The following is a 57671-nucleotide window of genomic DNA, read 5'->3' as shown; positions in this document are numbered from 1 at the left end:
GCGCGCGTGCCGCTGCAGCAGCCGATAGCCCAGGCGCTGTTCGAGTGCACGCACCTGGTGACTGAGCGCGCTGACGGTGAGATGCATCGACGCGGCAGCGCGCGACAGATTGCCCAGACGCACCGCACTGACGAAGCCCTGCAATGCGTGAAGCGGCGGACGCGACATGGCTCACCCTTGAATGGAATTCAATACAGACTTGCAAAAGCCTCGCTTTTGCAGGGCCAAGCCTGCGCCTACTGTGGCTTCCACTCAAGTGGGGGCAGGATCATGCGCATCTTTACCGAGTTGCTGTTCCAGCACGGGCACATTGCCGACGTGGCGCTTGCACGGCAATTGGCAGAAGCCGGCACGGCAGTGGAAGCCAAGGCCAAGGCCAAAGCCGAGGCCGAGGCCGAGGTCGAGGTCGAGGCCGGAACCGGAACCGGAACCGGAACCGAAATCGAAGCCGAAATCGAAGCCCAAGCCGAAGCGGCAGGGCAGACCGCGCGGCGCGCGGCGGTGGCGAGCGCGGCGACACCTCAGCAGCACGCCGAGCACCGCATGGCGCGGCGCGCACGCCGCTTGGTCCGGGCAATGACAGCGCTGTCGCCCTTTCGATGAAACGACAAGGCCCGCCTGTCAACGAGGCGGGCCCTGCATATCGCACTGACTACACGCACCGCCATGCGGTGCGCGGGGATCAGGCCTTCAACGTCGCCAGTACGTCATTGAAGGTCTTGCTCGGGCGCATCGCCTCGCTGACCTTGGCCAGGTCCGGGTGGTAGTAGCCGCCGATGTCCACCGGCTTGCCCTGTGCGCCGTTGAGCTCGGCCACGATGGTGGCTTCGTTCTCGGTCAGCGCCTTGGCCAGCGGTGCGAACTTGGCCTGCAATGCGGTGTCTTCGGTTTGCGCGGCCAGGGCCTGCGCCCAATACATCGCCAGATAGAAATGGCTGCCGCGGTTGTCGAGCTCGCCCACCTTGCGCGCCGGCGACTTGTTGTTGTCCAGGAACTGGCCGTTGGCCACGTCCAACGCCTTGGCCAGCACGGTGGCCGACGGGTTGTTGTAACGGTTGCCCAAATGTTCCAGCGACGCGGCCAGCGCCAGGAATTCGCCCAGCGAATCCCAGCGCAGGCAGTTCTCTTCGACGAACTGCTGCACGTGCTTGGGCGCCGAGCCGCCGGCGCCAGTCTCAAACAGGCCGCCACCTGCCATCAGCGGCACGATGGAGAGCATCTTGGCGCTGGTGCCCAGCTCCATGATCGGGAACAGGTCGGTGAGGTAATCGCGCAGCACGTTGCCGGTGACCGAGATGGTGTCCTGGCCCTTGCGGATGCGCTCCAGCGAGAAGGTGGTGGCTTCCACCGGCGGCAGGATGCGGATGTCCAGGCCGTTGGTGTCGTGATCCTTGAGGTATGTCTCGACCTTGGCGATGACCTGCGCGTCATGCGCGCGCGCCTTGTCCAGCCAGAACACGGCCGGGGTATCGCTCAGGCGTGCGCGTTCGACCGCCAGCTTCACCCAGTCCTGGATCGGTGCGTCCTTGACCTGGCACATGCGCCACAAATCGCCGGCTTCCACCGCATGCTCGAACACCGTCTTGCCATTAGCATCGGTGACCTTGACGGTACCGGCAGCCGACAGCTGGAAGGTCTTGTCGTGCGAGCCGTATTCTTCGGCCTTCTGCGCCATCAGGCCGACGTTCGGCACCGAGCCCATGGTGGACGGGTCGAAAGCGCCATGCGTGCGGCAGTCGTCGATCACCGCTTGATACACGCCGGCATAGCAACGGTCCGGAATCACTGCCTTGGTGTCTTGCAGCTTGCCTTGCGCATTCCACATCTGGCCGGAGTCACGAATCATCGCCGGCATCGAGGCGTCGACGATGACGTCGCTGGGCACATGCAGACTGGTGATGCCCTTGTCCGAATTGACCATCGCCAGGCCCGGACGCTGCGCATATTCGGCCTGGATATCGGCCTTGATCTGCGCCTGCTGCGCGTCCGGCAACGCGCCGATGCGGGCGTACAGATCGCCGATGCCGTTGTTGGGATCGAAGCCGACCGACTTGAGCGCGTCGGCGTGCTTGCTCAGCGTGTCCTTGTAGAACTCGCCGACCACTACGCCGAACAGCACCGGGTCGGAGACCTTCATCATGGTGGCTTTCAGATGCACCGAGAACAGCACGTCGCGGGCCTTGGCATCGGCGATCTGCGCATCGATGAAGCTGGCCAGCGCGCGCTTGCTCAGCACGGCGGCATCGACGATCTCGCCGGCCTTCACTGCAACCTTATCCTTGAGCACGCTGCTGCTGCCATCGGCAGCGACGAATTCGATCTTCAGCGTGCCGGCCTCGGCCAGCGTGGTGGACTGTTCGCTGCCGAAGAAATCGCCGTCGTCCATGTGCGCCACGTGCGACTTGGAGTCGCTACTCCACTTGCCCATGCGGTGCGGATGCTTGCGTGCGTAGTTCTTGACCGACAGCGGTGCGCGGCGATCGGAATTGCCTTCGCGCAGCACCGGATTCACTGCACTGCCCTTGACCTTGTCATAGCGCGCCTTGATGTCTTTTTCCGCGGCGTCCTTGGGCTCGTCCGGATACGCCGGCAACGCATAGCCCTGGGCCTGCAGTTCCTTGATCGCGGCCTTGAGCTGCGGCACTGAAGCGCTGATGTTGGGCAGCTTGATGATGTTGGCTTCCGGCGTGGTGGCCAGTTCGCCCAGTTCTGCGAGGTCGTCGGCGATCTTCTGCGCGTCGGTCAGGCTCTCGGGGAACAACGACAGAATGCGACCGGCGAGCGAGATATCGCGCGTTTCGACCACGATCCCGGCGGTATCGGTGTAGGCATCGATGATCGGCAGCAGCGACTGCGTGGCCAGGAAGGGAGCTTCGTCGGTGAGCGTGTAGAGGATCTTCGGTGTCTTCGACATGAGGTGCGATGGCTCTTGTGGTCGGGAGGAGCGCCGATGCCCGGCGACGTTGACGTTGGCGTGCACGACGGGGGTCGCTAGCGGCACGCCGATCGGCCAGCGCGGCGGACGCGGCATTGGATCAGCACGGCATTGTCGCGTCTGAGCCGCGCCCGGGTAAAGCGACCACAGGCGGACGCTTCATCCCGCCACACGGCCAATCGACATGGATGCAGCTGTAACGAATCCATTGCCGAATGAATGCATAGCAAAAAGGCGCAATCTTGCGATCGCGCCTTGTGCTGCGGTTTGATGCAGGCGGACGTTGCCGGCTGCGGACATGACGGCGCTCACGTAGAGAGCCGTCGCCACAGGTGGCTGCCAATTACGACACTTATTTGACCGTAATGGTCTGCGCGCTACCTGCCGGTTTACTGTCGACCATGACCTGCGCGGTGTACGTGCCGGCGGGCCAGCCATCGGGCTTGCTGAAGCTGAGATTGGTGGTTTCTGCACCCGTGGTGGTCAGCGTGGCGTTCTGCTCGCCGGCCACCTGGCCGTCCTGATAGGTGAGCTTGGCCGAGACCGCTACGTTGTTCGCGCTGCCATCGGTCTTGACCGACACGATGATGGTGTCCTTGGCGCCGACGGTGGCAGACGGTGTCACTGTTTTGTCAGCGGCGGCCTTGGTCCCGACTACGACGCTGGAGACGCTCACCGCAGAACCCATCGCGGCTGCGGTGTCGGTGCTGGCGGCGCCGGTCGCGGTGCTCTGCCCGGCTTGGTCGCTGGCCGGCGGCGTGGCAGCCGGACCTGGCATCGCCTCAGTGGCAGCGCCGGAGGTGGGATCCTTCGAAACGCTGGCGTCTTCGTCCTTCTTGCAACCGGATAATGCGAGCACGCCGGCAAGCGCAATCACGAGCGTGCTTGAAACAGATTTGGTACGCATGGATCAATCTCCGATGATCGAAAAGATCGTTGTTTCTGGAATGTTTTTGCAAGACGCACACGCGTCGTGCGACGCGCCTTGCAATGCAGTGGCGATCGCGCGGGCAGCTACGCTTTGTGCGGCAAACGCAGGACCTGACCCGGGAAAATCTTGTCCGGATCCTTAAGCGTTTCGCGGTTGGCTTCGAAAATGCGCGGCCACAATGCGCCATCACCCAAGTGACGTTTGGCGATGCTGGACAGACTGTCGCCTGCCTGCACAGTGACCGATTCCTCGACCAGCTCTGCGGTGCTTTGCACGCTGGTGCGCACGTTGGAAAAATCCGGCGCAGGCGTCACGTCGGCGGTGCTATCGACCGACGACGTCACATTGGAGAAATCTGCTTTTTTATCGGCACTCATTGCTGCGTTCCTTCGTGCATCACGAGGATTGCAGGGTGCGCGGAGCGCTGTTAAGCGTGGATCGCGCCGCCGTGAAGCTGGCGCGATCCTCGAACGCGAACGATTACTGGCGCAAATCGCGAAAGATCGACAGCGGCGTGGGCACGCTGGGCGAGCTACGCAGCGGGTTGATATCCAGCCCGCCACGCCGGGTGTAACGCGCCTCGACCACCAGCCACTCAGGGGCGCAACGGGTCAGCACGTCATTGAAAATGCGCTCCACGCATTGCTCATGAAACTCGGCGTGGTCGCGGAAACTCACCAGATAGCGCAGCAGGCCTTCGCGGTCGATCGGCGCGCCCCGATAGCGCAGCGTGACGCTGGCCCAATCCGGTTGGCCGGTCACCGGGCAATTGGATTTGAGCAATGCCGAGGTCAGCATTTCTTCCACGGCCGCCGCTGTCTGCGCACGCAGATACGCCGCATTGGGCGGGCCGTAATCGTCGATGCTGACATCTAGGGTATCGATCGACTCGCCTTCGCCCACCGCATCGATCGGCGGCAAACCGAATTCCACCGATACATCGGCGCCGGCGCGCGTGGACAGGTCGGTGACGATGCGCGTGCGCACCGCTTCGGCACTGTTGAAGCGCGTGGCATTGAGCGAGTTGAGATACAGCTTGAGCGATTTGGATTCGATCAACGACGGCGAATCGAAGGGCACATGCAAGGTGGCCGTGGCCACGCACGGCTTGCCCTGTGCATCCAGCCAGCTCAGCTCGTAGGCGTGCCAGCGATCGCGGCCGATGAACGGCAACGCGCCGGTCAGGCCGATCGCCTCGCGACCGGCCGCGCGCGGAATGGGAAACAGCAGCGACGGATCGTAGCCGCTGGGGTAAGCGACCTCACGACCGAGGGTGGAATCTTCTGGGGTATTCATCGCGCCATTTTAGGCCGAGCCGACTGGCCGTGAGCTATATGGCGGACACTGGAGCACCGAGCTGGCGACAGCAGCAGCGGATCTTCAAGCAGCCAGCCGACCCACTTGATTGGCAACGGTCAGCGGGAATCGTGCAACTGCACACGATTCCCGATTCCCGATTCCCGATTCAGCCTGTCTCACCTTGATGCAGATAATCCAGCGACACCTGCAACAGCGCGCGCAGGCCCACGTCCAGCGAGGATTCGTCCAGCAGGAACTGCGGCGAATGGTTGCTGGGCGCGGTGGCCGGGTCGATGCCCTTGGCGGTGGAGCCGACGAAGAAGAACATCGACGGCACCTGCTGGGCGTAGAACGAGAAGTCTTCGGCGCCCATCTGCAGCGGCGGCTCGTACACGTTGTCGGCGCCCACCACGGCCTGCAGGCTGGGCAGCATCTTGGCGGTCAGGGCCGGGTCGTTGACCGTCGCCGGGTTGCCGTCCTGGTCGGGCACCTTGGCATCCACCTTGGCGCCGTGTGCGGCGGCGGTGTGCTCGGCCACATTTTTGAGGTCGGCAAAGATCTGCTGGCGCATGCCTTCGTCGAAGGTGCGGATGGTGCCGACCATTTCCACATCGTCGGGGATGATGTTGTAGCGGATGCCGCCCTTGATCGCGCCAAAGCTCAACACCGCCGGCTGCTTGGACAGGTTGGCGCGGCGGCTGATCACCGTTTGCGCGGTGGAAATCATGTCGGCGCTGGCCACGATCGGGTCGATGCCGTTCCACGGCGCCGACCCGTGGGTCTGGCGGCCGATCATCTTGATCGCAAAGCGGTCAGAGGCCGCCATCAGCGGACCGCTGCGCACGGCGATCTTGCCGGCCTGCACGCTGGAGAACACATGCAGGCCGAACACCGCCTGCGGCTTGAAGTCGGCAAACAGGCCCTCCTTGAGCATCAGCGAGGCGCCGCCTTCTTCGTTGCCGGGCGCGCCTTCTTCGGAGGGCTGAAAGATCAGCATCACTTCGCCGGGCAGCTGGTCGCGCATGCCCACCAGCGCTTCGGCCACGCCGAGCAGGATGGCGGTGTGGGCGTCGTGGCCGCAGGCATGCATCACCCCGACCTGCTCGCCGCGGTACTCGGCGGTGGCCTTGGAGGCGAAGGCCAGCCCGGTCTGCTCTTTGACCGGCAGCGCGTCCATGTCCGCGCGCAGCGCGATCCTGGGGCCGGGCTTGCCGCCCTTGATGATCGCCACCACGCCGTGATGGGCAATGCCGGTGCGCGGCTTGAGGCCGAGCTTGCGCAGCTGCGCGGCCACGGTGGCGGCGGTGCGCTCTTCGCGGTTGGACAGCTCCGGGTGCTGGTGGAAGTCGCGGCGCCACTGCACCACCTTGGGCTGCAACGTGCTGGCGACGGTCTGGACCTCGGGCCGTGGCGCGGCCTGTGCGGCGGCAAGCGTAGGCAGGGCCAGCAGCAGCGCGCTGGTCAGCAGGCGGGAATGGCGCATCGAGAATCCTCCAATGAGTGGCCTTCACTGTAGTGCACCGCACCGCCAGAGCGCAGCGTGGCCGGTGGCGAAGGCCTGGTTGGCTGGTGGCACCGGCTCCCGGGCCATGGTGGGGACCGATTCAGCCCGGCGGTCAACCGCAGCGCCTCTGACGCGTTGCCGCTGCACGCATCCGTGAACCAAGCGGGCGTTTCGTTCGATGAGCCGTTACTTCAGTAACGCTCAATTGCCCGGACGCAACGATATGCTTCGCAATGCCGCCCCACGGTCGCCCCAAGCGCCCGGCCCGCCCTCAGGAGTTGTCGCATGTCGCGTTTTTGGAAGATCACACTGCTGGTCGTAGCGGTGCTCGTCGTGGTGTTTGTCGCAATGCGGATGATGGGCGGGGGCAATCGCGGCAAGCAGGCGGACGCGCCGGATGGCAATGGCACTGAAAACAGCGGCCCGGTGCCGGTGACGGTGGTGCCCGCCACGACCCAGGACGTGCCGGTCTATGCCAGCGCGCTGGGCACGGTGACTGCGCTCAACACGGTCACGGTCAGCCCGCAGGTCGGCGGCCAGCTGATGAGCCTGAATTTCAAGGAAGGCCAGGAAGTGAAGAAGGGCGAGCTGCTGGCCCAGATCGATCCGCGTACCTTGCAGGCCAGCTACGACCAGTCGCTGGCGGCCAAGCGACAGAATCAGTCGCTGCTGGCGACGGCGCGGGTGAACTACCAGCGCTCCAACGACCCGGCCTACAAGCAGTACGTCTCGCGCACCGACCTGGACACCCAACGCAACCAGGTGGCGCAGTACGAGGCGGCGGTGTCGGCCAATGATGCGCAGATGCGCTCGGCGCAGGTGCAATTGCAGTTCACCCGCGTCACCGCGCCGATCGACGGCATTGCCGGCATCCGTGGCGTGGACGTGGGCAATATCGTCAGCGCCAGCTCCACCATCGTCACGCTGACCCAGATCCGCCCGATCTACGTGTCCTTCAACCTGCCCGAGCGCGAGCTGCAGGCGGTGCGCAGCGGCCAGGCGGCCACCCCGCTGGATGTGGCGGCGCTGGACCGCGGCGATGCCCATGTCATCAGCGGCGACGGCAAGCTGGATGTCATCGATAACCGCATCGCTGCCGACAGCGGCACCTTCGGCGCGCGCGCGATCTTCGACAACACCGACAACGCGTTGTGGCCGGGGCAGTTCGTCAACGTGCGGCTGCAGCTGCGCACCATCTCCGGCGGCACCGTGGTGCCGACCCAGGCCGTGCAGCGTGGCCCTGAAGGCGATTACGTCTACGTGGTGGGCAACGACAACACCGCGCAGATGCGTACCGTGGTGCAGGGCGTGGAAGTGGACGACAGCCATGTGCAGGTCACCAAGGGCCTCAAGCCCGGCGAGCGCGTGGTCACCGAAGGCCAGTTCCGGCTCAAGCCGGGCAGCAAGGTCAGCGCGCTCAAGCCGGGCGAAACCCCGCCCGAGCCCACCGAAGCCGAACTCAAGGCGGCGCAGGACAAGCAGAAGGGCGGCGGCAGCGGCGGCCGACGTGGCGGCGGCCCGCGCTAATGCCTGACCACTGGCGACGGGACACCCCGTCGCCAGTGCGCGTCGGCGCCCTGCGCGCCGGCACCGATTGACGTCTTCAGCAAGGACTCCCCCGTGGGCTTTTCGACCATCTTCATCCGCCGCCCCATCGCCACCTCGTTGTTGATGGCGGGCGTCCTGCTGCTGGGCATCCTGGGCTACCGGCAATTGCCGGTGTCGGCATTGCCGGAAATCGACGCGCCCAGCCTGGTCGTGACCACCCAGTACCCCGGCGCCAACGCGACCACCATGGCCTCGCTGGTGACCACGCCGCTGGAACGCCAGTTCGGGCAGATCTCCGGCTTGCAGATGATGACCTCCGACTCCTCGGCGGGCCTGTCCACGATCATTCTGCAGTTCTCGATGGACCGCGACATCGACATCGCCTCGCAGGACGTGCAGGCGGCGATCCGCCAGGCCACCCTGCCCTCGTCGTTGCCGTATCAACCGGTCTACAACCGGGTCAATCCGGCCGATGCGGCCATCCTCACTCTCAAGCTCACCTCCGATTCGCTGCCGCTGCGCGAGGTCAACCGCTACGCCGATGCGATCCTGGCCCAGCGCCTGTCGCAGGTGCCGGGCGTGGGCCTGGTGTCGATCGCCGGCAACGTGCGCCCGGCCGTGCGCATCCAGGTCAACCCGGCGCAGCTATCGAACATGGGCCTGACCATGGAGTCGCTGCGCAGCGCGCTGACCCAGACCAATGTCAGTGCGCCCAAGGGTTCGCTCAACGGCAAGACCCAGTCCTACAGCATCGGCACCAACGACCAGCTCACCGATGCGGCGCAGTACCGCGAGACCATCATCAGCTTCGCCAACGGCCGCCCGGTGCGGCTGGCCGATGTGGCCAACGTGGTGGACGGGGTGGAAAACGACCAGCTCGCCGCGTGGGCCGATGGCAAGCCGGCGGTGCTGCTGGAAATCCGCCGCCAGCCGGGCGCAAACATCGTGCAGACGGTGGAGCAGATCCGCAGCATCCTGCCGCAGCTGCAATCGGTGTTGCCGGCCGACGTGCATCTGGAGGTGTTCTCCGACCGTACCGAAACCATCCGCGCCTCGGTGCACGAGGTGAAGTTCACCCTGGTGCTGACCATCGCGCTGGTGGTGGCGGTGATCTTCGTGTTCCTGCGCCGGCTGTGGGCCACCATCATTCCCTCGGTGGCGGTGCCGCTGTCGCTGGCCGGCACTTTTGGGGTGATGGCGTTCGCCGGCATGTCGCTGGACAACCTGTCGCTGATGGCGCTGGTGGTGGCGACCGGGTTCGTGGTCGACGATGCGATCGTGATGATCGAAAACATCGTGCGCTACATCGAACAGGGCAAGACGGGCCCGGAAGCGGCCGAGATCGGCGCCAAGCAGATCGGCTTCACCGTGTTGTCGCTGACCGTGTCGCTGGTGGCGGTGTTCCTGCCGCTGCTGCTGATGCCGGGCGTCACCGGGCGCCTATTCCATGAATTTGCGTGGGTGCTGTCGATTGCGGTGGTGATCTCGATGCTGGTGTCGCTGACGCTGACGCCGATGATGTGCGCCTACCTGCTCAAGCCCGACGCCCTGCCCGAAGGCGAGGACGCGCACGAACGCGCAGCAGCGGCGGGCAAGACCAATCTGTGGACACGCACGGTGGGCGCGTACGAGCGCAGCCTGGATTGGGTGCTTGCGCATCAGCCGCTGACCCTGGCGGTGGCGATCGGCGCGGTGGCATTGACGGTGGTGCTGTATGTGGCGATCCCCAAGGGCCTGCTGCCCGAGCAGGACACCGGGCTGATCACCGGCGTGGTGCAGGCCGATCAGAACGTGGCCTTCCCGCAGATGGAGCAGCGCACCCAGGCGGTGGCCGCCGCGCTGCAGAAAGACCCGGCGGTGACCGGCGTGGCCGCCTTCATCGGCGCCGGCACCATGAACCCGACCCTCAACCAGGGCCAGTTGTCGATCGTGCTGAAGACGCGCGGCGACCGCGACGGCCTGGATGAGGTGCTGCCGCGCCTGCAAAAGGCCGTGTCCGGCATTCCGGGCGTAGCGCTGTTCCTCAAGCCGGTGCAGGACGTCACTCTGGACACCCGCGTGGCCGCCACCGAATACCAGTATTCGATCTCGGACGTGGACAGCACCGAGCTGGCCACCTGGGCCGGGCGCATGACCGAGGCGATGCGCAAGCTGCCCGAGCTGGCCGATGTGGACAACAACCTGGCCAACCAGGGCCGTGCGCTGGAGCTGACCATCGACCGCGACAAGGCCAGCATGCTCGGCGTGCCGATGCAGACCATCGACGACACGCTGTACGACGCCTTCGGCCAGCGCCAGATCTCCACCATCTTCACCGAGCTCAATCAGTACCGCGTGGTGCTGGAAGTGGCGCCGGAATTCCGCAGCAGCACCGCATTGATGAATCAGCTGGCGGTGGCCAGCAACGGCAGCGGCGCACTGACCGGCACCAATGCCACCAGCTTCGGCCAGGTGACCTCGTCCAACTCGTCCACCGCCACCGGCGTGGGCAACCAGAACACCGGCATCGTGGTCGGCGCCGGCAGCATCATTCCGCTGGCCTCGCTGGCGCAAGCCAAGGTCACCAACACGCCGTTGGTGGTGAGCCACCAGCAACAGCTGCCGGCGGTGACCATCTCGTTCAATCTGGCGCCGGGGCACTCGTTGTCGCAGGCGGTGGCAGCGATCGAAAAGGCACGCGAAGACCTCAAGATCCCGACCCAGGTGCATGCGCAGTTCGTCGGCAAGGCGGCCGAATTCACCGGCAGTCAGACCGATATCGTGTGGTTGCTGCTGGCCTCGATCGTGGTGATCTACATCGTGCTGGGCGTGCTGTACGAAAGTTACATCCACCCGCTGACGATCATCTCCACGCTGCCGCCGGCCGGTGTCGGCGCGTTGCTGGCGTTGATGATGTGCGGGCTGAGCCTGTCGGTGGACGGCATCGTCGGCATCGTGCTGCTGATCGGCATCGTCAAGAAGAACGCGATCATGATGATCGACTTCGCCATCGACGCCCGCCGCGAAGGCGCTAACGCGCACGAGGCGATCCGCCGCGCCTGCCTGCTGCGTTTCCGCCCGATCATGATGACCACCGCCGCCGCCATGCTGGGCGCGTTGCCGCTGGCATTGGGCACCGGCATCGGCTCGGAACTGCGTCGCCCGCTCGGCATCGCGATTGTAGGTGGCCTGTTGCTGTCGCAGCTGGTGACGCTGTACACCACCCCGGTGATCTATCTGTACATGGAACGCGCCGGTGAGCGCTTGCGGGCATGGCGTGCGCAGCGTGCCGCACGCCGCGATGGCGCAAACCCCGCACCCACCTCGGAGCGCCCTGCATGAGGACTGGTGCAGCGATTGCTGATCGGATTGCCGGCCTGCGGCCTCGCCTGCCCACACGCGCACCCGGGCGTTGCGTTGGCCTTGCTTGCCGATTCCCGACTCCCGATTCCCGATTCCCGGCGCCACAGGCATGAACATCTCCGCGCCCTTCATCAAGCGCCCGATCGGCACCTCGTTGCTGGCGATCGGTTTGTTCGTGATCGGATTGATGTGCTATCTACGGCTGGGCGTGGCGGCGTTGCCGAACATCCAGATCCCGGTGATCTTCGTGCACGCCACGCAGTCCGGCGCCGATGCCAGCACCATGGCCTCCACCGTCACCGCGCCGCTGGAACGCCACCTGGGCCAGCTGCCGGGCATCGACCGCATGCGCTCGTCCAGTTCGGAGAGCAGCAGCCTGGTGGTGCTGGTATTCCAGAGCAATCGCAACATCGATTCGGCCGCACAGGACATCCAGACCGCGATCAATGCATCGCAATCGGACCTGCCTTCCGGGCTCGGCACGCCGATTTACTCCAAGGCCAATCCGAACGACGACCCGGTCATCGCCATCGCCTTGACCTCGGACACCCAGTCGGCCGATGAGCTCTACAACGTGGCCGATTCGCTGCTGGCGCAGCGCTTGCGCCAGATCACCGGTATCAGCTCGGTGGATATCGCCGGTGCGTCCACGCCGGCAGTGCGCGTGGACGTGGACCTGCGTGCGCTCAACGCACTCGGGCTGACCCCGGACGACCTACGCAACGCAGTGCGCGCCGCCAACGTCACCTCGCCGACCGGATTCCTGTCCGACGGCAACACCACCATGGCCATCATCGCCAACGATTCGGTGGCCAAGGCCGCCGATTTCGCGCAGTTGGCGATCTCCACCCAATCCAACGGGCGCATCGTGCGGCTGGGCGATGTGGCCACCGTCTACGACGGCCAGCAGGATGCGTATCAAGCCGCCTGGTTCAACGGCAAACCGGCGGTGGTGATGTATGCCTTCACCCGCGCCGGCGCCAACATCGTCGAGACCGTGGACCAGGTCAAAACCCAGATTCCCGAGTTGCGCGCCTACCTGCAGCCCGGCACCACGCTCACGCCCTACTTCGACCGCACGCCCACCATCCGCGCCTCGCTGCACGAGGTGCAGGCCACGCTGATGATCAGCCTGGCGATGGTGGTGCTGACCATGGCGCTGTTCCTGCGCCGGCTCGCGCCCACGCTCATTGCCGCGGTCACCGTGCCGTTGTCGCTGGCCGGCTCGGCGCTGGTGATGTACGTGCTGGGCTTCACCTTGAACAACTTGAGCCTGCTGGCGCTGGTGATCGCCATTGGCTTTGTGGTCGACGACGCGATCGTGGTGATCGAAAACGTCATGCGGCATCTGGACGAAGGCATGCCACGTCTGGAGGCCGCCCTGACCGGTGCGCGCGAGATCGGCTTCACCATCGTCTCGATCACTGCCTCGCTGGTGGCAGTGTTCATTCCGATGCTGTTTGCCAGCGGCATGGTCGGCGCGTTTTTCCGCGAATTCACCGTGACCCTGGTGGCGGCGATCGTAGTGTCGATGCTGGTATCGCTGACCTTGACCCCGGCGCTGTGCAGCCGCTTCTTGTCGGCGCATACCGAGCCCGAAAAACCCGGCCGTTTCGGCGCCTGGCTGGACCGCATGCACGAGCGCATGCTCGCCATTTACACCGTGGCGCTGGACTTTTCGTTGCGCCACGCACTGCTGCTGTCGCTGACGCCGTTGCTGTTGATCGCCGCCACCATTTTTCTGGGTAGTGCGGTCAAGAAAGGCTCGTTTCCCGCGCAGGACACCGGCCTGATCTGGGGCCGCGCCAATTCCAGCGCCACGGTGTCGTTCGCCGACATGGTCAGCCGCCAGCGCCGCATCACCGACATGCTGATGGCCGACCCGGCGGTGAAAACCGTGGGCGCGCGGCTGGGTTCCGGCCGCCAGGGGTCGAGCGCGTCGTTCAATATCGAGCTGAAAAAACGCAATGAGGGCCGCCGCGACACCACCGCACAAGTGGTCGCACGCCTGAGCGCCAAAGCCGACCGCTACCCCGATCTGGACCTGCGCCTGCGCGCCATCCAGGACCTGCCCAGCGATGGCGGCGGCGGTACCAGCCAGGGCGCGCAATACCGCGTGTCGCTACAGGGCAACGATCTTGCACAGCTGCAGCAATGGCTGCCCAAGCTGCAGGCGGCGTTGAAGAAAAACACACGCCTGCGCGATGTCGGCACCGACGTGGATACCGCCGGGCTGCGCCAGAACATCGTGATCGACCGTGCCAAGGCCGCGCGCCTGGGGATCACGGTCGGCGCGATCGACGGCGCGTTGTATGGCGCCTTCGGCCAGCGCTCGATTTCCACCATCTACTCCGATCTCAACCAGTACAGCGTGGTAGTCAACGCACTGCCCTCACAGACCGCCACGCCCAAGGCGCTGGATCAGATCTTCGTGCCAAACCGTGCCGGGCAGATGGTGCCGATCACCGCGGTGGCCACCCAGACCCCCGGCCTGGCGCCGCCGCAGATCATCCACGAAAACCAGTACACCACGATGGATCTGAGCTACAACCTCGCCCCGGGCGTGAGCACCGGTGAGGCGGATCTGATCATCAAGTCCACGGTGGACGGATTGCGCATGCCCGACGGCATCCGCCTCAGCGGCGACAACAGCTTCAATGTGCAGCTCAGCCCCAATTCGATGGGGGTGTTGCTGCTGGCTGCCGTGCTCACCGTCTACATCGTGCTGGGCATGCTCTACGAGAGCCTGATCCACCCGGTGACCATCCTGTCCACGCTGCCGGCCGCCGGTGTCGGCGCCCTGCTGGCGTTGTTTCTCTCCAACACCGAGCTGTCGGTGATCTCGATGATTGCGTTGGTGCTGCTGATCGGCATCGTCAAGAAGAACGCGATCATGATGATCGACTTCGCCTTGGTGGCGCAGCGCGTGCATGGCATGGATGCGCGCGCAGCCGCACGCGAAGCGTCGATCGTGCGCTTCCGCCCGATCATGATGACCACGATGGTGGCGATTCTGGCGGCGGTGCCGCTGGCGGTAGGACTGGGCGAAGGCTCGGAACTGCGCCGCCCGCTCGGCATCGCGATGATCGGCGGGCTGGTGTTTTCGCAGAGCCTGACCTTGCTCAGCACCCCAGCGCTGTATGTGATCTTCTCGTGCCTGAGCGAACGTTGGAAAGCGCGCCGCGCGCGTGCGCGCGCACGCCGTGCCGAACGCGCGGCGGCACGGCGCCCCGCAGCCTCGGCGCACTGAGGCCGCGCTGACAAATACCGAAGAGTAGTGATTGAACGGTGTGGATGCGTTGCGGTTGTGGAGCGGCTGATCTGCGGCTTGGCTGCAAGGCCCTTGCCCGCCCACCATCGCAGGACACGCTGCAAGTACGTCCTTGTAAGCTCTTACGCGGCATCCATGCCGCGTAAGGTCCCGCGACGGTGAGCGGGCAAGGACCAGTCGAGAGTGTCGGTGTGCACGGTTTTAAACAAAGCTACCGATCAACTCTCTGGTGCGGTGTCCTCGCCGCTCGCGGGACCGTGTGGCGGCATCGATGCCGCCACCGAGCCTCCACTGACGGATGCACGGCGTGTCCCACGAGCGGTGAGGGCATCGCGCCCTCGACACACTCCGCTTTGGAACATCCAAGCGACGCTGAAGCTCAAGATCCCGGTCGCCTTGAGAGGTCATCGAACGGTGTTGAGATGCCGTCGGGTGCAGAGCAGATGGTCTTCGGCTGCGTTGCAGCGCCCTTGCCCGCCCACCATCGCGGGACACGCTGCGAGTATGTCCTTGTCAGCTCTTACGCGGTGCAAGGTCCCGCGACGGTGGGCGGGCAAGGACCAGTGGAGATGGTCGGTGTGCGTGGTTACAAGCAGGGGATGGAGCGAGGTAGTTCGATTAGGTGCGGTCTGATCAGCTTAGTTCTATCCGATCGATGTCACTTCCCTCCAACACCAACCCATTCGTCAAAGCAGGGGCGTGTGGCCAACACGCCGCCGCTATCGAGACAGCGCTGAGAGCTTTATCAGTCGCCCTTCGTCGTGCGTGCAGTTGGGCGATATCGCATGCAGCAACTGAAACTGCGGGATACCGCTACCTCACACACCCACCTGATACCGTCGATTGGTGCTGCCTTACACCACCAACGCCAGCAACGATGCGCGTTCCAGCTGCGCATACAGCGCGAACTCGTCATGCACCTGCGCGCCCAATGCCTGCTCGAAACTGCGCTTGCTCGAATGCGCGGCGTACGCGCGCTGCTCGGCGCCGCCCAGATTGGACTGGAAGATGCCGGCTGCGCTGACCGGCAAAAAATCTTCGTAGATGATCGGATCGGCACTGACCAGGCCGAGCGCGATGGCAGTTTCCGCCGGCATTGCAGCTACCTGGGCCGGATCGGCGCGGCCGGCATCGGTCAGCGCGTAGCGGAAATAGCCCAGCCCTTCCTGACGCAGCAGCGCTTCGTCGTCGGGAAAGGCCACGAACGCGGTTTGCAGGCGTGTGGCGTAATCGACGCCGGTGCTGCCGGCACCCTCGGCATCGCGTGCCTGCGCCAATAGCGCGTCGTACAGCGCGCGACCCTTGGGCGTCAGCGCAAGCCCGCGCTGTTCGATCTCGCCAAAGCGCGCGGTGTGCGTGCCGTGCTCGGGCTGCCCGCCGTCGCCGACAAAGCCCACCGGCTCTTCCAGCGCCTTGAAACTGGTCTGGCGCAGCAGGATCGGCACGCGCCGACGCGGCGGCCCTTCGATCACCGCCTTCGCATCGATACCGGCGCGCTGCATCTGCGCCTGCGCCGCATCGATATCCAACGTCCGCGGCGTCAGATGATTGATATGTGGGCCGTGGAAACTCACCACATCGGCAATCAACTTGTGCGCATCGCTCAACGCGCGGTAGGTGGGCAACGACACTGTGGCATCGCCATGCCAGCGGAAGGTTTCCAGCGCTTCGGCCACGAAGCGCCGCGCCTGCTCGGCATCCAGCCCGCCGACACGCTCGCGCTGTTCGATCAACTCCACGACACCGCTGGTGAAGATCTGCCGCTGCTCCAGGATCTGCGCGGCCTGCGCGCGCAACGCGGCGTCCTCGATCAGTTCCAGCCGCAGCAGCGAGGTGAACACGCGGAACGGATTGGCCGACAGCGCGGCCTCGTCGATCGGGCGGAACGCGGTGGAATGCACCGGCACGCCTGCCACGGAGAGGTCGTAATAGCCCACCGGGTGCATGCCCATCACCGCGAACAGGCGACCCAAGGTGGCCAGTTCGGCCGCCGTGCCGACCCGGATGGCGCCGTGCCGCTCCAGATCCAACCGTGTGCGCTCATCGTTGCGCTGCAGCCGCGCCGCCAATGCCGGATCGGCATCCAGTACCTGCGCGTTGACCTGCGCCACCAGCGTCATCAGGTCGCCGTACAACGGCACCTCGGTGCGATACATGTCCGACATCGCCTGCGCGAACAGGCTGCGAATGTGATCGGGAGAGACAAACACGGTATCGCGCATGGCGTGGTCTTGGCAGAGGCCGGCCGATGCCAGCGTTAGCGCATTCTCGCCGACCACGCCCTGCGGCGACCAGCTGCACGGCAGCATCGCATCCGCGCGTTGGCGCGTAGACAGCCCGGGGTGCGCCTGGGCCGGCGACACGTCTTGCGCGTTACAACCCCGCCTGCGCTGCGGCGTCGGCCGCTTCGCTGGACTCGCGCGCAGCCTCCAGCCGCTGCGCATGATCGCCGAGCTGGCGACGCAACAGCGCGTCCAGGGTGATCGGCCGTTCCCAGCGGTCGTAACTGGCGACAATGGCATGCCGCAGCGCGCGGACATGCGCGCTATCCGGCTCCACCGACAGCCGTGTGATCACGCCTGCCCACCCGTCATGATGATCGCGCGTGTAGGCGCGCACGCTGTCGCGGCACGACAGCTGCACCGTGTGCGCCCACGCACAGGCGAAATAGATGTCGCCGGCATGCCAGCCGTGCACCTGCAGCAGTGCCTGCACGTAGCCGCGCGGGGTCTGGGTGTAGCGCGCCACCTCATCGATAAAACTGTCGGGGTAGCGCTGCGCGTAGCTCCCCATGTCGGCCAGATGCTGGTCCACCCAGGCATCGCCGGTACCGGGCATCACCGCCGGCGCGGCCTCCTGCGCCTGGCTACCGGCAGTAGGCGCAGGCACGCCCTGCGCGAGCGCCAGCACCGGAACCAGCAGGGCCGCCAGCAATGGCAGCGATCGCAACCGAGGTGAACGTAAGACAGGCATGCCCCGATGATGCCGCATGCTCGCGCCGGTGTCAGGCCATACGCGTGTCAGCGCAGATCGTAGAAGCCGATGGTGCGCACTTCGCGGCAGCCGCTCAGATCGCAAGAACCCACGTAGCCGGGACCGATGTACCGCTGGCGCGCATCGCGATTGTGCGGGCTGCTGTAAGGGTCCGGCCCATACAGGCCGTTGCCGTAGTAGATCTGCCCATACGGACGGTTGCGCGATGCGCCAAACCGTAGTTCGCGGCCATAGCCATAGCCGTAACCGCTATAGCCACCGCCGTAGCGGACGTCGGAATATCGATCGGCCGAAAACGCAGAACTGCGGTCACTTGCAGTCGGGCGGGACTGCAATTTCGCGATGCTCTCACCGTGCGCATCCACATAGCCTTGTTCGCTGTCGAAGCGGACGGTGCGGAAATACACGATCTCCCCACCCACCTTGCGCGTGCGAAGACGCACATAGTCGCCCGCATCTTCGTAGTACGGCTGCCCGTCGCGAAAGATCACCTCGCTGGGGTTGATGATTTCTTCTTCGAGCTCGGCAGCCGCAAGCGGCGTGGTGCCGGCGAGCAGCCCCAGCGCAACGGCCAGCACTGCACGATGGGTGACGGACAACATGTTCATGGGCAATCCCTCCAAAGTCGGCCATGCACGCCTGCTGGCCGGAACGTCCTGTTGACGGGCACTGCAATGTGCCCGCATGTCGATTCATCGCATCTGCAAACCGGCGCCTGCGTAGCAACCACCCTGGCTTGTCCAGCAAACGTGGAAAATCCAGCCAGTACCACGGCAGTGCAACCACTGAAGGCACGTCGGCACGGAGCACGTATCCCAAGCGGTCGCGACCGCTCCTTCTAACCGCAGACGCGTGCCGCGGCGCTTAGCTTAGCGCGTGCCGCCCAGCCAGCGCATCCAGCGCATGCACGGCGGCCGGCCAGCCTGCGGCATCGGGCACTTCGCGCATGCGCGGCTCGTCGGCAGCGACGCTGTGCTCTTGCTCATGCGCCCAGGTCACCGCGTAGGGGGTGTAGATGCCCCAGCCGCCGATCGCCAGTACCGGCTCCACATCGGAGCGCAACGAGTTGCCGATCATCACGAAGCGCTGCGCCGGCAGGTCGAATTCGCCGAGCACGCGCGCGTAGGTCTGGGGGTCCTTTTCGGACACCACTTCGACTCGCGGGAACAGATCGGTCAGGCCGGACTGCGCGATCTTCTGCTCCTGATGGAACAGGTCGCCCTTGGTGATCAACACCACCGCATAGTCCGCGGCGATGGCGCTGACCGCCTCGCGCACCCCGGCGATCACATCTACCGGGTGCTGCAGCGTGGCGCGTCCGATCTCGACGATGCGCTGAATGTCGCGCGCGTCGATGCGGGCGTCGGTCAGTTCGATGGCGGTTTCGATCATCGACAGCGTCATGCCCTTGGCGCCGTAGCCGAACACCTTCAGGTTGCGCCGCTCCACCGCCAGCAGGTGCTGCTGCATGCCACTGTCGCCCAGGTCGAGATAGCCGGCCAGGATCGCTTCGAAATCCGCTTCGGCGCTGCGGTAATAGTCCTCGCTTTTCCAGAGGGTATCGTCGCCATCGAAGCCGACCAGTTGAATCGCCTGGCCGTCGCGCTGTGCAAAAGAAGTCATCGCGCAAGTCTAGCAGCGCACCAGCACGCTGCTGCGGTCAGTCGCCCGCGGCGTCGCCCGGTCCGGGTTGATAGCTGGCAAATTCATCGCGCGACAGGCGTCCGTCGCCGTTGCTGTCGAAATCGCCGAACTTCTCGCGCAGGATCGGGTCGGCAGCGGCCTCTGTCGGCGTCAGCGAGCCGTCGGCATCGCGATCCAGGCTGCGGAAGCTGCGCGGCGCCAGCGTCCCGGCAGGCGACGCCACCGAGGACTCGGCACCGCTCCGGGCGCGGGGCGGACCAGAGGGATCTGTGGGTAACAGCGGAGTCGTTGCAGGAGGCGGCGGCTCGATCGGCAAGGGCGACATGGCCGGAGCATTGCTGCCAGGCGGCACAAGCGGTTGCTGCGCGGTGGCCGGCGGCAACTCCGGCGGCGCGGCGAACGCGAGCAGCGGACTGCACAGGCCGGCCAGTAAGGTAACGCGCAGCTGCAGCATAGGAAGAAGGCCAGAGTTGGACCGTGTCACCGTAGCGGGGATGACGTAAAGAAAACGGGAGCGACCCTGGCAGGCCGCTCCCGTGTGTCCATCCTGTTCGATGGCGCGCCTGCTCTACGGCACGCGGCTCATTCGCTATTTCTCATTTAGACGCCACTCCTCTTCGATCGGTGCAAATCCAAGGGGTGTATCGCGGCAGTGCCGATCAGTTTCCCTGCGAGCCGGCTGCGCCACCACCCTGCTGCTTGGCGACGAATGCCTTGTACTCATCCGGGGTCAGCTTGCCGTCGGTGTTGCCATCGGCCTGGTCGAAGATCTGTGCGAGCCCTGCGTTGACCTGCGCTTCCTGCTTGCTGATCGCGCCGTCGCTGTCGGTATCCACGCTGGCCCAGGTCTGCCCACCACCGCCGGAATTCGAACTACCGGTCGGAGCCCCGGTTGCCGAACTTCCCGACTGCGCTGCGGCATCCTGAGAGGTGCTTTGCGCCATGGCCGGCAGCGCCAGAGCGGCAGCAAGAGCGGCAGTGGCGGCGAGCAGCGAGATGCGGTTGCGATTCTTCATTTGGGTGGTCTCCTTGGCTTGGGAATGCACGGTGTCGCCGCACATGGCACCACACTACCCATCGCAAATGAACGCTCAACCTGCGCTAATTTCCCGCAAAACATCCTTTTAACCACAGCGCCGAGCGTTGTGCGTAGCCGCCTGTTAGCGGCTGGTGAGTCAAACAGAAGCAGCGCATTCAACGTGGAAATTTTTGCGAACTGCGCCGCATTTTTTCGATACGCCTCAGGCGTTCGGGGTGTCGTCGTCCCAGCTTCCAGAACTGAACAGTTTCCAACCCACGACAACGCCGGCGATTGCACCGGCCACTTCGAGGACGACGCGCGAGCCCAGTTCGTTGGGGTCGTGAATCTTTGCCAGTGCAAGCCGCGCATACAACGGCGACTCCAGCCGGACGATGCTGGTGTAGACGAGATTCCAGATGTCGTAGCCGGCACCGATGGCCACGGCAAGCAGGCAGGCGATTCCCAGCGTGTGGCCGTGGGTGAATTGCAGGCGTCGGCCGATGTACTCGACCGCGGCGAACAACAGCACCCCAAGCACCAGCGCGATCAGGCCGGCCTCCAGCGAACCAAGCAGGCCGAAGTGCAGGGGCAGGTTCATCGTGACGATCCAGGCAGCAGGCGCGCCAGTCTAGCGGCTAAGGGCAAGAGATCCGGGTGCAAGCCGAATTGGTGGACGAGCGCGCGAACGAGGCAGCGGCGACTGCGTGCCAGGCGCCTGCATGAAAGAGAGTACGGCAGGTCACCCGATCTGCTGCCTCTGAGAGCAAAGGTCCGGTCGGCAAGGCCGCTTCAGTCGTCCTGACCACGCGCGGTCACCTGCGCCTCGCCATCCTCGTCCCATTGCACGTTGACCGAAATCGGCTTGCAGCACACCTGGCAATCTTCGATGTACTGCTGATCGCCACCGCTAAGATCCAGCGTCAGCGTAATCCACTCCCCGCAATACGGGCAGGCAATATCCAAAAAGCGTTCCGGGTCGGACATGACGATTCCTCAAGCAGCAGGCGCAGCGTGACGGTTGGCCGGCCAAGCGGCAAACACCGCGCCAAAGACCGCAGTGTACGAGTGATGGACCGACTGCACGCGTAGAACCAGACCGGCAGCCGTTGCGGCTGAGCGTGGGCGCGCTCAGTCCACCGGTACATCGTAAGCGGTATCAGGCGTGGGCTCGGGACGGAAAGTGAAATGCCACCATTCCATCGGATAGTTGGCAAATCCCTCGGCGGCCATCGCACGCAACAGGCGCTGGCGATGCGCACGCTGCGCGCTGCTGATCTCGGGTGCATCGGTATGCGCACGCGGATCGAAGAAATCGAAGTCGGTGCCCATCTCCACCGCATCACACGCACCGCGCCGGCAGTCGAGCAGGCCCAGGTCCAGGGTCGCGCCGCGGCTATGTCCAGAGGTCTCGGCGATGTAGTCGCCCAACAGCGCCCGCTTGTCCACACGTGGGTAGTACTGCGGCTTGGTCGATTGATCCTGCAGATCCGCCGCCCATGCCACGAATGCATGCACCGCACGCACAGGCCGATAACAGTCGAACACCTGCAAGCGATATCCCGCTGCCTTGAGCGTACGCGCCACCTTGGCCAACGCCTCGGCTGCCGGGCGTAACAGATAACACCGCGGCGCGAGATACCCAGGCACCACGCGTCCGGTGAAGTTGTCGCTTCCCGCATAGCGCATGTCGACGGCGATCTCCGGCGCAAGCGTGCGCACATCGATCAGGCCAACTTCTGCAGCAGTGGTCGCCGGCGAAATGACCGGCGCTGCGGTGGCAGCGAAGCATGTGCTTACCAACGACCCTGTAAGTAACAGCCACGGCAGTGCAGGCTTTTGGCAGCCCGAAGGCACCGTTGGAATGTGGACTGGAGGGGTGTACGCCATTTGCGAAGCATAGGCGATCGATGCATCAACAAACGCCTGAGCAATCTATTCCTTGAGAAGGACAGATACTGACAGAAGGCACTTGAGAGCCTAGCGTCGCGCAGCGGGATGGTCGTGAAAGACACGAAGGTGCTCGAGCAGTGCTCACTGATCCAGCGGCGGGGTGTACTGCTGTTTGGACGCGTCGAAGGTGTAGGTCACCGTATCGGCGGCGTCCAGGACACGGACCTTGCCTGGACCGGAGACGGCAGTGCCTGTCATGAGAACGCGCAGCGTCGGCATGGAACCAGTCTTGTTCGGCTCAAGGCTCAGCGTACCGCTGCTGGAGGCGCATTTCATCGTCCCGCCGTCGTCGCACGCTGCACTGTTGTCTTCACCGGTCGCAACGGTACCCAAGTAAACCCAGCCCTTGTAATCGCCGAGGTCGTTCTTGTTCGGGTCGAAGCTGAAAATAGCGAAGCCCGGGATGCTGACGCCGGTTGCGAACCGTGTGGTCGGCACCGCCAGAAGCAGGTGGCCGTCCTTGGTTTCGGTGCTTTGCGATTTGCGCTTCTCATCGAGCGGATCGGCCTTCTCGTTCGCGCCGAAATCGCCGGCCCACTGCTGGGCGTGGAACAGCGTCCAGGTCGGCTTGCCGTCCACTGCGTCCAGCACATACGTCGCTTGGCTAATGCTGACCCCAACGCCGGGATCTGGGCCGTCGCTTTCCTCTGCCTTGCCATACTTTCCGGGCCCGGCATTGGCGAAGCCGGTGTAGTAGTGCTTGCCGCCCAAGTCGAAGCGATAGCCATACCAGAAAGTGGCCAGAGCACCGTTGTCGACGGTGTAGGACGCTGAGCCGTCGCCCTTCATTCCATAAACGTCGTTCAGCACTTGCCCAGCGGCCGGCACCTCGGCGGTAACTTGCTGGGGCTGCGCTGCGGGAGACGTCGTCGGTGTTGCGGCTGCCGTCTCGGTAGGCGCAGGCGGCGCGCCGGCCTGAGCCGTGTCGCTGGCCTTGTCCGAACAACCGCCAAGGACCAGCATCGTTGCCGCACACAGTGCTGTCTTCCTGAGACTCATCACGCGACATCCTTTCAATCATTGGCAGGGGAAAACCCTATCAAGAATGCGCTGCAGATCCAGTGGATTTACAAAACCGCCTCAATCACGAAAGGCACCTAACTCCTTCCACACCTAACGCGGCCCGCTCTGCCGCCAATGGAGCCCGCCTTCCCACGCGCTGATGCACCGCGTCACTTGGCTTCGAGCTCGCCCGGAGTCAGTGGCACAGCGGGAGAAGTGGTGAGTCGTGTCAACGCATGCAGGATCCGCAAATCCTCGGCATCCAGCGTACTGGCGCTGTTGCCGCGATAGTGGTGATGGAAGGCCTGCAGCGTGGCGGCGGGGTCGTCGAGGCTATAGCCAAGCAACGCAAGCGCCTGCCAGGGATCGAAGCCTGCCGGTGCTGACGGAGCGTCCGGCGCGGGCCAGCGGCCGTAGCCGGCATCGGCCAGGCGTTTCCAGGGAAACAGCGGGCCCGGGTCGTTCTTGCGTGTAGGAGCGACGTCTTCATGACCGACGATATGGGTGCGCGGGATCCGCAGACGCGTGCACAGGTCTTGCAGCAACACCAGCAGGCTGTCGATCTGCGCTGGCGCGAACGCTTCGCTGCCGTCGTTGTCCAGTTCAATGCCGATCGAAGCCGAATTGATGTCGGTGATGGTGCCCCAGCGACCGGAGCCGCCATGCCAGGCGCGCTGCGCGTCGCTGACCAACTGGTAGCGCTGCCCATCCTCGCCGATCAGGTAATGCGCACTGACGCGGCCGCCGCTGTTGCGCCCACGCAGCGTGCTCAGGCTCTGCTGCACCGAGTGCTGGTCGGTGAAGTGCAGCACGATCAGAATCGGCCGCCGGGTGTCGTAATTGGGCGACGGCACCCACTGCGCAAGCGGGTTGCGTTGCGGTGCATGCGCGCAAGCACCTAGCGACAACGCAGCCAGGCAAACCAGTGCCCGCAGCCAGGCCGATGAACACGATTGGGAAATAGGCGACATCGGGTTTCTCTTGACGGGCATTCAGGGCGGCTGACACCAGCTGGCAATCAGTCGCCAGATGGACACAGATGCGGACAACTGCAGTGTACGAGAGGCGATGCCGATTCCGCGTCGTGGCCGCGTCCGCTGACAGCCACTGCAGTTATGTATGACTGGTCGCAAACCTTCGCCCGCGACCGGTGCGGCATGCAGCTTCCGGCGACGGTATGGTCTGCCGAGTGCCGCAGGTGCGGGTGGCAAGACAACGCGTCAGCGTTGGCGCGGCGGCAAGGCGCGCGGCAACGACCACTCGACCGAGGCGTCTCCCATGGCAGCGGCACGTCATCACACACCAGGCAATCACGCGCCTTTGCAAAGCGATCACCGCTGGCAGTCTCCGCACCGCGAGGCGTCCCGCGTACACTCCCGATCAGTCTCGCAGTTGCAGCAAATGGAAGCCGGCACGCTGTTGTTCCCTCCACGCTGCACTGCACGCCACATGCATTCATCGAGAGTTTTTCATGCCGCCACTGTTGCGCCGCCTGCTGACGTTGCTGCTGATCGCACTCGCGCTGCCGTGCGGAGGCGCACCCGCGAGCATGCCCGCTTCGCAAGCGGCACCCTTCGCCGTCAGCGACACGCAACTGACGCCGGACTACTGGATCCAGCGCAGCAGCAAAGCGCAGGCGCTGCACTTGAACGCCGCACAGATCGCAACCTTCAATGCCCGCCTGTTGCGCGACGATGCGTCCATGCACGATCTGTCGCAGCTGCCCGAGGTCATGCCCGGCGCTGCAGTGCGAGCGCGGATCGAGGCGCTGTCGGCGCCACCAACCCGTGCGTTGTACGGTATGGATGGACAGCGTATCGACGCAGCGCGCCTGTCGGAGCTGCGCCACACGCTGGCATTGGACGCAATTCCTGAAAACGTGGCGCCGCACTTCGCACTGGTCGTCCAGCGCGCGGCACTGCGCACCTTCCCCACCTCCCAGCGCGTGTTCATCAGTCCCGACGATCTTGATATCGACCGCTTTCAGGAGTCCGCGCTGTATCCAGGCACGCCGGTGGCCGTGCTGCATACCAGTGCCGATGGCGCGTGGCGGTTTGTGCTTGCGGCCAACTACGCGGCGTGGATCGCTGCCGACAAGATCGCCGAAGGCAGTCGCGAGCAGGTGCTGCAGTACGCACACCGCAGCCCACGCATACTCGTCACCGGTGCACGCGTGCAAACCGCGTACACCCCCGAACTGCCTGCCCTCTCGGCACTGTCGCTGGACATGGGCACCAGCCTGCCCCTGCATGCCGATTGGCCACCGCAACAGCCGGTCAACGGACAACTGCCGCTGGCGGCCCACGTGGTGCAACTCCCAGTGCGCGATGCCGATGGTGGCTTGCAACTGCTGCCTGCCCTGATCCCGCGTGGCGTCGATGTGCACATTGGCCCCTTGCCCGCGACCAATGCCGCATTGCTGCGCCAGGCGTTCAAGTTTCTCGGCGAACGCTACGGCTGGGGCAACGATTACGACGCCCGCGATTGCAGTGGGTTTGTGCTGGATATCTATCGCAGTCTGGGGATTGCGCTGCCGCGCAATACCGGCGATCAGGCGCGCAGCCCGGCGCTGCGCACTGCTGCGTTCGATGCACGCGCGCCGCGACCGCAGCGTCTGCAGCAGCTGGCGCTGCTGCGCATCGGCGACCTGATCTATATCCCTGGCCACGTGATGTTGGTGATCGGGCATGAGCGCGGCACACTGTGGGTGATTCACGATGTAGCCGGCGCCAACTATCGCGCTGCCGACGGCAGTGTGCAGCGCGCGCGCTTGAACGGCGTGTCGGTGACGCCGCTGTTGCCGTTGCTGGCCACCGATGGCACACCATTCATCGATCACATCACTCGCATCCAGCGCATCGCGCCGATCGGCTCCCCATGAAGATCACCGGCTTCCGCCTCGGCATGCTGCGCGTGCCATTGAAAACACCGTTCAAGACTGCGGTACGCACCGTGCAGGCGATCGAAGACGTGGTGGTGCTGCTGCAAACCGATAGCGGACATATCGGCTATGGCGCCGCGCCGCCCACCGCGCCGATCACCGGCGACACGCACGGCAGCATCATTGCCGCGATCCAGCAGTGCATCGCACCGCGTTTGATCGGCCAGGATGTAGCCGATCTCAATCGGCTGTGCGGTCTGGTGCAGCATGCGCTGGAACGCAATACCAGCGCCAAGGCCGCGGTGGAAATCGCGCTCTACGATCTGTGGGCGCAGTCCTTCGGTGCGCCGCTCTATCAGTTGCTCGGCGGCGGCACGCCGCGTATCACCACCGACATCACCATCAGTGCCGATCGCATCGACATCATGGTCGCGCAGGCGCAGTCGGCATTGGCGCGCGGCTATCGATCGCTGAAGATCAAAGTGGGTAAGGACAGCGCGTCGGATGTCGAACGCGTCAAGGCGATCCACGCAGCCGTCGATGGGCGCGCATCGCTGCGCCTGGATGCCAATCAGGGCTGGACACCCAAACAGGCGGTGCGCAGCATGCGCGTGCTGGAAGATGCCGGCATCGTGCTGGAATTGCTCGAACAACCGGTCAAGGCCGCCGATATCGATGGCCTGGCCTTCGTCACCGCGCGTATCGACACCCCGGTGATGGCCGACGAAAGCGTGTTCTCTCCACCGCAGGTGATCGACCTTCTCCAGCGTCGCGCAGCCGACATCGTCAACATCAAACTGATGAAGACCGGCGGCCTGTCCAGTGCCATCCGCATCGCCGATATCGCTGCGCTGTACGGCGTGCCGTGCATGATCGGATGCATGATCGAATCCAGCATCAGCGTTGCGGCAGCCGTGCATCTGGCGGTAGCAAAGGCAGACAGCATCACCCTGGCCGATCTGGATGCGCCGGCGTTGGGGCAGTTCGACCCCACCGAGGGCGGCGTGCAGTTCGATGAGGCGCAGATCCATATCGACGATTCGCCGGGGCTGGGCATCCGCCGTATCCGCGGGTTGGAGCTGTTGCCCGACTGACCTGGCCGTTGCAAGCGGCATGTCGGGCGGCAAGCAACCGAGCACTCGATTAGGAATATGCGCATTCCCCAACTAGCCGCTTGCGCGATCCATGCCGTAGAAAAACGACGCACGCAGCGATGGTGATTCCAGCGCAGCACTGCAAAGACGCACATGCAGTCGACATCGCAATGCGCCACACGCGCGCATTGCTGGGTACAGTAGGCCTGCCCCACCCGACACCATCGGTTACGGTAGGCGTGCCGTCATCCACACAGATGCATCGCCACTCTCACCAGTTCGTCCCCTGCCGTCCGGAGCCCGCATGCGCCTTGCCATCCTGTTGCGATCCACCCTGCTCCTGGCGCTGGCACTGTGCAGCAATGGCGCCGCCGCAGGCGAACCGATCGAAGCGCTGCAGCAGGCACGCGCGCTGATCGTGGTGACCACGCCGGACTGGAACAGCACCCAGGCGCGGCTGCAGATCTTTACGCGTGTCGATGGCCAATGGACGCCGGCCGCGCCAGGCTTCGCGGTCGCACTCGGCCGGCATGGCAGCGCCTGGGGCGAAGGTCTGCACCCGGCGCAATCGCAAGGCCCACAGAAGCGCGAAGGCGATGGCCGCAGCCCGGCCGGGGTCTTTGCCATCGGCCCGGCATTTGGCTATTCCGCCAGCATCGACAGCGCCATGCCGTATCAGGCGATGAGCGCAACGCATTACTGCATGGATGTGCCCAGCTCGCCGCTGTACAACCGCATCGTCGATGCTGCGCAGGTCGGTGACGCGGCGGTGGCCGGTTCCACCGAGCCGATGCGCCTGGACCTGCGCCATCCCGGCGATGCGCGGTATCGCGAAGGTTTCGTCATCGCGCATAACCCCAACAATATTGCCGGGCGCGGCAGCTGCATCTTTGCGCATCTGTGGCGCACTCCGGGGCAGTTCACCGCCGGCTGCACGGCGATGCAGCCGGCAGACATGCAGCGTCTGCTGGCCTGGTTGAAACCCGCGGACAAGCCGCTCTTCGTGTTGCTGCCGCGCGCCGACTACGCGCGCCTGCAAGCGCAGTGGCAGTTGCCCGATCTGGTCGAGGCCGCACCATGAGCACGCCGGCGCCCCCGTCCGATAGCACCGGCCTGGTGCGTGTGGTCAGCCGCTGGCAGATCGTCGGCTTATCGATCAACGATGTCATCGGCAGCGGCATCTATCTATTGCCCGCAGCCACCGCGGCACTGCTGGGGCCGATGAGCCTGTGGGCGGTGATGCTGGCCGGGCTGGCGGTGGCCTTGCTGGTGCTGTGTTACGCGCAGGCAGCAAGTTATTTCGATACGCCCGGCGGCAGTTACCTCTACACGCGCGAGGCGTTTGGCCCCTTTGTCGGGTTTCAGATCGGCTGGATGATCTGGCTCACCCGTATCAGTTCGGCGGCGGCCTTGAGCAACGGGCTGGCCGATGCGGTGGCGCGGTTCTGGCCCACCGCTTCCACCGATGCATGGGCGCGCACCTTGGTCGTGGTCGGCTCGCTAGGTGTGCTGACCGCGATCAACGTCATCGGCGTTAAGTCGGCTGCGCGCACCGGCATCGCCCTGGTGATCGGCAAACTGGTGCCGTTGCTGTTGTTCGTGGCAATCGGGCTGTTCTATGTGGATTGGTCGTGGGCGTTTGCCGGCAAATCTCCTGACCTGCGCGACCTGGGCAATCTCGGCGAGGCCGCCCTGTTGCTGCTGTTTGCGTATGCAGGTTTCGAAAACATTCCTGCAGCGGCCGGCGAATACCGCAACCCGCGCCGCGATGTGCCATTTGCGCTCATCACCATGATCGTCACGGTGACCGTGATCTATGCCGCCGTACAGGTCGTCGCGCAAGGGACGTTGCCCAATCTTGCGGCCTCGCCCACCCCGTTGGCGGATGCGGCCAGCAGCTTCGGCGGCGAGGCGCTGGCGCTGATTCTCACCGTGGGCGCCACCATCTCCATCCTGGGCACGACCAGCAACACAGTGATGCTCGGTCCACGCTTTCTGTTCGCGCTCGCGCAGGACGGTTACGGGCCGGCGTTCCTGGCACGCGTGCATCCGCGCTTTCATACGCCCGCAGCCGCGGTGCTCACCCAGGGCGTGTTGTCGCTGGCGCTCGCATTGTCGGGCTCGTTCACCCAGCTGGCACTGCTGTCGATGGTCACGCGCTTGTTTGCCTACATCGGCACGGCGGCGGCGGTGATCGTGCTGGCGCGCCGCTATCGGCAGCGCACCGACACGCTACGGTTGCCAGGAGGCCCACTCATTCCCATCGCTGCGTTGTTACTGTCGCTCGGCTTGCTGGCCAGCGCCAGCTGGCAGAATCTGGCAGCGGCAGGCGTGGCATTACTGGTGGGCTGGGCGTTTTACCTGTTTCCGCGCAAGACGGTGTAGCAGCTTCGCAACACGCTCGCGCCGCGCTCACGCAGGTCTAACCGGGCACGCTCAACGCTGCGCTCTCACTTGCATGGGAGCTTGCGATGAAACTGCGTCGCGTCTACAGCACACCCGATCTTGAAAGCGCGCAACGCGTACTGCAGTCCGCACGCAGCGCCGGCATCGATAATGAGGCGTTGTCGCTAATCGCCCGCTCGGATATCGAACTGCACGACGTGCCGGACGAGCGCAAGGACGCCAAAACCGATTTTGTACCGGCCGCAGCGCGCGGCGCGGCCACCGGTGGCGCTGCCGGGTTGGTGGCAGGCCTGGTGGCAGTCGCTGTGCCGCCAATCGGCCTGACCCTGGCCGGCGTTGGCGTTATGGCACTGGCCGGCGCGCTGGTGGGCAGTTGGTCGTCGGCCCTGATCGGCGCCACCGTGCCCGACCCGGTGCGTCGTCAGTTCGAGGACGAAATCGAAGCCGGACGCATCTTGGTCGTCATCGATGCCGACGAACAGGCGCTGCAGGCCGCGGAGCCGTCAATCGTCGCTGCCGGCGCCAAACCGCTGCCGTATGAGGCAGCGTCGGCAGCAGTTTGAAAGGCATCGCGTGCACCCAAGCGCAGCCCATTGGCTACCGACTAACGCATCAACGCATCTGCGGCGCGTCTTGATCCCACCGTCACCCCGCGTGCCGCGCTGTTAACACACCGCTGCCTAAGTTGGTCCGCACATTCGCAATGACGGAGACGAGCATGAACGTGCCGTATCAGATTCCAGGCCGCGCGCCGGACGAAGACCGCAGCCAGAACGTATCCAGCTATTGGCGTGAACGTTTTACCGAAGAGCCGTATTACACCGAAGGCGACCGTTACGAAGATTACGAAAGCGCCTATCTGGTCGGGCATGAAGCACGGATCCGCGAGAATGCGCGCGCCTACGATCAAGTCGAAGCCGAACTGCATCGCGACTGGGAGGCCAAGCGCGGCACCGATGGCCTGAGTTGGAGCAAGGCCCGTCACGCCGTCAAGCGCGCGTGGGAAAACGCAGCGGATTTCGTCTCGGGCGACAGCAAGCCAAAGCCGTAAACAAACAACGCCACCGTCGAGGTGGCGTTGTTGAATCAAGGAGAGTCGCCCGTCAGTCGAGCGGCGGAGGTGCGACACGCGAGGTGTGCTGGGTCGCGTCTGCATCCATCGCATCGCGCGTATTTTTCTGCACGGCGACTGCGCCAAACAGGCTCAACGCATACGCCATTGCATAAAAGCCTTTTTCGCTCAGCAGCAACGTTGCGTTGATCAAGCCGATGGCCAGCAGCACCAGGGCGATGATCAGCGAGAACCAGCAGATGGCATAGTAAAGACCCGTCACCGGAATCCCGTCCGCGCGGTCACGCACGCTTTTTTGCAATGACACCGAGGCGAACAGACCAAACAACAGCAGCGTGAAGTAGTAGCCCTTCTCGTTGAGCAACATCTGCGCGTTCCATAAGCCGATCAGATACGCAGCGCTGCCTGCCAACAAGGCAGCCCACGACGCAGCGATAAAGGCGGGCGAGGTTTTTTGCGTGGCCATGGAAACTCCTTTTCATGGTGAAACTGCAGGATGAAACAACGATGTGAGACGCGGCCGACCTGCGGAGAGTGATCTGCGACAGGGCGGCCCCGCTAGCGTCGTGTAAGGTACTTGAAAACCCGACGCGGAACACGTTGTGGGAGGGCTGCAGCGTGACCGTGCCTATCCCCTGGAGGACCTCATGTCTATCCGTCGTCTGCTTGCTCTGGCCTGTTCGGCCACCCTGTTCGCCACCGGCGCCGCACTGGCCGCACCTGCGGCCGCCCCGGCCGCCTCCATTCCCAAGGCGCAATGGCCATTCCAGGCCACCACCGTTGCCGACTTCGACGAACCCTGGGCGATGACCTTCCTGCCCGACGGCACGCTGTTAGTCAGCGAAAAACGCGGCGCATTGATGCGTTTGGACCCCAAGACCAATCGCAAGGGCGCCGTGACCGGTGTGCCGGCGGTCGCTTACGGCGGCCAGGGCGGGTTTGGCGATGTTCTGGCCCATCCGCGCTTCGCCAAGAATGGCCTGGTCTATGTGAGCTACGCCGAACCGGGCCAGGGCGACATCCGCGGCGCGGCAGTCGCGCGCGCCAAGCTCACACTGGATGCTACCGGTGGCGGCACCTTGTCCGACCTCAAGGTGATCTGGCGTCAGAGTCCCAAGGTGTCCGGTAATGGCCACTTCGGCCACCGGCTCGCGTTCGGCCCGGATGGCAAGCTGTGGATCACCTCCAGCGAGCGCCAGAAGTTCGATCCGGCGCAGGACATGAAAGCCAATCTCGGCAAATTGATCCGCCTCAACGACGACGGCAGCGTACCGGCCGACAATCCGTTCGCCGCGCAGGGTGGGGTGGCTGCACAGGTGTGGTCCCTGGGGCATCGCAACATCCTGGGCATCGCATTCGACGGCAGGGGCCGGTTGTGGGAACACGAGATGGGCCCGGCCGGCGGCGATGAGCTCAACCTGATCCAGCGCGGCGCCAACTATGGCTACCCGATCGTCTCCAATGGCGACCACTACGACGGCAGGCCGATTCCCGACCACAACACGCGCCCGGAGTTTGCCGCGCCCAAGATCAGCTGGACGCCAGTGATCTCGCCGGCAGGTTTTGTGATCTACAACGGCGCGCAGTTCCCGGCGTGGCGCGGCCAGGGCTTTATCGGCGGTCTGTCGTCGATGGCGTTGGTGCAGGTCTCGCTGGGCGATCAGCCACGCGAAGTGGCCCGTTACGACATGGGCGCACGCATCCGCGAAGTGGAGCAAGGTCCCGACGGCGCGCTGTGGTTGCTGGAAGACGAAGCCAGCGGCAGCACCGGGCGTCTGCTCAAGCTCACCCCCAAGAGCAAGGCTGCGGTCGAAAACGACGCGTAAGCGGCGTGAGATAGGCCAGTATCGGCACTGCCTGCGCAGCGAGATGCGCAGGCAGTGCATCGCGGCATCTCGGCGCGCGTTCTGCAGTGCTCAACAGTCACATCAATGGCGGCAATTCTGTCTTGCCAGCGCGCTGCATGCGCCACGCACGCAAGCTGTCACTGCCCGCGTAAGCCTGTGCGCTATCGCGCTGGGACGCGCTTGTTTCCGCAGCGACGATGACCTCAACGCGTGCATGCATGGGTGCGCCGATCTCAACACGCACCTGCGCTGCGACAGCAGGCCAGGCCACGCTCCCCCTGCCCCATCACGCGCTACCTGCCGCTAACAGCACAAGCGGCAGTCAGTGGCGTTGGTCACGTCTTGCACGCGCTCTCATTGCAGCAAATCGACGCGACGGCACACCACCGCCTTGACCAGCGCGCTCAGGCGCCAAGCAACTCGAATGTCACCGCTTCGCCACTCTTGGCCGACGCGCACACCCACACATCGAACACGCCGGGCTCGGCACCGAACACGCCCTTGGGATTGGTAAACGCCAGCGCATCGCGCGTCAGCGTGAACACCACATCCTCGTGTTGGCCGGGCTGCAACAACACTTTGCGGAACCCCTTGAGCTCACGCACCGGGCGCACCCGGCTTGCCACGCGATCGTGCACATACAACTGCACCACTTCTTCGCCGGCCACGGTTCCGGTATTGGTCACGCGCGTGGTGACGGTCAGCGTGTCGTCCCACCCAAGTTGCGCGGCGCTCAGCTGCGGCTGCGCATAGGCAAACGTGGTGTAGCTCAGGCCATGACCAAACGGATACAGCGGTTCGTTGGGCATTTCGCGCCAACGCGCCTTGTATTCGGACAACGTCGGCAGCTCGGGACGACCGGTGCGCAGATGATTGTAGAAATACGGCTGCTGCCCGGTGACCTGCGGAAAGCTGATCGGCAGACGCGCGGACGGGTTGTAGTCGCCGAACAACACATCGGCCACACCGGTGCCGGTCTGGGTGCCCAGATACCAGGTCACCGCAATCGCCTCGGCGTCGCGCACGGCGCCATGCAGCGCCAACGCGCGGCCGTTGCGCAACAGCACCACGATGGGCGTGCCGGTGGCGGCAACCGCTTCGGCCAGCGCCTGCTGCGCCGGCGGCAAAGTGATCTCGGTGCGCGACTGCGCCTCGCCACTGAAGCGCTGCGGCTCGCCGAGTGCCAGCACCACCACATCGGCAGCCTGTGCGGCATCGATGGCCGCCGAAATACCGCCCGGCAGCGCCTCTTCCAGGCCACAGCCCTGCACAACGCTCAGATCGTCGGTGCCGACCACGGCGCGCACGCCCTGCTCCAGCGTCACGTAACGCGCCTTGTCGCCGAACAATGTCCAGCACCCTTCGATGTTCTCGCGGTCCTGCACGAACGGGCCAATCAACGCGATCCGCTGCCCGCTCTTCTTCAGCGGCAGCAGCGCGCCGTCGTTCTTCAGCAACACGATCGAACGCCGCGCCGCATCGCGCGACAACGCATCGTGTGCAGGCAGGTGAGCGTTATCGGCTTCGCGCGCCGGGTCCAGCGAGCGATACGGATTGTCGAACAGGCCAATGGCCTCTTTCAGCTGCAACATGCGACGCACGCTGGCATCCAGCGTGGCCATCGGCACCTCACCGCTTTCCACCAGCGACGGCAGATGCGCGGCATAAAAACCGCTCTGCATGCTCAGGTCCAACCCGGCCAGAAACGCCTTTTTGGTCGCATCGCGCTCATCGGCGGCGTAGCCGTGCGCGATCAATTCCATATCGGCGGTGTAGTCGGAAATCACCACGCCCGGAAACTGCCATTCACCGCGCAGGATCTCGGTCAGCAATTCGTGGTTGGCACTGGCCGGCACGCCGTTGATGTCGTTGAAGGAGGACATCACCGTCAATGCGCCGGCATCGAAGGCGGCCTTGAACGGCGGCAGATGCACATCGCGCAGCGTCTGCGGTGCGATATCGACGGTGTTGTATTCCATGCCCGCCGCCACCGCACCATAGGCGGCAAAGTGCTTGGGCGTGGCCAACAGGCAATCGTCGGCGGTGAGGTCGCTGCCCTGAAAACCGCGCACGCGCGCGGCGGCAAACGCGGCGCCAAGTAATACGTCTTCGCCGGCGCCTTCCGCGCCACGGCCCCAGCGCTGGTCGCGCGCGATGTCCACGGCCGGTGCGTAGGTCCAGTGCAGGCCGGCGGCGGTGGCTTCGATCGCGGTGGCGCGCGCGGTGCGCTCGGCCAACTCGGGCTCGAAGCTGGCCGCTTCGCCCAACGGGATCGGGAACACCGTGCGCATGCCGTGAATCACGTCCGCGGCCAGAATCACCGGAATGCCCAGGCGGCTTTCTTCGACCGCCACCTTCTGGATCTGCACGCCCAGCGCGGCGCCGACGCCATTGAACAGCGAGCCCACCCGGCCCTCGCGGACCTGCTGCAGCACCTCGTCGGCGTTGAGCACATTGGCTTCGGGATTCACGTCCGGTGCGAACGGCCGCACCATGTCGGCGAACACACCCAACTGTCCGACCTTCTCTTCGACGGTCATCCGGGCAATCAGGGTTTCGATGCGATCAGCAGCCATGAGATCCTTGAGAAAACGTTTACATGGCCGGCAATTCTAGCCTGACGCGACCGCGATGATGCAAGTTTCGGGAGCGGATATTCGGGATTGGAGACATCTAGCGCACGCTTTGCGGACGCATTGTCGCTAGGAATCGACGTCATCGCGTGCCCGCACAGTCCGCTAGGAGTGGTCTTTAATCTTCAGGTCCGAGCGTGCGCGCTCGATGATCACGCCCACCGCCTGCGCGCCGCGCACCGCGCCGGGCTTGCTCAGCTTCAGCCGCAGCCAGTGCACGCCAAACTCGTCCAGCACGATCGCCGCGCAGCGCTCGGCCAGCGTTTCGACCAGCCCGAAGTCGGAGGCCTGCACGAATTCGATCAGGCGCTTGCTCACCGCCTTGTAGTTCAAGGTGTCGGCAATGTCGTCGCTGGCCGCCGGAATGCGGTTGTCGAACCCCATCTCCAGATCGAACCGCAAGGTCTGCCGGATCCGCCGCTCCCAGTCGTAGATGCCGATCAGCGCATCGATGTCCAGACCTTCAATAAACACTTTATCCATGGGGAATCGGGAGTCGGAAATGGGGGATGGGGAGGAGCAAAAGCACGGCGCACACCAAGGACAGGGGCGGAGTAAAGCTGTTAACTATTCCCGATTCCCTAGTTCCGATTCCCGCGCCGCCAGCGGCGGCAAGCTCGCCATATCCCAGCGCGGCGTCACATGCACCTCGGCCCCGGCACGCTCGCCGGCCTCCAGGCGCAGCGCGCCGGCGAAGGCGATCATGGCACCGTTATCGGTGCACAGGGCTGGCCGCGGGAAGCAGACCCGGCCACCCCGACGCTGCGCGGCCTCGTGCAGTTGCGCGCGCAGGCGCTTGTTGGCGCCCACCCCTCCGGCCACCACCAGCGTAGTGCAGCCGGCCGCATCCAGCGCGCGCAGGCATTTGATCGCCAGCGTCTCCACCACCGCATCTTCGAAGCCGCGCGCAATATCCGCCCGCGTGGTGTCGGATTGATCGCTGGCGCGCCAGGCCAGCAGCACCTGGGTCTTGAGCCCGCTGAAACTGAAATCCAGGCCCGGCCGGTCGGTCATCGGCCGCGCGAACTTATAGCGTCCCGGCGTGCCGGTTTCGGCCAGCGCCGCCAGCTGCGGCCCGCCCGGATACGGCAGGCCCATCATCTTGGCGGTCTTGTCGAAGGCCTCGCCCGCCGCATCGTCCAGGGTCTCGCCCAGGACCTCGTAATACCCGAGCGCCTTCACCGACACCAGCTGGGTGTGCCCGCCGGAGACCAGCAGCGCCACGAACGGCGGCTGCGGCGGGTCGTCTTCCATCAACGGCGCCAGCAGATGGCCTTCCATGTGATGCACCCCGATCGCCGGCACGTCCAGCGCCCAGGCCAGCGAGCGCGCCACGCCGGCACCTACTAAGAGTGCGCCGACCAGGCCCGGGCCGGCGGTGTAAGCCACCCCATCCAGTTCGTCGATACGCAAACCGGCCTCGTCCAGGGTCTGGCGGATCAGCGGCAGCAGCTTGCGTACATGGTCGCGGCTGGCCAGCTCCGGCACCACGCCGCCGTATTCGGCATGCAGCGCGATCTGGCTGTAGACCGCATGGGCGCGCAGCGCCGGCACGCCGGACAAGGCGGTGTCGTAGACCGCCACGCCGGTCTCATCGCACGATGATTCGATCCCAAGGACTTTCACGGCAGCTCGGCAAGCAGAACAAGCGTCTATTTTCGCAGCTTTTGTGCTGCGCAGATGCGCCGCTGGCGATATGCTGCGCGCCCGCATCCGCAGCGCCGGATCGGGCGCAAACGCACGCTCTGGCGGGCTTCTCGACACAAATTTCGGCAGGGGCTTGCAGGTCGTTGGCAAGTCGTTATAATGCGCGGCTCGCCGGGGCAACCCGGAAATTCCGTCACGCGAGTCCGCTCGCACCCGCCCGGGGCTCCCGGACGGAAATCCCATTATCTGGAGAACCCATGCCCAGCGTTAAAGTCCGCGAGAACGAGCCCTTCGAATTTGCGCTCCGCCGTTTCAAGCGCACCTGCGAAAAGGCCGGCGTGCTGGCCGAAACCCGCAAGCGCGAGTTCTATGAAAAGCCGACCCAGGAGCGTAAGCGCAAGGCTGCCGCTGCTGTGAAGCGTCAGTTGCGTCGTTCCTCGCGCGACGTCACCAAGCGCCAGCGCTTGTACTGATCGAACGCGGTTCTTGCCGGTGGGTCTGCGCTGTAGGCGCGACTCATCGAAAGAGAACCCAAGAGCCGGCACGCGCAAGCGTCGCCGGCTTTTTGTATTGGTCCGCTGACCGGATCAAACCCGTCATGGGCGATGCGCCGCCGGCCCCACGCCGGGCACAGCCCTCTCGCCCGCCCCGTCTGTTTCGCCGGTGCGCGTTGCCAGCCGCAGCGCGTCGGCCCCCCCTCACCACGTAACCAGGAGTCACCACATGCCCCTCAAGCAGCAGCTCACCGATGACATGAAGGCCGCCATGAAGTCCGGCGACAAGCACAGCCTGGGCGTGATCCGGCTGATCAATGCCGCGATCAAGCAGAAGGAAGTGGACGAGCGCATCGAGATGGACGACGCCGCAGTGATCGCCGTGCTCGACAAGATGGTCAAGCAGCGCAAGGACTCGGTCACCCAGTTCGAAGCCGCCGCACGCGAGGACCTGGCGCAGATCGAGCGCGAGGAGATCGTGGTGATCGAACGCTACCAGCCGGCCAAGATGGGCGAAGCCGAAATCGTCGCCGCCATCCAGGCCGCCATCACCGAAACAGGTGCCAGCAGCCCGGCCGACATCGGCAAGCTGATGGGCGCACTCAAGCCCAAGCTGGCCGGTCAGGCCGACATGGGCCTGGTCTCGACCCTGGTCAAGCAGCACCTGGCAGGCTGATCCACGCGTCCGCACTGCCCTGCGCCAACGGCCGGGGCACTGCGGACGGTGTGTGGTGTCGGGCTGTAACGCGCCGGTGATGCGTCATCGGCCGGTTTCCCCTTGCAGATGCTGGCCCCCAGTTGGGTTGCCGCAGTCCGGGCTGGCTCCCGCGCGTCACCGCCGTTGCAGGCATCGCCCGCCAAACACTGCGTACGTCGCAGCCCCAGCGCTGTCACCAACGACGCGACCCAGCGGCTGCATCGCATGCTGCGCCCACGCATCGCGCGCAACCCCACTCACGCAGCACCGCCACACACGCGCTTTCACCCCTCCTTCGAGCAGGCCCTGCTAGAACGGGTGCGCCAGCGCACGTGTAGGCAAGGTTCTTCCGCATACCGACCTTGCTCCGACCCACCTGCGCGCACAACGGTATGCGCCAAGGATGTTCCCGCCGGTGACGACGCTTTCAACCGCCTATCTGCACAAGCATGTGAGCCGTCTGCAGCGCAGCGTGCCGATGGCCCTGCTGAACCGCTTTATCGAAATCGACGTCATGACGCAGGCCGCGTCGTTGTCGTTTTATGCACTCTTGTCGCTGGCACCACTGCTGGTGCTGCTGTTGTGGCTGACGGCCTCGTTGTATCCGCCTGCGCAGGAGGCGTTGGTGCAGCAGGTTGCGCAACTGGCCGGCAGCAGCGCGGCCGAAGTCGCGCAGACCATCATCCGCAACGCCACCGCTCAGCCCGGCGTGGGTTCACTGGCGGGCTTGTGGAGCACGCTGCTGCTTTTCATCGGCGCCACGGCGGTGTTTGCGCAGTTGCAGAACGCGCTGAACCTGATTTTCCGTACCGACAAAGAGCGTCTGGACGGCCTGATGGCGTGGCTGAAAAAGCGCGTGTTCTCGTTCGGTGTGATCCTGGCGTTGGGCTTTTTGCTGATCGTGTCGATGATCGCCACCACAGCGTTGCAGGTGGTGTTTGCGCGCCTGCCGTCGGTGCTGCCGGCCGTGGGCTACGTCACCACGCTGGCCCTGTATTCGTTGGCGTTCGCGTTTTTGTATCGCTATCTGCCCGACCGCACGGTCGATTGGCGTCAGGCGTTTCTGGGCGGCATCATCACCGCACTGCTGTTTGCGCTGGGCCGTTATGCCATTGGCGTGTATATCGCCACCGCGGCGCCCGGCAGCGCGTACGGCTCGATGGGGACGCTGGTGATCCTGCTGGTGTGGATGTATTACGCCTCGGTGGTGTTCTTCGTCGGTGCATTGATCACCGCGGTGATCGATGAGCGGGTGCGCTCGCATCGCAAGTTGCGCGAAGCAGGCGTGGACCCGGAGCACCCGCCGATCATGGTGCCGCCAGCCGATGCGCAGGTTGCTTCCGCAGCCCCACAGCCGACGTCGTCGCAGCACAGCTGAGCGTGAGCTGATGCGGGCATCGCTAGCGCATACCGACGTCCTCTAAAACAAGGCGGCCGCTGGCCGCTGCGATATCCTAGCGGGATGGCCCGCATCCCCGACGCATTCATCGACGAACTGCTTGCACGCACCGACATCGTCGAAGTGGTGGGCGGCCGCGTGCCGCTCAAGCGTCAGGGCAAGGAGTATTCGGCGCGTTGTCCGTTCCACGACGAGCGCTCGGCCTCGTTCACGGTCTCGCCGACCAAGCAGTTCTATCACTGCTTCGGCTGCGGCGCGCATGGCACCGCGATCAGCTTTTTGATGAATTACGACCGCCTCGAATTTCTCGATGCGGTCGACGAGCTGGCCAAGCGCGCCGGCATGGAAATTCCGCGCGATACCCAACAGCGCACGCCGCAGCAGCAGGACGACAGCCGCGAGCTGTATTCGGCACTGGAAGCGGCCACCAAGTTCTTCCAGCGTCAGCTCGAAGGCAGCGCGCGCGCGGCCGAGTATCTGGATGGGCGCGGCGTGGACGCCGACAACCGCGCGCGTTTCCAGATCGGCTATGCGCCCGATGGCTACAGCGCATTGAAAGACACCCTGGGCACCGATGCGCGCCGCATGAGCGTGCTCGAACGTGCCGGGCTGTTTTCCAAAAACGACCGCGGCCATGTCTACGACAAATTCCGCGACCGAGTGATGTTCCCGATCTTCGATCGCCGTGGCCGGGTGATCGCCTTCGGCGGTCGCATCATGGGCGCGCCGGCCGATGGCCGCGACCCGGGACCGAAGTATCTCAATTCGCCGGAAACCGCACTGTTCCACAAGGGCCGCGAGCTGTATGGCCTGTGGCAGGTGCGCCAGGCCAACCAGAAGATCGAGCGGCTGATCGTGGTGGAGGGCTACATGGACGTGGTCTCGCTGTTCCAGTTCGGCGTCACCCAGGCGGTGGCCACGTTGGGCACCGCCACCACGCCCGAACATGCCGAACTGCTGTTCCGCAATGCGCCGGATGTGTACTTCTGCTTCGATGGCGACAACGCCGGCCGCAAGGCTGGGTGGCGCGCGCTCGAATCGGTGCTGCCGCGCATGAAGGACGGCCGCCAGGCGTTCTTCCTGTTCCTGCCCGATGGCGAAGACCCGGACACCATCGTGCGCAAGGAAGGTGCGCAGGCCTTCGATCAGCGCCTGAAACAGGCCACGCCGCTGTCGCAATTCTTCTTCGACGAAATGTCGCGCGAGATCAATCTGCACACGCTCGATGGCAAAGCGCGCCTGGCCGAGCGTGCCAAGCCGATGCTGGCGCAGATTCCCGAAGGCGCCTTCGGCGATCTGATGAAGCAGGAACTGGCGCGCATGACCGGCGTCGGTGCGAGCATGTCCGCGCAGCAGTCCTCTTCCAAAACGCGGCCGCCTGCGCGCATGGCTGCGCCCACGCAGAAACGCAGCCTGGTGCGTGCGTCGATCGCCATTCTGTTGCAACAACCCTCACTGGCGATGAGCCTGGAAGGCGACCACGATTTTTCCGGGTTGCGCCTGCCCGGCATCGAGCTGTTGATGGAGCTGCTGGCGCTGGTGCGGCAACGGCCGGAAATCAGCACCGGCGCGCTGCTGGAACACTTCGCCGACCGCGAGGAACTGGTTGCGCTGCAGAAGCTGGCCGCGCAGGAGCTCCCCGGCGACGAGCACAGCTGGGCGATCGAGTTGCACGACGTCGTCGCCCAACTCGACAAACAGTTACTGCGTCAGCGCGTGGAAGAACTGCAGACCAAACAGCGCGCGCAGGGCCTGGACAACACCGACAAATACGAAATGCGCGAATTGCTCAAGGCGCTCGCAGCGTTGTGATGCTCCAGTGCCTACGCCATGCGGCCTGGTGCATTGCGCTGCTCAGCGGCGCCGCGTTGGCGCAGACAACGCCCGCAGGCACCGTTCGCAATCTCATCAGTTCCGGCCAGCCCACGCAGGCGGACCTACGTGCTGCTGCTGCCCAGGGCGTGACCACCGTGATCGATTTACGCGCCCCCGAGGAGCCACGCGGTTACGACGAAATCGCAGCCGCCAACGCATTGGGTCTGCGCTATGTCCGCCTGCCGATCCGCAACGCCGATGCACTCACGCCAGAGGCCGCACGCGCCTTGCAGCGGGTGCTCAATCAACAACAGCAGGGCACGGTGTTACTGCATTGCGCCAGCGGCAATCGCGCCGGCGCGCTGCTGGCCCTGCTCGCCGCACGCGAAGGCGCCAGTCCCGAACAGGCGCTGCAGATCGGGCGCGATGCCGGCATGCAGCCATCGCTGGAAGCGGCTGTACGCAAGCAACTCGGCGCCGAACCGCAGCGCTGAGACCCCGCGGGGACACCGGCGGCAACAACGACGCAGGCTTAGAGCGGCTAACAACACGTAGCGAGCAGTCGTCAGGCGGGGGTGAAAGGCGCGCTCAGAACCGGAGTGTCCGGGTGGTACATGCCGCACCGAGCACAGGCCGCGCCCGCCTGACGGCTGCGCAGTCGTTGTGTTGACCGCTCTTAGGCAGCGCCCGCACGCGTCGTAGAATGATCCGCTCCCCGCGCACGTTCGCGCGATACCGTCGGATCTCGATGAAGAAGCTGCTGGCGCGGTTGCGCATTGACCCTTTCACCCTCGCGCTGCTGTGCACGGTCACGCTCGCCTCGTTGTTGCCGGTCTCCGGCGCTGCCGCCGCGATCATGGACGATGTCACCGATGTGGCGATCGCTGCGCTGTTCTTCCTGCATGGCGCACGGCTGTCGCGCGAAGCGGTCAAGGCAGGCGCGCTGCATTGGCGCCTGCATCTGGTGATCCTGGCCTGCACGTTCGTGCTGTTTCCGCTGCTCGGCTTGTTGTTCAAGCCAGTGGCGCATATCGCACTGACGCCGGAACTGTACATCGGCGTGCTGTTCTTGTGCGCACTGCCGTCCACGGTGCAGTCGTCGATCGCTTTCACCTCGATGGCGCGCGGTAACGTGCCGGCCGCTGTTTGCGCGGCCTCGCTTTCCAGCTTGCTGGGCGTGTTTTTCACCCCGTTGCTGATGGGCGCGATGGTCGGCAGCCAGGGCGCGATGGCGCACCCGGCCGAGGCCATCGGCAAGATCCTGCTGCAGCTGCTGGTGCCGTTTTTGGCTGGCCATTTCATGCGCCCGTGGATCGGCGGCTGGGTCGAGCGCCATCGCGCAGTGCTGCGCTATACCGACCAGGGCACGATCCTGCTGGTGGTCTACACCGCCTTCAGCGCATCGGTGAACGAAGGACTGTGGCAGAAGACACCATTGCCGGCATTGCTCGCGGTGCTGGGCGCTGCGGCGCTGTTGCTGGCAGTGGCCATGCTGTCGATCACCTTCCTTGCGCGCCGGCTTGGCTTCAACCGCGCCGACGAAATCGCCATCGTGTTTTGCGGCTCGAAAAAGAGCCTGGCCACCGGTGTGCCGATGGCCAAGGTGATGTTTGCCGGTGGCGGCCTGGGCGCGATCGTGTTGCCGATCATGCTGTATCACCAGTTGCAGCTGATCGTGTGCGCGTTCGTAGCCGCGCGCTACGCGCGTAGCGCGCCGGGCGATCCGCCGCCGGCCACCGGCCGCCACTGAAGCGGGAACCCCGGCGATCAGGCGGCGCCGATGCGATCGCCTGCGCTCGCACGATTGGCCGTGCGCTGGCCGTCGAACGCACCCAGACCGGTGCGTTGCGCGTAACAACAATTCGCATCGGATGCCGTTGCCGGCATGTGTGCAGGGATACAACGGTCATGACCTCGATCGGCGCGGGCGCAGCCCACGCTGATCCATCCCCTGCCGCCTCCCCTGGTGATCCCATGAAGCTGTCCCGCCGACGCCTTTCCCCGTCCTTGATCGCACTGCTTGCGGTGCTTGCTACCCTGACCGCCTGCAACAAGCCCGTGCCACCGTCGGCACCCGCACACATCACACCCGCCGCCGCACCTGCCGCAGACACCGGGATCGCCTGGCACGAAGGCGACATCGAAGACGCGTTTGCCGAAGCCAAGGAAAGCGGCAAGCCGATCCTGCTGTACTGGGGCGCGGCCTGGTGCCCACCATGCAACCAGTTGAAGGCCACCTTGTTCAAGGATCCGGCGTTCATCGCGCGCACGCGGCAGTTTGTCGCGGTGCACCTGGATGGCGACTCGCAAGGCGCGCAGGCCTGGGGCGAGCAATTCGGCATCAAGGGCTACCCGACCATCATCGTGCTACGCGCGGACCGCAGCGAAATCACCCGTCTGGCCGGCGATAGCGACAACGCCCGTCTTGCCGATGTGCTGCGGGTGGCGGCCACCAGCACCACCACCGTCAAACAGCTGTTGGACAAGGCGCAGCGCGCACCGCAGGAACTCAGCGCGGACGACTGGGCCGTGCTCAGCAACTATGCCTGGGGCATGGACGACCGGCTGATCAAGGCCGATGACGCCGCCGGGTTGCTCGCACGCCTGTCTAAGGCCGCCCCGCAACCGGCACTGCAACACCGGTTTGCGCTCTCGGCGCTGGCCGCAGCGGAAAAGCCCCCCGCGCCAGACCCGGCCTATCGCACCCTGTTGGAGGCGGTCCTGGCCGATCCGGCCGAACTGCGCGCGAACCTCGGCACGCTGAGCTACGTCGCCGCGCGTCTGGTCGGTGCGGCCAGTACCGACGCCGGCGAACGTGCCGCCCTGTCGACCAAGCTCGATCAGGCATTGGATACCGTCTATGCCGATACCAGCGTGTCGATCAGCGACCGCCTGGGCACTGCGTACGCGAAGATGCAACTTGCACGCCTTGCGCAAGGGCAGCCGACCGAGACCGAGCCGAAGGGGCCACAACCGCCGTTGCCGGCAGCGGTGGTCGCTGCCGTGCACCAGCGCGTGCAAACGGCAGTGGACGCGGCCAAGACCGTCGAGGAACGGCAATCCATCATCAGCGACGCGGCTTCGTTGTTGAGCGAGGTAGGCGACAGCAGCGCCGCCGAGCAATTGCTGCTGGCCGAACTGGGACGCAGCAAGACTCCGTACTACTACATGCCGGAACTCTCCCAGCTCGCCGAAGAACGCGGCGATCGCAAGACCGCGCTGTCCTGGCTCAAGAAGGCCTATGAAACTGCCGATGGCCCCTCTATCCGCATGCGGGTCAGCATGATGTATGTGGACGGGCTGATCCGGCTGAGCCCCGACGACACCGCCGGCATCGAAGCAGCTGCCACACAGGTGATCGGCGATCTGGCCACACAGTCCGATGGCTACCGTCAGCGCACCCGTCAGCGCTTCGACCGGCTGGGCGCCTCATTGAAGACCTGGAGCAAGCAGCATCACCAGGAAGGCAACGCGGTGCTGGCACGACTCCGGCAGAAAATGCAGGCCAGCTGCGACAGCAAGAACACCAGCGCGTGCAGTAGCTGGCTAAGCTGAGCCAGCACAACCCGGCAGGCATCTTTGCAGCGGCAATCGGGCTGCCTCAGATGTCTGCCGCGGTTCTCACTGCACCCACGGCAACAGCAGGTGATCGACCATCAAAAACGCAAACAACGCCATCAGATACACGATGGAATAGCCGAACATCTTCATCGAAAACAATTCGTCCGGCGGGTCCAGCATGCGCCACGCATACCAGAGGAACACCGCGTTGAGCACCACCGCGCCGCCGAGATAAAACACCCCACTCATGCCCACTGCCACCGGCAGCAGCGTCACGATCGCCAACACGATCGTGTAGATGAGGATCTGCTTGCGCGTGTGCGGCACCCCGTGGGTCACCGGCAACATCGGGATCGCCGCCTTGGCGTAATCGGCACGGCGGAAAATCGCCAGCGCCCAGAAATGCGGCGGCGTCCAGATGAAGATGATCAGCACCAGGATCGAAGCATTGATCCAGTCGGCGGTGGTCGGCAGCCCGGTGACCGCCGCCCAGCCCAGCATCGGCGGCGTGGCGCCGGCCAGCCCGCCGATCACGATGTTCTGCGAGGTCGCCCGTTTCAGGTAGACGGTGTAGATCACCGCATAGCCGATCATCGAAGCGAAGGTCAGCACCGCGGTGATGACGTTCACCCAGACCACCAGCATGGTCATGGAGATCACAATCAGTACGCTGGCAAACACCATCACCTGCCACGGCCGTACCTTGCCCACTACCAACGGACGCCAGGACGTGCGCGCCATCTGCGCGTCGATCTTGGCATCGAGTAATTGATTGATTGCTGCCGCCGCCGAGGCGGCCAGCCAGATCCCCACAAACCCCAACGTGCCCGCACGCACCTGGGCCCAGGTGGGCACGCCGGGAATGGCCAGGAACATGCCCACCAGCGCGGTGAACACGATCAGTGCCACCACCTTCGGCTTGGTCAGATCCCAGTAATCGCGTGCACTGACAGCCATGCTCATTCCGGCGCGCGCAGCCGCGCCAATAGCGACACCAGCACGAACAGCAATGCCACCGCGCCACCGTTATGCAGCACCGACACTTCCAGCGGCAAGGCCAGCTTGACGTTGAGCATGCCCAGCGTCACCTGCACCGCCACCAGCACCGCCAGCGCCGTCGCCCACACGCGCATCCCCGGCGAACGCGACAAGCGCCACGCCAGCCACCACAGATACAGGGCGGTCGCGATCGCCCACAAGCGATGCGCCATCTGGATGGCGATACGCGCCGCGCCATCGAGCACGCCACCTTCGTAATCCACACCGATCCCGCGCCACAGCGTGAAGCCTTCGAGGAAATCATGCGTCGGCCACCATTGGCTGACGCAACGCGGGAAGTTGTCCGCAGACCAGCTACCGCCGCCGCAGGCCAGCGCCGCATAGTTGGAGCTGACCCAGCCGCCCAGCGCGATCTGCAGGCCCAGCACCGCCACACCCAGACGCAGCAGCCACTTCAGCCGCGAAGCGTCGGCCAGCGTGATCGGCAAATGGGTCGCCCGCCACGCCATCCACACCAGCAACGAAAACATCAGCATGCCGCCGAGCAGATGGCCCATCACCACGATGGGCTTGAGCAGCAGCGTCACCGTCCACATGCCCAGCAGCGCCTGGAAGATCACCACCGCCAGCGTCAGCACGCCGGCACGTGCCAGATCGATATTGCTCCAGCGCAGCGCCGCCAGCAGCAGGATTGCCTCGCCGGCGGCTGCCACACCCATCGCCAGCGTGTGCCAGCCGGACATGTACAAGGGGATCGAGAGCGCCACCAGCGCCGCTGCCGACACGACCTGCGCAATGCCCATGCGGCGGCGACGCGCGGCCAGCAGCGCCAGCACCAACACTTCCACGCCCAGCGCGCCGGCCAGGAAGCGGTGCACCTGCTCGCGCCAGGCCTTGTGCGATTCCAGCGGGCGAATCTTGCTGGCCACGTGCGTGTTGGCTTCGTCGGCAGTCTGCGGCCAGGTGACGCGGCCATAGCAGGTCGGCCAGTCCGGACAGCTCATGCCGGCATCGGACAGGCGCACGAACGAGCCGAACAAAATCGTGCTCGCAGTGAACAGCGCCGCAAGCCAGGCCATGCGGTGGAAGTGGCGGAACAATGCCGGTGGCGCAAACAGATTCATCGAGACGGGCTCACATCAATTTCAGCAGCTTGACCAGATCCGCACGCAAGCCGGCCGGGTCGAAACCCGGGGCATAGCGCAGGATCACGAAGCCGTTGGGGTCGATCACATACACCGGCACGCCGGCCGCATCGTTGCCACGCGGCAGTGCGCGCCGCAACGAGGCATCGTCACGCAGAACGCGCAAGGCCGGCATTGGCGGCAGACCGGCAGGCGGCGTGCCGATCCACAGCACCTCCACCTTGTCGGCGCGATGCCCAAGCAGCTGCCAGACCTTGTCCAGTTCCGCGGCCAATGCCACGCATTGCTGCGCACAGTCTGCCGGTGGTGCGAGCGCGATCCGCCAGATGCGCTCGCCAGGTGCCCACGCGTATGGTTTCCCGTCCGCGCGCACCGGCACCAGCGCACGCAGGTCGGCGGGCGGATTGAGCAATTGTCCGTTGTTGCGCATCGACGCCGGCTGCCAACCGGAGAAGCGCAGCACGCCGGCCAGCAACATCGAGCCGAAGAACAGCACTGCCAGGGCAATCAGCATCCTGCGGCCGCGTTTGACCGAGTGCGGCGTGGCCGATGTGGGAGAGGTCATGCCGGCGATTTTCTCATGCCGCGCGGGTCAGTGCCCGCGCCGCCGACGGCGCCGCGCACGCCAGGTCAGCAGCGTTGCAGTGGCCAGCACCGCCGCTGCAAGACCGAACCATTGCACCGCGTAACCCAAGTGCCGCGCGGGTGGCAACGTGTTCGGAAGCATCTCCAGATCGCGCTCGTAACCGACCGGCACCACTGGATCCAGGCGCAATACCTGCGACGAAATGTCGCGCCTTCCCAGCGTGCTGCGCACCGCCTGCACATCCAGCCGTGTCGCCAGCCAGGTATTGGACGTGGCGGTGGGCGCCAGTGCCGGCCCGATTGCCAGACCGGATGACGGCGGCGCGCTCAACAACCCCTGCAGGTCGCGCGTACCTTCCAGTGCAGTGATGCTCGGCAATTGCCGATTCGCCGGCAGCGGCAACCAACCCAGGTCGACCAGCAACGTATGCGATGTGCCTTGCGCCGCGGCGAGTTGGTAGACGCGCACACCGGCACGTCCGGCATGCAATTGATTGTCCAGCAGCACCTGCTGCGGCAAGAACCGTACGCGTCCGCTCACCCACGCCAACTCCTGCCGCGCGGCCACTGCCTGCACCAGGGTCAACGGCGTGTCGCGCACATGCGCGGCGCGTTCCAACAACGCTTGCTTGCTGTGCATGCGCTGCAATTGCCACTGCCCGAGCGCAACAAACCCCGCGCTGACCAGCACGGCCAGCGCCCAACCCAACACCGCCGTGTGCTTGCGCGTCATGACAAGCGACGCAAAAAAGCGTGCAATGCCCGGACCACGTCGACGACCACCGGGGCTGTTGTGAACGATTCGCTCAAGACGCTGCTGATTGTCGCCTTCCTGATCGTGATCCTGTGGAACCTGGGTGCCGGTCTGTATTACCTGCTCACCGACCGCGGCCAGACCAAACGCACCGTCAATGCACTGACCTGGCGCATTGGATTGTCAGTCGCATTGATCGCCATCGTGATCATCGGCATCTACACCGGCTGGATCAAGCCGCATGGCATCGGACGCTGAGGCGGCCGGGAATGGAGAATCGGGAGTAGGGAATCGTAGAAGCAAAAGCAGGCTCGCTCTGGCGATTCCCGATTCCCGATTCCCGATTCCCGATTCTCGATTCTCAAAGCACATACACGAACAGGAACAGCGCTAGCCACACCACGTCGACGAAGTGCCAGTACCATGCGGCCGCTTCAAAGGCGAAGTGGTTGTCGCGGCTGAAGTGGCCCTTGGCCGCGCGTAGCCACATTACCGCCAGCATGATCGTGCCCAACAGCACATGCATGCCGTGGAAGCCGGTGAGCATAAAGAACGTGGAGCCGTAAATTCCCGAGCCCAGCGTGAGATTGAGTTCGGTGTAGGCGTGGATGTATTCCTCTGCCTGCAGGAACAAAAACACGCAACCCAACAGCACCGTCAACCCCAACCACAGCAGCAGCGCACCACGCCGGCCGCCTTTCAGTGCGTGATGCGCAATGGTCAGCGTCACACCAGAGGTGAGCAAAATCAGCGTATTGATCAGCGGCAACCCCCAGGCCGGAATGGTCTGGAATTGCCCGCCGATCGTGCCCGGACCATTGGTCGGCCAGGCAGCGGAATAGCCGTTCCACAGCAGCTCGTTGGTCATCACGCCATCGCCTTCGCCACCCAGCCAGGGCAGCGTCAGCACGCGCGTGTAGAACAAGGCGCCGAAGAAGGCGCCGAAGAACATCACCTCGGAAAAAATGAACCACACCATCCCCATGCGGAACGAGCCGTCCACCTGGCGGTTGTAGTTACCGGCGTTGGACTCGCGAATGACATCGCCAAACCACATGAACAAGGTCGCCAGCAACATCGCCATGCCGGCGAAGAATGTCCAGCGTCCCCAGGCCGCATCGTTGAGCCAACTGGCCACGCCAATCATCATCACGAACATCGCAATCGACCCGACAAAGGGCCATTTGCTCTGCGTCGGGACGAAATACGCATCGGCGTTGGGACTGTGATCGGCCATGGCGTTGCTTCCGTGTCGTGGTACGGGTGGATGAAGGTTACGGCGCCGCGCGCGGCGCGCCGGATACGGCGCCGCCCTGCAGTTCGGAGGTCAGCGCGTCGTTGCGATAGAACGTGTAGGACAAGGTGATCGTGGTGACTTCTGCAGGCAACGCAGGGTCCACGATGAAACGCAGCGGCATGTCGCGCGTCTCCCCGGCCTGCAGTGTCTGCGCGGTGAAACAGAAACATTCGGTCTTGTTGAAGTAGCCCGACGCACGCGCCGGCGCAACCGACGGCACTGCACTACCCACCACCGCCCGCTTGCTGTCGTTGCGCGCGAAATACAGTGCCTCGTTGAGTTCGCCCGGCACCACGTCCATCGTCATTTGCTCGGGATGGAACGTCCAGGGCAGTTTGGAATTGACCCCGGCATCGAACTCCACCCGCACCGTGCGTTTGCCAGCCCCCACCGCATTGGATGCACCCTCACGCGTGCTACCCGGTGCGCGTTCCATGCGAATGCCGAAGACTTTTTCGCACGCGATGCGGTACAGCGGCACCAGCGAAAAGGTCAGCACAAAGACGCCTAGCACCACGCCCAGCAGCTTGAACAAGCCGGCGGTTGGCGCATGCGTGGGCGCGCGCGCAGTCATCGGCCGATGACGCCCGAGGCAATGAAGCCGGCATAGATCAGCAACGCAATGATCCCCACCGTGATTGCCGTGCGGCGTACCGCGCGGCGCTGCTGCGCCTGCCGTTCGGCAGCGGAAAGTAGACGCGTCACCGCCGGCTCCGACGCCGACTCAGTGGCCGATGTCTTCATGCGCAAGATCTCCAGGCTTGATGACCGGCGGCACGGTGAAGGTATGTGCAGGCGCCGGCGAAGGCACCGTCCACTCCAGACCCTTTGCACCTTCCCAGGCGCGCGCATCGGCGCGGGCACCGCTGCGTAGCGACGCAAGCAAAATGGCGGCCATCAGGAACGGCGTAGCAAACATGCCGAACGCACCGATCGAACTGACCAGATTCCAGTCGGCAAACACCACGTTGTAGTCGGGGATGCGCCGCGGCATGCCGGCCAGACCGAGGAAGTGTTGCGGGAAGAACAACAGGTTGACGAAGATCATCGTCCACCAGAAATGGAACTTGGCCCAGGCCTCGTTGTACATGCGCCCGGTCCACTTCGGCCACCAGTAGTACACCGCTGCAATCAAGGCAAACACCGCGCCGGTGACCAACACGTAATGGAAATGCGCCACCACAAAATACGTATCGTGATACTGGAAGTCCGCCGGCACGATCGCCAGCATCAGGCCGGAAAAACCACCGATGCTGAAGAGGATCACAAACGCCACGGCCCACAGCATCGGCGATTCGAACGTCAGCGAGCCTTTCCACATCGTGCTGACCCAGTTGAACACCTTCACCCCGGTCGGGATGGAGATCAACATCGTGGCGAACATGAAATAGATCTCACCACCGAGCGGCATGCCCACGGTGAACATGTGGTGCGCCCACACAATGAAGCTCAAAAACGCGATCGCGGCGATCGCATAGACCATCGCCTGATAGCCGAACAGCGGCTTGCGGCTGAAGGTGGGGATGATTTCGCTGACCACGCCGAACGCCGGCAGGATCATGATGTACACCTCCGGGTGCCCGAAGAACCAGAAGATGTGCTGGTACATCACCGGGTCGCCGCCGCCGGCCGCGTTGAAGAAGCTGGTGCCGAAAAACTTGTCGGTCAGCAACATCGTGACCGCACCGGCCAGCACCGGCATGACCGCGATCAGCAGGAACGCGGTGATCAGCCAGGCCCAGCAGAAGATAGGCATCTTGAGCAGATCGATGCCCGGCGCACGCATGTTGAGCACGGTGGCGATGATGTTGATCGCCCCCATGATCGAGCTGACGCCAGCCACGTGGATCGCGAACACGCTGAAGGCCACGTTGTAGCCACCCTGCAGCGACAGCGGTGGATACAGCGTCCAGCCGCCGGCTGGTGCGCCACCGGGCAGGAACAGCGTCAACAGCAACAAGGTAAAGGCGACCGGCAACAACCAGAACGACCAGTTGTTCATGCGCGGCAATGCCATGTCCGGCGCGCCGATCTGTAACGGAATCATCCAGTTCGCCAGACCGACGAAGGCCGGCATCACCCCACCGAAGATCATCACCAGCGCATGCACGGTGGTCATCTGGTTGAAGAATTCGGGCTTGACGAACTGCAGGCCGGGCTGCATGAGTTCGGCGCGGATCACCACGCTCATCGCCGCGCCGATGATGAACATCACGAAGGAGAACAGCAGGTACAGCGTGCCGATGTCCTTGTGATTGGTCGAAAAGAACCAGCGCTCGACGAAGCCGGGCTGATGGTGTCCGTGGTGATCGACTGCGGTATGCGCCATGACGGAACGACCTCTGTGAAGCGGTGCGGTTGCGAGCGGTATTAGAGAGCGGCGGTCGGTGCGGCAGCTTGTGCTGCTGGTGCCGCCGCGGGTGCAGCCTCACCGGTAGGTGCTGTCGCTGGTGCTGCGGGCGTGGGCGCTGCTGCTGGGGCTGCTGCCGTCGATGCCGCGGGCGCTGCTGGTGTGGCGCTGCGACGCGATGCCAGCCAACGCTGGAACTCGGCCTTGGGCAGCGCTTCGACCACGATCGGCATGAAGCCATGATCCTTGCCGCACAACTCCGCGCACTGGCCGCGATACACGCCCGGCTGCTCGATATTGGTCCACGCCTCGTTGACGATGCCCGGGATGGCGTCCTGCTTCCAACCCAGTGCAGGCACCCACCACGCATGGATCACGTCGTCGGCGGTGATCACGAAGCGGATTTTGGTATTGACCGGCAGCACCAGGCGATTATCGACATCGAGCAGATAATGCGGTTGCGACGCCGCAGTAGGGCGCTCGCCGCTCTGCCGGATGCGGTCCGACTCGCGCGCCAGGCGGCTGGTGAATTCCACGCCCTGGCCCAGATACTCGTACTTCCACATCCACTGATAGCCGGTGACCTTGACGGTCATTTCCGACTCGCGGGTGTCGTACATCGCAATCAATTTGGCCGTTGCCGGCCACGCCATCGCAATCAGCACCAACACCGGAATCACCGTCCACAGCACCTCGGCCCGCGTGTTGTGGCTGAACTGTGCAGCCACCGCGCCCTTGGACTTGCGGAACTTGAACATCGCATAGCCCATCGCCCCGAACACCAGGACGCCGATCACCACGCACACCCACAGCGCCACCATATGCGCCTCGTAGGCCATGCGTGCGGTCTGCGTCACCCCGCGGCCCATATTGAGCTGCCATTCCTTTGGATCAGCCGATTGCGCCCAGGCGCCCGGTGCGCCGACCAGCGCTGCCATCGCCAGGCCCAACCTTGTGTACGTCGACTTCCAGCTGCTGCGTTGCGTCATTGCCTAGACCCTTACGTCATCGGTGACGGCCATTGGCGGCCGCGAGCAAGCGTTTCAGGGTATCTGCCAGTTCCACACGTTCGGCCGGCCCGAGAAAACTTCCGATCTCGATCTGCCTGCCGCTGCTCACCAACAGCACCCTGTCGTCGCGTTCCATGAATAACCGCACCCAGTGCGGATGTGCCTGAAACGCTGGTGGCGCATGCCCGGACGGAAACACCTCAACTGCGGTCTCCCCTACCCGGATCGCTTCTTCGCGCTCGCCACTTCGCCACAACTGACGTAGCGCCAGCGCCACCATTCCACTGTGCAACAGGGCGAATACCGGCGCGAATACATTACCGGTCCACCACCCCAGGCCCGCAAAGACCCACATCGTTCCGGACAGAACTGCGAACAACAGCACGAATTGCCTGGCCGACAGCGCCCGCGGAGGTCGCAACCGCAATTGCGTCCCAACCCCTTCGGACATCAACGGCAGCACTTCGATCATTGGCAACACGCAGCGGACTGCGGGAACAGCCCGATGGTAGACCCGCGCGAACGCATGCGGCAAGCGTTTCCGCCGATCAGCAAATTGCTGCAGTGCAGCTAAAAATGCGCATAAATCAAATACTTCACTCAAACAGCGGACGGCACAGGCCCGTGAGCGGGTCCACCATCACATCCTTGGGCGACCTGCACAAAACGGCGGGAAAGCTGCCGCTTCCACACAAGTGTGCGGGTGCTCCGGCTCTCTAGAATGCGCAAAGATTCCCAGGCACCTTTCGCATGAACGCTCAGCTCGACTCACTTGCCTCCACCGCCGCCACGCACTCGCTGCTCGCGCCCGAGTTACCAGCCGCGCCCGGCGCATTGCGCGCTGCCATCACCGCTGCCTGGCTCAAGGACGAAGCCGAGCACGTGCACGAACTACTCGACCAGGCGCGCTTGCCGGCCGCAGAACAGGCCAAGGTGCAGGCACTCGCCGCCGATCTGGTCACCCGGGTGCGTGCACGCGCACAGGATCAGGGCGCGATCGAAGCCTTCATGCGCCAGTACGATCTGGGCAGCGAGGAAGGCGTGCTGCTGATGTGCGTGGCCGAGGCACTGCTGCGTATTCCCGACCAGGACACCGCAGACAAGCTGATCCGCGACAAGCTCGGCGATGCGGACTGGAAAAAGCACATGGGCGGCAGCGACTCGGTGCTGGTCAACGCATCGACCTGGGGCTTGATGCTCACCGGCAGGCTGGTGCAACTCAACGACCTTACCCGCGCCGATGTGCCCAGTGCCTTCAAGCGCCTGATCGGCCGCGTCGGCGAGCCGGTGATTCGTCTGGCCGTGCGGCAGGCGATGAAGATCATGGGCCACCAGTTCGTCATGGGACGCACGATCGGCGAGGCGTTGTCGCGTTCGCGCAAGGGCGACAACGCCGATTACCGCTATTCGTTCGACATGCTCGGCGAAGGCGCATTGACCATGAAGGATGCGCAGCGCTATCTGCAGGCGTATCGCGATGCCATCCATGCGATCGGCCGTAGCGGCAGTTTCGTCGGCACCGATGTGTTCGCCGCGCCCAGCATTTCGATCAAGCTCTCTGCGCTGTATCCGCGCTACGAACATGCCAAGCGCGCACGCGTGATGGCCGAACTTGTGCCCGGCGTGCTGGAACTCGCGCAGCTGGCCAAGTCGTATGGCATCGGCTACACCGTCGACGCCGAAGAGGCCGATCGCCTGGAGCTGTCGCTGGACATCATCGAGGCCACCTTTTCCGACCCGTCGCTGGATGGCTGGGAAGGCTATGGCCTGGCGGTACAGGCGTATCAGAAGCGCACGCCCTATACGATCGACTTCCTGGCCGACCTGGCGCGGCGCGTTGGCCGACGCATTCCGGTGCGTCTGGTCAAGGGCGCCTATTGGGATGCGGAGATCAAGCGTGCGCAGATCGAAGGCCACCCCGGCTACCCGGTGTTTACGCGCAAGCAGAACACTGACGTCTCCTACCTGGCCTGCGCACGTCGCATGTTTGCGCACAGCGACGCGCTGTATCCGATGTTCGCCACTCATAACGCGCAGACCATCGCTGCGGTGCGTGCGATTTCAGCGGGTAAGACCTATGAGCATCAGAAACTGCACGGCATGGGCGATGACCTGTATGCCGAGGTGATTCCTGCCGATCGCCTGGGTCTGCCGTGTCGTGTGTATGCACCAGTTGGATCGCATGAAGATCTGCTGCCCTACCTGGTGCGTCGTCTGCTCGAAAACGGCGCCAACTCCAGCTTCGTCAATCGCATTACCGATGAGGACGTCGCCATCGAAGACCTGATCCGCGATCCAGTCGAGGCGGTGTCGTCGTTTGTCTCCATCCCGCACCCCAAGATCCCGCTGCCGACCGATCTGTTGCGCAGCCAGAACCAGAACAGGAAGAACTCCATGGGCGCCAATCTCGCCAACGACAACGATCTGCGGCAGCTGGCCGAGCAACTCAACGCCGCCGTCAAACCGTGGAAGGCAGCGCCGCTTGTACCGGGCGCGGTGATCAGTACCCAGAGCGAAGCAGTGCTGAACCCGGCCGATCGCCGCGAGACGGTTGGGCACTGGCAACCAGCCGATCCCGCGACGGTGCAGAAGGCGCTGGCGTCAGCCGCTGCAGCCCAACCGGGCTGGAACCGCACCCCGGCGGCGAGCCGCGCCACCATCCTGGAACACGCGGCCGACTTGTTAGAGGCGCGCATGCCCGAGTTCATGGCGATCTGCGTCAAGGAAGCCGGCAAGACGCTGCCCGATGCCGTGGCCGAAGTCCGCGAGGCAGTCGACTTCCTGCGCTACTACGCTGGCCAGGCGCGCGCGCAGTTCGGCGCACCCGAGCGCCTGCCCGGACCGACCGGCGAGTCCAATGAACTGCAATTACACGGTCGCGGAGTGTTCGTCTGCATCAGCCCCTGGAATTTCCCGCTTGCCATTTTCCTGGGCCAGGTCGCCGCCGCGCTCGCTGCCGGTAATAGCGTGATCGCCAAACCCGCCGAGCAGACCAATCTGATCGGCTACGCGGCAGTGAAGTTGCTGCACGAAGCCGGCGTACCGGAAGCCGCCGTGCAATTCCTGCCTGGTGACGGCGCCACCGTGGGTGCTGCACTGACCAACGATCCGCGCGTGGCGGGCGTGGCGTTCACCGGTTCCACCGAAACCGCGCGCATCATCAATCGCACCCTGGCCGCGCGCGATGCCGCTATCGGCGTGCTGATCGCCGAGACCGGTGGCCAGAATGCCTTTATCGCCGACTCGTCATCGCTGCCCGAAGCCGTGGTGAAGGATGCAATTTCCAGCGCCTTCATCTCCGCCGGGCAACGCTGCTCGGCGGCGCGCGTGTTGTTTGTCCAGGACGACATTGCCGACAAGGTCATGACCATGCTCGCCGGTGCGATGGGCGAGCTGAAGATCGGAGATCCTGGCTTGCTTTCGACCGACGTTGGTCCGGTAATCGATGCAGATGCGCTCAAGATCCTCGACGATCACGCATCTCGCATGGACCGTGAGGCACGCCTCATCGGAACCACCAAGCTGGAAGACGTCACGGCGCACGGCAGTTTCTTTGCCCCGCGCGCCTATGAATTGACGTCGCTCACCCAGTTGCAACGCGAGGTTTTCGGTCCTGTTCTGCATGTGATTCGCTGGAAAGCCGACCAGCTCGATACCGTTATCGACCAGATCAACGCCACTGGCTACGGCCTGACCTTGGGCGTGCATTCGCGCATCGACGACACCATCGAGCGCATTACATCGCGCGTCGCCGTCGGCAACGTCTACGTCAACCGTAATCAGATTGGCGCCGTCGTCGGTGTCCAGCCATTCGGCGGCCAAGGCCTTTCCGGCACCGGCCCAAAAGCCGGCGGCCCGCACTATCTGCTGCGCTTCGCCACAGAGAAGGTTGTCACCGTCAACACCACCGCAGCAGGCGGCAACGCCTCGCTGCTGACACTGGGTGATTGAAGAAAGGCTGGTTGATCGACAACCACGCAATAAAAACCCCGCGAGAGCGGGGTTTTTTATGTTTGGGATAGAAACACGTCGATCAAGCGTCGTCGATTCACGCATGAAGCGGCCAGCAGGCCAAGCGCATTGGGTCGCCAATCGAGGTTGGCGTCGTGGAATGCATCGGGTCATCAGGTCATTGCAGCCTGGCTTCGCGGCACCGTTCGGCACGCCCTCGTTTAAAAAGCTCTTTAGCCGGTGGAATGCCGGCAGTAGTCTCACCTCTGTTGGGATTCGATCCAATACAGCGAGGTTGATCACTAAAGCTCGTTCGATCGATGATCGTTCATCTGCCTCGATGCCTCTGTGTCTGTGTCTGTGTCAGTGTCACACGCTATGCCGAGCTCACTCGCCGGCATGTTGGCAGCGGCAGCGTCACCTTCCGCTGGCATGAGTCGCCCCTTGCAGCGCGGGCGGCGCCTCACGGGCGGCACCTCACGGGCGGCACCTCTCTATTTGTAGGTCGCGTGCGGCTGGAGGTCGGCATGCAGAAAAGCAATCGAGCGGCGGTCGGCCAGCTATCAGATAGCGGTCTCCAGGAGCAGCCGAGG

At 64.5% G+C, this 57671-nt stretch carries 51 protein-coding genes and 1 other RNA gene (1 of these 52 running past the window's edge); 20 read left to right on the top strand and 32 right to left on the bottom strand.

Annotated features, from left to right (window positions below; all coding sequences use genetic code 11):
* Positions 1–168, bottom strand: partial view of a LysR substrate-binding domain-containing protein gene (locus VC212_RS17910; RefSeq protein WP_055847558.1) — the 5' portion only. It extends 774 nt beyond the left edge of the window; only the first 168 of its 942 coding nucleotides appear in the window; it begins with the start codon at positions 166–168; its stop codon lies off the left edge, out of view.
* A gap of 102 nt (positions 169–270) precedes the next feature.
* Here VC212_RS17910 and VC212_RS17905 point away from each other — a divergent pair, with 102 nt between their 5' ends.
* The gene (locus tag VC212_RS17905; protein ID WP_115560241.1) at positions 271–603 is read left to right on the top strand and encodes a hypothetical protein; all 333 of its coding nucleotides are present in this window, start codon (positions 271–273) and stop codon (positions 601–603) included.
* A 79-nt stretch (positions 604–682) separates the two neighbouring features.
* Here VC212_RS17905 and VC212_RS17900 read toward each other — a convergent pair whose 3' ends face one another.
* The 5 genes from VC212_RS17900 to VC212_RS17880 form a co-directional block, all read right to left on the bottom strand.
* Positions 683–2914 carry an NADP-dependent isocitrate dehydrogenase gene (locus tag VC212_RS17900; protein WP_055847551.1) on the bottom strand — a complete coding sequence of 744 codons (2232 nt, stop codon included), beginning with the start codon at positions 2912–2914 and terminating at the stop codon, positions 683–685.
* Between the two features lie 373 nt (positions 2915–3287).
* A complete protein-coding gene (locus VC212_RS17895) occupies positions 3288–3842 on the bottom strand; it encodes a hypothetical protein (RefSeq protein ID WP_055847548.1) in 555 nt (184 codons plus the stop codon).
* A 107-nt stretch (positions 3843–3949) separates the two neighbouring features.
* Positions 3950–4243: a LysM peptidoglycan-binding domain-containing protein gene (locus tag VC212_RS17890; RefSeq protein ID WP_055847545.1), complete on the bottom strand. Its 294-nt coding sequence runs from the start codon at positions 4241–4243 to the stop codon at positions 3950–3952.
* A 103-nt stretch (positions 4244–4346) separates the two neighbouring features.
* On the bottom strand, positions 4347–5162 hold the full coding sequence (queF, locus tag VC212_RS17885; protein ID WP_055847543.1) for an NADPH-dependent 7-cyano-7-deazaguanine reductase QueF: 816 nt from the start codon (positions 5160–5162) through the stop codon (positions 4347–4349).
* Between the two features lie 169 nt (positions 5163–5331).
* Positions 5332–6648, bottom strand: coding sequence for a M20 family metallopeptidase (locus VC212_RS17880; RefSeq protein ID WP_115529067.1), 1317 nt, complete (start codon positions 6646–6648; stop codon positions 5332–5334).
* 306 nt (positions 6649–6954) lie between these two features.
* On the opposite strand from VC212_RS17880, the gene VC212_RS17875 reads away from it, so the two are divergent.
* From VC212_RS17875 to VC212_RS17865, 3 genes are all read left to right on the top strand, one after another.
* Complete coding sequence (locus VC212_RS17875; RefSeq protein WP_323515084.1) at positions 6955–8196, top strand: efflux RND transporter periplasmic adaptor subunit; 1242 nt, start codon at positions 6955–6957, stop codon at positions 8194–8196.
* Between the two features lie 93 nt (positions 8197–8289).
* A complete protein-coding gene (locus VC212_RS17870; RefSeq protein WP_311240237.1) occupies positions 8290–11538 on the top strand; it encodes an efflux RND transporter permease subunit in 3249 nt (1082 codons plus the stop codon).
* 130 nt (positions 11539–11668) lie between these two features.
* Entirely contained in the window at positions 11669–14809 is a 3141-nt protein-coding gene (locus VC212_RS17865) for an efflux RND transporter permease subunit (protein WP_323515085.1), read from the top strand.
* Between the two features lie 875 nt (positions 14810–15684).
* On the opposite strand, the gene VC212_RS17860 is transcribed toward VC212_RS17865, so the two are convergent.
* From VC212_RS17860 to VC212_RS17810, 11 genes are all read right to left on the bottom strand, one after another.
* On the bottom strand, positions 15685–17052 hold the full coding sequence (locus VC212_RS17860; protein ID WP_055850211.1) for a VOC family protein: 1368 nt from the start codon (positions 17050–17052) through the stop codon (positions 15685–15687).
* Between the two features lie 151 nt (positions 17053–17203).
* The gene (locus VC212_RS17855) at positions 17204–17821 is read right to left on the bottom strand and encodes a hypothetical protein (RefSeq protein ID WP_055847526.1); all 618 of its coding nucleotides are present in this window, start codon (positions 17819–17821) and stop codon (positions 17204–17206) included.
* Positions 17822–17850: 29 nt separating this feature from the next.
* Positions 17851–18432 (bottom strand): hypothetical protein, encoded by a 582-nt coding sequence (locus tag VC212_RS17850; RefSeq protein ID WP_055847523.1) that lies wholly within the window; start codon positions 18430–18432, stop codon positions 17851–17853.
* A gap of 256 nt (positions 18433–18688) precedes the next feature.
* Positions 18689–19447, bottom strand: coding sequence for an HAD family hydrolase (locus VC212_RS17845; RefSeq protein ID WP_055847521.1), 759 nt, complete (start codon positions 19445–19447; stop codon positions 18689–18691).
* A gap of 37 nt (positions 19448–19484) precedes the next feature.
* On the bottom strand, positions 19485–19889 hold the full coding sequence (locus VC212_RS17840) for an EF-hand domain-containing protein (RefSeq protein ID WP_193552637.1): 405 nt from the start codon (positions 19887–19889) through the stop codon (positions 19485–19487).
* 238 nt (positions 19890–20127) lie between these two features.
* On the bottom strand, positions 20128–20484 hold the full coding sequence (locus VC212_RS17835) for a hypothetical protein (RefSeq protein ID WP_055850209.1): 357 nt from the start codon (positions 20482–20484) through the stop codon (positions 20128–20130).
* Between the two features lie 225 nt (positions 20485–20709).
* Positions 20710–21087 (bottom strand): hypothetical protein, encoded by a 378-nt coding sequence (locus VC212_RS17830; protein ID WP_055847514.1) that lies wholly within the window; start codon positions 21085–21087, stop codon positions 20710–20712.
* A 191-nt stretch (positions 21088–21278) separates the two neighbouring features.
* On the bottom strand, positions 21279–21473 hold the full coding sequence (locus tag VC212_RS17825) for a CPXCG motif-containing cysteine-rich protein (protein ID WP_055847510.1): 195 nt from the start codon (positions 21471–21473) through the stop codon (positions 21279–21281).
* Between the two features lie 144 nt (positions 21474–21617).
* Positions 21618–22289, bottom strand: a complete 672-nt coding sequence (locus VC212_RS17820) for a M15 family metallopeptidase (protein WP_193552613.1) — start codon at positions 22287–22289, stop codon at positions 21618–21620.
* Between the two features lie 231 nt (positions 22290–22520).
* Positions 22521–23438: a hypothetical protein gene (locus VC212_RS17815; protein WP_055847507.1), complete on the bottom strand. Its 918-nt coding sequence runs from the start codon at positions 23436–23438 to the stop codon at positions 22521–22523.
* Between the two features lie 173 nt (positions 23439–23611).
* Complete coding sequence (locus VC212_RS17810; protein WP_055847505.1) at positions 23612–24412, bottom strand: N-acetylmuramoyl-L-alanine amidase; 801 nt, start codon at positions 24410–24412, stop codon at positions 23612–23614.
* Between the two features lie 500 nt (positions 24413–24912).
* Here VC212_RS17810 and VC212_RS17805 point away from each other — a divergent pair, with 500 nt between their 5' ends.
* The 6 genes from VC212_RS17805 (at position 24913) to VC212_RS17780 (ending at position 30873) form a co-directional block, all read left to right on the top strand.
* A complete protein-coding gene (locus VC212_RS17805; protein WP_055847502.1) occupies positions 24913–26322 on the top strand; it encodes an SH3 domain-containing protein in 1410 nt (469 codons plus the stop codon).
* On the top strand, positions 26319–27416 hold the full coding sequence (locus VC212_RS17800; RefSeq protein ID WP_323515086.1) for a dipeptide epimerase: 1098 nt from the start codon (positions 26319–26321) through the stop codon (positions 27414–27416). Before VC212_RS17805 ends, VC212_RS17800 begins: the two co-directional genes overlap by 4 nt.
* A gap of 304 nt (positions 27417–27720) precedes the next feature.
* Positions 27721–28497 (top strand): L,D-transpeptidase family protein, encoded by a 777-nt coding sequence (locus tag VC212_RS17795; RefSeq protein ID WP_323515087.1) that lies wholly within the window; start codon positions 27721–27723, stop codon positions 28495–28497.
* Positions 28494–29801 carry an APC family permease gene (locus VC212_RS17790; protein WP_323515088.1) on the top strand — a complete coding sequence of 436 codons (1308 nt, stop codon included), beginning with the start codon at positions 28494–28496 and terminating at the stop codon, positions 29799–29801. Before VC212_RS17795 ends, VC212_RS17790 begins: the two co-directional genes overlap by 4 nt.
* 86 nt (positions 29802–29887) lie before the next feature.
* Entirely contained in the window at positions 29888–30385 is a 498-nt protein-coding gene (locus tag VC212_RS17785) for a hypothetical protein (RefSeq protein ID WP_055847490.1), read from the top strand.
* A 155-nt stretch (positions 30386–30540) separates the two neighbouring features.
* Positions 30541–30873, top strand: a complete 333-nt coding sequence (locus VC212_RS17780; RefSeq protein ID WP_055847486.1) for a hypothetical protein — start codon at positions 30541–30543, stop codon at positions 30871–30873.
* Positions 30874–30925: 52 nt separating this feature from the next.
* Here the strand turns inward: VC212_RS17780 and yiaA are convergent, their stop codons facing one another.
* Positions 30926–31360: an inner membrane protein YiaA gene (gene yiaA, locus VC212_RS17775; RefSeq protein WP_055847483.1), complete on the bottom strand. Its 435-nt coding sequence runs from the start codon at positions 31358–31360 to the stop codon at positions 30926–30928.
* 181 nt (positions 31361–31541) lie between these two features.
* Between yiaA and VC212_RS17770 the strand changes: the two genes are divergently transcribed.
* Positions 31542–32720, top strand: a complete 1179-nt coding sequence (locus VC212_RS17770) for a PQQ-dependent sugar dehydrogenase (protein WP_323515089.1) — start codon at positions 31542–31544, stop codon at positions 32718–32720.
* 425 nt (positions 32721–33145) lie between these two features.
* On the opposite strand, the gene VC212_RS17765 is transcribed toward VC212_RS17770, so the two are convergent.
* The 3 genes from VC212_RS17765 to tsaD all read right to left on the bottom strand — a co-directional run bounded on the left by VC212_RS17765 (position 33146) and on the right by tsaD (position 37000).
* Positions 33146–35317, bottom strand: coding sequence for a glycoside hydrolase family 3 N-terminal domain-containing protein (locus VC212_RS17765; RefSeq protein ID WP_323515090.1), 2172 nt, complete (start codon positions 35315–35317; stop codon positions 33146–33148).
* 162 nt (positions 35318–35479) lie between these two features.
* Positions 35480–35857 (bottom strand): dihydroneopterin aldolase, encoded by a 378-nt coding sequence (gene folB, locus VC212_RS17760; RefSeq protein ID WP_323515092.1) that lies wholly within the window; start codon positions 35855–35857, stop codon positions 35480–35482.
* Positions 35858–35941: 84 nt separating this feature from the next.
* Entirely contained in the window at positions 35942–37000 is a 1059-nt protein-coding gene (gene tsaD / locus VC212_RS17755; RefSeq protein ID WP_323515093.1) for a tRNA (adenosine(37)-N6)-threonylcarbamoyltransferase complex transferase subunit TsaD, read from the bottom strand.
* Positions 37001–37278: 278 nt separating this feature from the next.
* Between tsaD and rpsU the strand changes: the two genes are divergently transcribed.
* From rpsU to VC212_RS17730, 5 genes are all read left to right on the top strand, one after another.
* The gene (rpsU, locus tag VC212_RS17750; protein WP_002808376.1) at positions 37279–37494 is read left to right on the top strand and encodes a 30S ribosomal protein S21; all 216 of its coding nucleotides are present in this window, start codon (positions 37279–37281) and stop codon (positions 37492–37494) included.
* A gap of 250 nt (positions 37495–37744) precedes the next feature.
* Positions 37745–38191, top strand: a complete 447-nt coding sequence (locus VC212_RS17745) for a GatB/YqeY domain-containing protein (RefSeq protein WP_323515094.1) — start codon at positions 37745–37747, stop codon at positions 38189–38191.
* Positions 38192–38627: 436 nt separating this feature from the next.
* A complete protein-coding gene (locus VC212_RS17740; protein ID WP_115563174.1) occupies positions 38628–39590 on the top strand; it encodes a YihY/virulence factor BrkB family protein in 963 nt (320 codons plus the stop codon).
* Positions 39591–39674: 84 nt separating this feature from the next.
* On the top strand, positions 39675–41423 hold the full coding sequence (gene dnaG / locus VC212_RS17735) for a DNA primase (protein WP_323515096.1): 1749 nt from the start codon (positions 39675–39677) through the stop codon (positions 41421–41423).
* Positions 41423–41920, top strand: a complete 498-nt coding sequence (locus VC212_RS17730; protein WP_323515097.1) for a sulfur transferase domain-containing protein — start codon at positions 41423–41425, stop codon at positions 41918–41920. The genes dnaG and VC212_RS17730 overlap by 1 nt, the downstream gene beginning before the upstream one ends.
* Positions 41921–41965: 45 nt before the next feature.
* Here the strand turns inward: VC212_RS17730 and VC212_RS17725 are convergent.
* Positions 41966–42042, bottom strand: a non-coding RNA gene (locus tag VC212_RS17725) — sX9 sRNA.
* A gap of 87 nt (positions 42043–42129) precedes the next feature.
* On the opposite strand from VC212_RS17725, the gene VC212_RS17720 reads away from it, so the two are divergent.
* Positions 42130–43176, top strand: a complete 1047-nt coding sequence (locus VC212_RS17720) for a bile acid:sodium symporter family protein (RefSeq protein WP_055847460.1) — start codon at positions 42130–42132, stop codon at positions 43174–43176.
* A gap of 224 nt (positions 43177–43400) precedes the next feature.
* Positions 43401–44981, top strand: coding sequence for a thioredoxin family protein (locus VC212_RS17715; protein WP_323515098.1), 1581 nt, complete (start codon positions 43401–43403; stop codon positions 44979–44981).
* A 66-nt stretch (positions 44982–45047) separates the two neighbouring features.
* Here the strand turns inward: VC212_RS17715 and cyoE are convergent, their stop codons facing one another.
* From cyoE to VC212_RS17695, 4 genes are read right to left on the bottom strand one after another with little or no spacing between them, the layout of a single operon-like run.
* Complete coding sequence (cyoE, locus tag VC212_RS17710) at positions 45048–45944, bottom strand: heme o synthase (protein ID WP_323515099.1); 897 nt, start codon at positions 45942–45944, stop codon at positions 45048–45050.
* Between the two features lie 2 nt (positions 45945–45946).
* The gene (locus tag VC212_RS17705; protein ID WP_323515100.1) at positions 45947–47110 is read right to left on the bottom strand and encodes a COX15/CtaA family protein; all 1164 of its coding nucleotides are present in this window, start codon (positions 47108–47110) and stop codon (positions 45947–45949) included.
* A 10-nt stretch (positions 47111–47120) separates the two neighbouring features.
* Entirely contained in the window at positions 47121–47696 is a 576-nt protein-coding gene (locus VC212_RS17700; protein WP_115554777.1) for a hypothetical protein, read from the bottom strand.
* Between the two features lie 27 nt (positions 47697–47723).
* Positions 47724–48449: an SURF1 family protein gene (locus tag VC212_RS17695; protein WP_323515101.1), complete on the bottom strand. Its 726-nt coding sequence runs from the start codon at positions 48447–48449 to the stop codon at positions 47724–47726.
* A gap of 60 nt (positions 48450–48509) precedes the next feature.
* Between VC212_RS17695 and VC212_RS17690 the strand changes: the two genes are divergently transcribed.
* Complete coding sequence (locus VC212_RS17690) at positions 48510–48728, top strand: twin transmembrane helix small protein (protein ID WP_005996896.1); 219 nt, start codon at positions 48510–48512, stop codon at positions 48726–48728.
* Positions 48729–48831: 103 nt separating this feature from the next.
* Here VC212_RS17690 and VC212_RS17685 read toward each other — a convergent pair whose 3' ends face one another.
* From VC212_RS17685 to VC212_RS17660, 6 genes are read right to left on the bottom strand one after another with little or no spacing between them, the layout of a single operon-like run.
* The gene (locus tag VC212_RS17685) at positions 48832–49707 is read right to left on the bottom strand and encodes a cytochrome c oxidase subunit 3 (protein ID WP_055847444.1); all 876 of its coding nucleotides are present in this window, start codon (positions 49705–49707) and stop codon (positions 48832–48834) included.
* 37 nt (positions 49708–49744) lie between these two features.
* Positions 49745–50341, bottom strand: coding sequence for a cytochrome c oxidase assembly protein (locus tag VC212_RS17680; RefSeq protein ID WP_055847441.1), 597 nt, complete (start codon positions 50339–50341; stop codon positions 49745–49747).
* Complete coding sequence (locus VC212_RS17675; RefSeq protein ID WP_003484652.1) at positions 50338–50511, bottom strand: hypothetical protein; 174 nt, start codon at positions 50509–50511, stop codon at positions 50338–50340. Before VC212_RS17675 ends, VC212_RS17680 begins: the two co-directional genes overlap by 4 nt.
* On the bottom strand, positions 50492–52096 hold the full coding sequence (gene ctaD, locus VC212_RS17670) for a cytochrome c oxidase subunit I (RefSeq protein WP_046964238.1): 1605 nt from the start codon (positions 52094–52096) through the stop codon (positions 50492–50494). Before ctaD ends, VC212_RS17675 begins: the two co-directional genes overlap by 20 nt.
* 41 nt (positions 52097–52137) lie before the next feature.
* Positions 52138–53106 (bottom strand): cytochrome c oxidase subunit II, encoded by a 969-nt coding sequence (coxB, locus tag VC212_RS17665; RefSeq protein WP_311239990.1) that lies wholly within the window; start codon positions 53104–53106, stop codon positions 52138–52140.
* A gap of 16 nt (positions 53107–53122) precedes the next feature.
* Positions 53123–53599 (bottom strand): DUF2244 domain-containing protein, encoded by a 477-nt coding sequence (locus VC212_RS17660; RefSeq protein WP_323515107.1) that lies wholly within the window; start codon positions 53597–53599, stop codon positions 53123–53125.
* 278 nt (positions 53600–53877) lie between these two features.
* On the opposite strand from VC212_RS17660, the gene putA reads away from it, so the two are divergent.
* Positions 53878–57078 (top strand): bifunctional proline dehydrogenase/L-glutamate gamma-semialdehyde dehydrogenase PutA, encoded by a 3201-nt coding sequence (gene putA, locus VC212_RS17655; RefSeq protein ID WP_323515103.1) that lies wholly within the window; start codon positions 53878–53880, stop codon positions 57076–57078.
* Positions 57079–57671 lie beyond the last annotated feature (593 nt).

Source organism: Xanthomonas sp. WHRI 8932A, assembly GCF_035012785.1.
In the GTDB taxonomy this organism is placed as follows: Bacteria; Pseudomonadota; Gammaproteobacteria; order Xanthomonadales; family Xanthomonadaceae; genus Xanthomonas.
The sequence above is the reverse complement of the archived record's forward strand: the minus strand, read 5'-3'. Positions and strand labels throughout refer to the sequence as shown.

Bases quoted from the DNA above. Each gene is read 5' to 3' on its own strand.
- VC212_RS17905 (WP_115560241.1), top strand. From the start codon at position 271: ATGCGCATCTTTACCGAGTTGCTGTTCCAGCACGGGCACATTGCCGAC.
- VC212_RS17900 (WP_055847551.1), bottom strand. From the start codon at position 2,914: ATGTCGAAGACACCGAAGATCCTCTACACGCTCACCGACGAAGCTCCC.
- VC212_RS17895 (WP_055847548.1), bottom strand. From the start codon at position 3,842: ATGCGTACCAAATCTGTTTCAAGCACGCTCGTGATTGCGCTTGCCGGC.
- VC212_RS17890 (WP_055847545.1), bottom strand. From the start codon at position 4,243: ATGAGTGCCGATAAAAAAGCAGATTTCTCCAATGTGACGTCGTCGGTC.
- queF (WP_055847543.1), bottom strand. From the start codon at position 5,162: ATGAATACCCCAGAAGATTCCACCCTCGGTCGTGAGGTCGCTTACCCC.
- VC212_RS17880 (WP_115529067.1), bottom strand. From the start codon at position 6,648: ATGCGCCATTCCCGCCTGCTGACCAGCGCGCTGCTGCTGGCCCTGCCT.
- VC212_RS17875 (WP_323515084.1), top strand. From the start codon at position 6,955: ATGTCGCGTTTTTGGAAGATCACACTGCTGGTCGTAGCGGTGCTCGTC.
- VC212_RS17865 (WP_323515085.1), top strand. From the start codon at position 11,669: ATGAACATCTCCGCGCCCTTCATCAAGCGCCCGATCGGCACCTCGTTG.
- VC212_RS17860 (WP_055850211.1), bottom strand. From the start codon at position 17,052: ATGCGCGATACCGTGTTTGTCTCTCCCGATCACATTCGCAGCCTGTTC.
- VC212_RS17855 (WP_055847526.1), bottom strand. From the start codon at position 17,821: ATGCGGCATCATCGGGGCATGCCTGTCTTACGTTCACCTCGGTTGCGA.
- VC212_RS17850 (WP_055847523.1), bottom strand. From the start codon at position 18,432: ATGAACATGTTGTCCGTCACCCATCGTGCAGTGCTGGCCGTTGCGCTG.
- VC212_RS17845 (WP_055847521.1), bottom strand. From the start codon at position 19,447: ATGACTTCTTTTGCACAGCGCGACGGCCAGGCGATTCAACTGGTCGGC.
- VC212_RS17835 (WP_055850209.1), bottom strand. From the start codon at position 20,484: ATGAAGAATCGCAACCGCATCTCGCTGCTCGCCGCCACTGCCGCTCTT.
- VC212_RS17830 (WP_055847514.1), bottom strand. From the start codon at position 21,087: ATGAACCTGCCCCTGCACTTCGGCCTGCTTGGTTCGCTGGAGGCCGGC.
- VC212_RS17825 (WP_055847510.1), bottom strand. From the start codon at position 21,473: ATGTCCGACCCGGAACGCTTTTTGGATATTGCCTGCCCGTATTGCGGG.
- VC212_RS17815 (WP_055847507.1), bottom strand. From the start codon at position 23,438: ATGAGTCTCAGGAAGACAGCACTGTGTGCGGCAACGATGCTGGTCCTT.
- VC212_RS17810 (WP_055847505.1), bottom strand. From the start codon at position 24,412: ATGTCGCCTATTTCCCAATCGTGTTCATCGGCCTGGCTGCGGGCACTG.
- VC212_RS17805 (WP_055847502.1), top strand. From the start codon at position 24,913: ATGCCGCCACTGTTGCGCCGCCTGCTGACGTTGCTGCTGATCGCACTC.
- VC212_RS17800 (WP_323515086.1), top strand. From the start codon at position 26,319: ATGAAGATCACCGGCTTCCGCCTCGGCATGCTGCGCGTGCCATTGAAA.
- VC212_RS17795 (WP_323515087.1), top strand. From the start codon at position 27,721: ATGCGCCTTGCCATCCTGTTGCGATCCACCCTGCTCCTGGCGCTGGCA.
- VC212_RS17790 (WP_323515088.1), top strand. From the start codon at position 28,494: ATGAGCACGCCGGCGCCCCCGTCCGATAGCACCGGCCTGGTGCGTGTG.
- VC212_RS17785 (WP_055847490.1), top strand. From the start codon at position 29,888: ATGAAACTGCGTCGCGTCTACAGCACACCCGATCTTGAAAGCGCGCAA.
- VC212_RS17780 (WP_055847486.1), top strand. From the start codon at position 30,541: ATGAACGTGCCGTATCAGATTCCAGGCCGCGCGCCGGACGAAGACCGC.
- yiaA (WP_055847483.1), bottom strand. From the start codon at position 31,360: ATGGCCACGCAAAAAACCTCGCCCGCCTTTATCGCTGCGTCGTGGGCT.
- VC212_RS17770 (WP_323515089.1), top strand. From the start codon at position 31,542: ATGTCTATCCGTCGTCTGCTTGCTCTGGCCTGTTCGGCCACCCTGTTC.
- VC212_RS17765 (WP_323515090.1), bottom strand. From the start codon at position 35,317: ATGGCTGCTGATCGCATCGAAACCCTGATTGCCCGGATGACCGTCGAA.
- folB (WP_323515092.1), bottom strand. From the start codon at position 35,857: ATGGATAAAGTGTTTATTGAAGGTCTGGACATCGATGCGCTGATCGGC.
- rpsU (WP_002808376.1), top strand. From the start codon at position 37,279: ATGCCCAGCGTTAAAGTCCGCGAGAACGAGCCCTTCGAATTTGCGCTC.
- VC212_RS17745 (WP_323515094.1), top strand. From the start codon at position 37,745: ATGCCCCTCAAGCAGCAGCTCACCGATGACATGAAGGCCGCCATGAAG.
- dnaG (WP_323515096.1), top strand. From the start codon at position 39,675: ATGGCCCGCATCCCCGACGCATTCATCGACGAACTGCTTGCACGCACC.
- VC212_RS17730 (WP_323515097.1), top strand. From the start codon at position 41,423: ATGCTCCAGTGCCTACGCCATGCGGCCTGGTGCATTGCGCTGCTCAGC.
- VC212_RS17720 (WP_055847460.1), top strand. From the start codon at position 42,130: ATGATCCGCTCCCCGCGCACGTTCGCGCGATACCGTCGGATCTCGATG.
- VC212_RS17715 (WP_323515098.1), top strand. From the start codon at position 43,401: ATGAAGCTGTCCCGCCGACGCCTTTCCCCGTCCTTGATCGCACTGCTT.
- cyoE (WP_323515099.1), bottom strand. From the start codon at position 45,944: ATGGCTGTCAGTGCACGCGATTACTGGGATCTGACCAAGCCGAAGGTG.
- VC212_RS17705 (WP_323515100.1), bottom strand. From the start codon at position 47,110: ATGAATCTGTTTGCGCCACCGGCATTGTTCCGCCACTTCCACCGCATG.
- VC212_RS17700 (WP_115554777.1), bottom strand. From the start codon at position 47,696: ATGACCTCTCCCACATCGGCCACGCCGCACTCGGTCAAACGCGGCCGC.
- VC212_RS17695 (WP_323515101.1), bottom strand. From the start codon at position 48,449: ATGACGCGCAAGCACACGGCGGTGTTGGGTTGGGCGCTGGCCGTGCTG.
- VC212_RS17685 (WP_055847444.1), bottom strand. From the start codon at position 49,707: ATGGCCGATCACAGTCCCAACGCCGATGCGTATTTCGTCCCGACGCAG.
- VC212_RS17680 (WP_055847441.1), bottom strand. From the start codon at position 50,341: ATGACTGCGCGCGCGCCCACGCATGCGCCAACCGCCGGCTTGTTCAAG.
- VC212_RS17675 (WP_003484652.1), bottom strand. From the start codon at position 50,511: ATGAAGACATCGGCCACTGAGTCGGCGTCGGAGCCGGCGGTGACGCGT.
- ctaD (WP_046964238.1), bottom strand. From the start codon at position 52,096: ATGGCGCATACCGCAGTCGATCACCACGGACACCATCAGCCCGGCTTC.
- coxB (WP_311239990.1), bottom strand. From the start codon at position 53,106: ATGACGCAACGCAGCAGCTGGAAGTCGACGTACACAAGGTTGGGCCTG.
- VC212_RS17660 (WP_323515107.1), bottom strand. From the start codon at position 53,599: ATGATCGAAGTGCTGCCGTTGATGTCCGAAGGGGTTGGGACGCAATTG.
- putA (WP_323515103.1), top strand. From the start codon at position 53,878: ATGAACGCTCAGCTCGACTCACTTGCCTCCACCGCCGCCACGCACTCG.